The 57,671-nt window shown below is 35.9% G+C and carries 54 protein-coding genes and 2 pseudogenes (1 of these 56 running past the window's edge); 53 read left to right on the top strand and 3 right to left on the bottom strand.

Annotated features, from left to right (window positions below; translation table 11 throughout):
- From D1953_RS00385 to D1953_RS00270, 25 genes and pseudogenes are all read left to right on the top strand, one after another.
- Positions 1-303 carry the final stretch of a hypothetical protein gene (locus D1953_RS00385; protein ID WP_119115178.1) on the top strand. Its footprint begins 348 nt before the window's first position, so 303 of the gene's 651 nt are visible here — the last part of the coding sequence; the start codon falls outside the window, past its left edge; it ends in the stop codon at positions 301-303.
- A 295-nt stretch (positions 304-598) separates the two neighbouring features.
- A complete protein-coding gene (locus D1953_RS00380) occupies positions 599-1,693 on the top strand; it encodes an acyltransferase (RefSeq protein ID WP_119115177.1) in 1,095 nt (364 codons plus the stop codon).
- A 296-nt stretch (positions 1,694-1,989) separates the two neighbouring features.
- Positions 1,990-2,148, top strand: a complete 159-nt coding sequence (locus D1953_RS21050; RefSeq protein ID WP_182480457.1) for a hypothetical protein — start codon at positions 1,990-1,992, stop codon at positions 2,146-2,148.
- 80 nt (positions 2,149-2,228) lie between these two features.
- Positions 2,229-2,429, top strand: coding sequence for a hypothetical protein (locus D1953_RS00375; protein ID WP_245979844.1), 201 nt, complete (start codon positions 2,229-2,231; stop codon positions 2,427-2,429).
- A 19-nt stretch (positions 2,430-2,448) separates the two neighbouring features.
- Positions 2,449-2,835 (top strand): hypothetical protein, encoded by a 387-nt coding sequence (locus tag D1953_RS00370; protein WP_119115175.1) that lies wholly within the window; start codon positions 2,449-2,451, stop codon positions 2,833-2,835.
- 297 nt (positions 2,836-3,132) lie between these two features.
- The gene (gene pxpA, locus D1953_RS00365) at positions 3,133-3,897 is read left to right on the top strand and encodes a 5-oxoprolinase subunit PxpA (protein WP_119115174.1); all 765 of its coding nucleotides are present in this window, start codon (positions 3,133-3,135) and stop codon (positions 3,895-3,897) included.
- A 96-nt stretch (positions 3,898-3,993) separates the two neighbouring features.
- On the top strand, positions 3,994-5,154 hold the full coding sequence (locus D1953_RS00360) for an NRAMP family divalent metal transporter (protein WP_119115612.1): 1,161 nt from the start codon (positions 3,994-3,996) through the stop codon (positions 5,152-5,154).
- A gap of 74 nt (positions 5,155-5,228) precedes the next feature.
- Entirely contained in the window at positions 5,229-6,020 is a 792-nt protein-coding gene (locus D1953_RS00355; protein ID WP_119115173.1) for a putative hydro-lyase, read from the top strand.
- Between the two features lie 22 nt (positions 6,021-6,042).
- On the top strand, positions 6,043-6,789 hold the full coding sequence (gene pxpB, locus D1953_RS00350; RefSeq protein ID WP_119115172.1) for a 5-oxoprolinase subunit PxpB: 747 nt from the start codon (positions 6,043-6,045) through the stop codon (positions 6,787-6,789).
- On the top strand, positions 6,786-7,763 hold the full coding sequence (locus tag D1953_RS00345) for a 5-oxoprolinase subunit C family protein (protein WP_119115171.1): 978 nt from the start codon (positions 6,786-6,788) through the stop codon (positions 7,761-7,763). The genes pxpB and D1953_RS00345 overlap by 4 nt, the downstream gene beginning before the upstream one ends.
- 65 nt (positions 7,764-7,828) lie before the next feature.
- Positions 7,829-7,957: pseudogene (locus tag D1953_RS21590) on the top strand (IS6 family transposase); the annotation flags it as partial.
- 379 nt (positions 7,958-8,336) lie between these two features.
- Positions 8,337-9,653 (top strand): 4-hydroxyphenylacetate 3-hydroxylase C-terminal domain-containing protein, encoded by a 1,317-nt coding sequence (locus tag D1953_RS00335; RefSeq protein ID WP_119115170.1) that lies wholly within the window; start codon positions 8,337-8,339, stop codon positions 9,651-9,653.
- 22 nt (positions 9,654-9,675) lie between these two features.
- Complete coding sequence (locus D1953_RS00330; RefSeq protein WP_119115169.1) at positions 9,676-10,689, top strand: ABC transporter substrate-binding protein; 1,014 nt, start codon at positions 9,676-9,678, stop codon at positions 10,687-10,689.
- Positions 10,690-10,779: 90 nt separating this feature from the next.
- Positions 10,780-11,646, top strand: coding sequence for an ABC transporter ATP-binding protein (locus tag D1953_RS00325; RefSeq protein ID WP_245979795.1), 867 nt, complete (start codon positions 10,780-10,782; stop codon positions 11,644-11,646).
- Positions 11,630-12,418 carry an ABC transporter permease gene (locus D1953_RS00320; RefSeq protein WP_119115168.1) on the top strand — a complete coding sequence of 263 codons (789 nt, stop codon included), beginning with the start codon at positions 11,630-11,632 and terminating at the stop codon, positions 12,416-12,418. Before D1953_RS00325 ends, D1953_RS00320 begins: the two co-directional genes overlap by 17 nt.
- Positions 12,405-13,385, top strand: a complete 981-nt coding sequence (locus D1953_RS00315; protein ID WP_119115167.1) for an ABC transporter substrate-binding protein — start codon at positions 12,405-12,407, stop codon at positions 13,383-13,385. Before D1953_RS00320 ends, D1953_RS00315 begins: the two co-directional genes overlap by 14 nt.
- 5 nt (positions 13,386-13,390) lie before the next feature.
- The gene (locus tag D1953_RS00310; protein WP_119115166.1) at positions 13,391-14,827 is read left to right on the top strand and encodes a 4-hydroxyphenylacetate 3-hydroxylase family protein; all 1,437 of its coding nucleotides are present in this window, start codon (positions 13,391-13,393) and stop codon (positions 14,825-14,827) included.
- A gap of 137 nt (positions 14,828-14,964) precedes the next feature.
- Positions 14,965-16,320, top strand: a complete 1,356-nt coding sequence (locus D1953_RS00305; RefSeq protein ID WP_119115165.1) for an LLM class flavin-dependent oxidoreductase — start codon at positions 14,965-14,967, stop codon at positions 16,318-16,320.
- Positions 16,321-16,368: 48 nt separating this feature from the next.
- Positions 16,369-16,536, top strand: coding sequence for a DUF2292 domain-containing protein (locus tag D1953_RS00300; RefSeq protein WP_119115164.1), 168 nt, complete (start codon positions 16,369-16,371; stop codon positions 16,534-16,536).
- Between the two features lie 380 nt (positions 16,537-16,916).
- Positions 16,917-18,542, top strand: coding sequence for an FAD-dependent oxidoreductase (locus D1953_RS00295; RefSeq protein WP_119115163.1), 1,626 nt, complete (start codon positions 16,917-16,919; stop codon positions 18,540-18,542).
- Positions 18,543-18,555: 13 nt separating this feature from the next.
- A complete protein-coding gene (locus tag D1953_RS00290; RefSeq protein ID WP_119115162.1) occupies positions 18,556-18,879 on the top strand; it encodes a 4Fe-4S dicluster domain-containing protein in 324 nt (107 codons plus the stop codon).
- Positions 18,880-19,113: 234 nt separating this feature from the next.
- The gene (locus D1953_RS00285) at positions 19,114-19,287 is read left to right on the top strand and encodes a YezD family protein (protein WP_119115161.1); all 174 of its coding nucleotides are present in this window, start codon (positions 19,114-19,116) and stop codon (positions 19,285-19,287) included.
- Between the two features lie 691 nt (positions 19,288-19,978).
- Complete coding sequence (locus tag D1953_RS00280; RefSeq protein WP_119115160.1) at positions 19,979-20,167, top strand: Fur-regulated basic protein FbpA; 189 nt, start codon at positions 19,979-19,981, stop codon at positions 20,165-20,167.
- 156 nt (positions 20,168-20,323) lie between these two features.
- Complete coding sequence (locus D1953_RS00275; RefSeq protein WP_119115159.1) at positions 20,324-20,650, top strand: hypothetical protein; 327 nt, start codon at positions 20,324-20,326, stop codon at positions 20,648-20,650.
- A gap of 461 nt (positions 20,651-21,111) precedes the next feature.
- Positions 21,112-21,864, top strand: coding sequence for an IclR family transcriptional regulator (locus tag D1953_RS00270; RefSeq protein ID WP_119115158.1), 753 nt, complete (start codon positions 21,112-21,114; stop codon positions 21,862-21,864).
- Positions 21,865-22,058: 194 nt separating this feature from the next.
- Here the strand turns inward: D1953_RS00270 and D1953_RS00265 are convergent, their stop codons facing one another.
- Positions 22,059-22,721 carry a DNA alkylation repair protein gene (locus D1953_RS00265; RefSeq protein WP_119115157.1) on the bottom strand — a complete coding sequence of 221 codons (663 nt, stop codon included), beginning with the start codon at positions 22,719-22,721 and terminating at the stop codon, positions 22,059-22,061.
- Positions 22,722-23,103: 382 nt separating this feature from the next.
- On the opposite strand from D1953_RS00265, the gene D1953_RS00260 reads away from it, so the two are divergent.
- Both D1953_RS00260 and D1953_RS00255 read left to right on the top strand, forming a co-directional pair.
- Positions 23,104-23,697, top strand: a complete 594-nt coding sequence (locus tag D1953_RS00260; protein ID WP_119115156.1) for a hypothetical protein — start codon at positions 23,104-23,106, stop codon at positions 23,695-23,697.
- 195 nt (positions 23,698-23,892) lie between these two features.
- Positions 23,893-24,168 (top strand): YqhV family protein, encoded by a 276-nt coding sequence (locus D1953_RS00255; protein WP_119115155.1) that lies wholly within the window; start codon positions 23,893-23,895, stop codon positions 24,166-24,168.
- Positions 24,169-24,324: 156 nt separating this feature from the next.
- On the opposite strand, the gene D1953_RS00250 is transcribed toward D1953_RS00255, so the two are convergent.
- Positions 24,325-25,998, bottom strand: a complete 1,674-nt coding sequence (locus tag D1953_RS00250) for a ribonuclease J (protein ID WP_119115154.1) — start codon at positions 25,996-25,998, stop codon at positions 24,325-24,327.
- 80 nt (positions 25,999-26,078) lie between these two features.
- On the opposite strand from D1953_RS00250, the gene D1953_RS00245 reads away from it, so the two are divergent.
- The 19 genes and pseudogenes from D1953_RS00245 to D1953_RS00155 all read left to right on the top strand — a co-directional run bounded on the left by D1953_RS00245 (position 26,079) and on the right by D1953_RS00155 (position 51,792).
- Entirely contained in the window at positions 26,079-26,303 is a 225-nt protein-coding gene (locus D1953_RS00245; protein ID WP_119115153.1) for a hypothetical protein, read from the top strand.
- A 197-nt stretch (positions 26,304-26,500) separates the two neighbouring features.
- Positions 26,501-26,989, top strand: a complete 489-nt coding sequence (locus D1953_RS00240; protein ID WP_119115152.1) for a DUF2243 domain-containing protein — start codon at positions 26,501-26,503, stop codon at positions 26,987-26,989.
- 31 nt (positions 26,990-27,020) lie between these two features.
- Positions 27,021-27,803, top strand: coding sequence for a cytochrome c oxidase assembly protein (locus tag D1953_RS00235; RefSeq protein WP_245979842.1), 783 nt, complete (start codon positions 27,021-27,023; stop codon positions 27,801-27,803).
- A gap of 151 nt (positions 27,804-27,954) precedes the next feature.
- Positions 27,955-28,719, top strand: coding sequence for a carbon-nitrogen hydrolase family protein (locus D1953_RS00230; RefSeq protein WP_119115150.1), 765 nt, complete (start codon positions 27,955-27,957; stop codon positions 28,717-28,719).
- A 192-nt stretch (positions 28,720-28,911) separates the two neighbouring features.
- On the top strand, positions 28,912-29,139 hold the full coding sequence (locus D1953_RS00225; RefSeq protein WP_119115149.1) for a YozE family protein: 228 nt from the start codon (positions 28,912-28,914) through the stop codon (positions 29,137-29,139).
- A gap of 258 nt (positions 29,140-29,397) precedes the next feature.
- Positions 29,398-29,598 carry a hypothetical protein gene (locus D1953_RS00220; protein ID WP_119115148.1) on the top strand — a complete coding sequence of 67 codons (201 nt, stop codon included), beginning with the start codon at positions 29,398-29,400 and terminating at the stop codon, positions 29,596-29,598.
- The gene (locus D1953_RS00215) at positions 29,547-31,022 is read left to right on the top strand and encodes a recombinase family protein (protein ID WP_119115147.1); all 1,476 of its coding nucleotides are present in this window, start codon (positions 29,547-29,549) and stop codon (positions 31,020-31,022) included. The genes D1953_RS00220 and D1953_RS00215 overlap by 52 nt, the downstream gene beginning before the upstream one ends.
- Before the next feature lie 781 nt (positions 31,023-31,803).
- Positions 31,804-32,214, top strand: a complete 411-nt coding sequence (locus tag D1953_RS00210) for a YbjN domain-containing protein (RefSeq protein WP_119115146.1) — start codon at positions 31,804-31,806, stop codon at positions 32,212-32,214.
- 104 nt (positions 32,215-32,318) lie between these two features.
- On the top strand, positions 32,319-33,389 hold the full coding sequence (locus D1953_RS00205) for a hypothetical protein (protein WP_119115145.1): 1,071 nt from the start codon (positions 32,319-32,321) through the stop codon (positions 33,387-33,389).
- 1,089 nt (positions 33,390-34,478) lie between these two features.
- Entirely contained in the window at positions 34,479-35,237 is a 759-nt protein-coding gene (locus D1953_RS00200) for an FRG domain-containing protein (RefSeq protein WP_119115144.1), read from the top strand.
- Positions 35,238-35,250: 13 nt separating this feature from the next.
- A complete protein-coding gene (locus D1953_RS00195) occupies positions 35,251-36,339 on the top strand; it encodes a DUF262 domain-containing protein (RefSeq protein ID WP_182480456.1) in 1,089 nt (362 codons plus the stop codon).
- A 179-nt stretch (positions 36,340-36,518) separates the two neighbouring features.
- A pseudogene (locus D1953_RS21585) lies at positions 36,519-36,650 on the top strand (site-specific integrase); the annotation flags it as partial.
- Between the two features lie 788 nt (positions 36,651-37,438).
- On the top strand, positions 37,439-37,957 hold the full coding sequence (locus D1953_RS00185; RefSeq protein WP_119115142.1) for a hypothetical protein: 519 nt from the start codon (positions 37,439-37,441) through the stop codon (positions 37,955-37,957).
- A gap of 920 nt (positions 37,958-38,877) precedes the next feature.
- The gene (brxF, locus tag D1953_RS00180; RefSeq protein ID WP_119115141.1) at positions 38,878-39,330 is read left to right on the top strand and encodes a BREX-3 system P-loop-containing protein BrxF; all 453 of its coding nucleotides are present in this window, start codon (positions 38,878-38,880) and stop codon (positions 39,328-39,330) included.
- 17 nt (positions 39,331-39,347) lie between these two features.
- A complete protein-coding gene (locus D1953_RS00175) occupies positions 39,348-43,049 on the top strand; it encodes a DUF6079 family protein (RefSeq protein ID WP_119115140.1) in 3,702 nt (1,233 codons plus the stop codon).
- A gap of 16 nt (positions 43,050-43,065) precedes the next feature.
- The gene (locus tag D1953_RS00170; RefSeq protein ID WP_119115139.1) at positions 43,066-45,852 is read left to right on the top strand and encodes a DNA methyltransferase; all 2,787 of its coding nucleotides are present in this window, start codon (positions 43,066-43,068) and stop codon (positions 45,850-45,852) included.
- A 21-nt stretch (positions 45,853-45,873) separates the two neighbouring features.
- Entirely contained in the window at positions 45,874-47,811 is a 1,938-nt protein-coding gene (gene pglZ / locus D1953_RS00165) for a BREX-3 system phosphatase PglZ (RefSeq protein ID WP_119115138.1), read from the top strand.
- Positions 47,812-47,828: 17 nt separating this feature from the next.
- Positions 47,829-48,536, top strand: coding sequence for a hypothetical protein (locus D1953_RS00160; protein WP_119115137.1), 708 nt, complete (start codon positions 47,829-47,831; stop codon positions 48,534-48,536).
- Positions 48,537-48,582: 46 nt separating this feature from the next.
- Positions 48,583-51,792 carry a helicase-related protein gene (locus D1953_RS00155; protein WP_119115136.1) on the top strand — a complete coding sequence of 1,070 codons (3,210 nt, stop codon included), beginning with the start codon at positions 48,583-48,585 and terminating at the stop codon, positions 51,790-51,792.
- A 127-nt stretch (positions 51,793-51,919) separates the two neighbouring features.
- Here D1953_RS00155 and D1953_RS00150 read toward each other — a convergent pair whose 3' ends face one another.
- The gene (locus D1953_RS00150) at positions 51,920-53,083 is read right to left on the bottom strand and encodes a hypothetical protein (protein WP_119115135.1); all 1,164 of its coding nucleotides are present in this window, start codon (positions 53,081-53,083) and stop codon (positions 51,920-51,922) included.
- A 108-nt stretch (positions 53,084-53,191) separates the two neighbouring features.
- Here D1953_RS00150 and D1953_RS00145 point away from each other — a divergent pair, with 108 nt between their 5' ends.
- From D1953_RS00145 to D1953_RS21045, 7 genes are all read left to right on the top strand, one after another.
- The gene (locus D1953_RS00145) at positions 53,192-53,431 is read left to right on the top strand and encodes a helix-turn-helix domain-containing protein (RefSeq protein ID WP_182480455.1); all 240 of its coding nucleotides are present in this window, start codon (positions 53,192-53,194) and stop codon (positions 53,429-53,431) included.
- A 96-nt stretch (positions 53,432-53,527) separates the two neighbouring features.
- Positions 53,528-54,178: a CHC2 zinc finger domain-containing protein gene (locus tag D1953_RS00140; protein WP_119115133.1), complete on the top strand. Its 651-nt coding sequence runs from the start codon at positions 53,528-53,530 to the stop codon at positions 54,176-54,178.
- Positions 54,130-55,524, top strand: a complete 1,395-nt coding sequence (locus D1953_RS00135; RefSeq protein WP_119115132.1) for a virulence-associated E family protein — start codon at positions 54,130-54,132, stop codon at positions 55,522-55,524. Before D1953_RS00140 ends, D1953_RS00135 begins: the two co-directional genes overlap by 49 nt.
- Before the next feature lie 500 nt (positions 55,525-56,024).
- Positions 56,025-56,264 carry a hypothetical protein gene (locus D1953_RS00130; protein WP_142920423.1) on the top strand — a complete coding sequence of 80 codons (240 nt, stop codon included), beginning with the start codon at positions 56,025-56,027 and terminating at the stop codon, positions 56,262-56,264.
- Between the two features lie 142 nt (positions 56,265-56,406).
- Complete coding sequence (locus D1953_RS00125; protein WP_119115130.1) at positions 56,407-56,925, top strand: hypothetical protein; 519 nt, start codon at positions 56,407-56,409, stop codon at positions 56,923-56,925.
- A 45-nt stretch (positions 56,926-56,970) separates the two neighbouring features.
- The gene (locus D1953_RS00120; RefSeq protein WP_119115129.1) at positions 56,971-57,159 is read left to right on the top strand and encodes a hypothetical protein; all 189 of its coding nucleotides are present in this window, start codon (positions 56,971-56,973) and stop codon (positions 57,157-57,159) included.
- 263 nt (positions 57,160-57,422) lie between these two features.
- Entirely contained in the window at positions 57,423-57,563 is a 141-nt protein-coding gene (locus tag D1953_RS21045) for a hypothetical protein (protein ID WP_182480454.1), read from the top strand.
- The last annotated feature ends 108 nt before the right edge of the window (positions 57,564-57,671 follow it).

Here is a 57,671-nt window from a genome sequence, read left to right as displayed (position 1 = left end):
GAGTTCTACGATTCAGATGAGGATGAAGTAGCAGAATTGTTTGAGGAAATAGATGTAGAATGGGAAACTCCTGAGGTCACTGCTTATTTTCAAGAAAATGAAGTAGAAGTGACCTATCAGTTTGGGATTGTCCAAGAAACGGGAGATGGTGTACTAAAACGAATCAACCGTATTTGGACGGACGATGAAGAAATGTTAAAAGACGAAACCAACTTTATTTTCAGTAAGGAAGAAGCAAGCACCATTATAGCGATGATTGCTAGCCATATGGATTCTTTGAGCACCATGGATTATCATAATTAAACGAAAACAGGCCCCACTGAAAAATTTGTATGTTTGAAGTGACTCATAAATTTAGACGCTTTATTTCATTGGGCAAAGTAAAGGGCATGATTCCGGTACAATACCGGAATCATGCCCTTTAATTTTGCCTTAATCCGTTTCGTTTGTGATTGTAATATACGCCGTATTTGGCTGCCTTGTGTACGAAGGAGGTGACTAGCCATTATGGAATTATACTTTTTGTGTTTATTTTTCTAAATTGGAGTAGTATAATTTTGGGGTTATATAGAGATAAAGTCATAAGGAGAAGTTGTTTATGGGGAGAGAGCTAAATAAAAAAACTCGATATTTTTACGAGTTGAATTTTATACGTGGTATAGCTTGTTTATTGGTTGTGATGGTTCATGTCACAGCAAGGAATTATCATTTAAATGATCAGAACTTCAATTGGCTGACACTATTTTTAAATCAAGTTGCAAGATATGGTACACCGTTTTTTGCAATCTTGAGCGGTTTTCTGTTATACAATCAAGCAATTAAAAAAGGCTTTAATTTTAAAAAGTTTGTTGCATCTAGATTTACTAAAATTGTTATACCGTTTTTGATATGGAGTTTTCTTTATTTACTTGTTAAACAGTATAAATTTCCTTGGCTCGAGGGGGGAGCCAGTGTAAAAGATTTTTTAGTTCTCTTTTCACTGGGTGATAGTTATTATCATCTTTATTTTATTGTTGTGGTGATTCAGTTTTATCTACTATTCCCTATTTTACAATTGGCTAAAACTAAAAATAGTATGTTAGCTTTAACAATTATAGCTTTTTTCATAAATTACTTTTTTATGAGGCAACCAGTTGATACAGGAAATGAAACTTTTAATCTATTTATTCAGGATAGATCATCAATATTTAAGTGGATCTTTTATTTTATCTTCGGAGGACTTTTAGTATACTTTTGGGAACCACTTGTAAAATGGATTGAAGAAAATGTGAAATTTACTATTTTGCTTGGTGCTATTAGTCTATGTTTCGTTATATATGAGTACAATACATTCGGTTTTTTTTCATCTACACGCATTGCTAATTTATTTCATATGCCATTACTCCTTGTTGTACTAGTTGGTATTTATTATGCTATGGGGCGTTGGGAGAAAATAAGAAGCTATATACTCGAACTTGGTAATTTATCGATGGGGATTTATTTAGTTCACCCAATGGTTTTATATGTAATGCAAAATTACACAGCTGAACTATTAACTAAAACAAGATGGATCCCTTTAGCTTTTCTTATTACTGTACTTTCTTCAATTTTGTTAGTCAAAATTATTAATAAAATTCCGTTTGGTCAATTTGTTGTTACAGTTGCAGCTCCAAAGAAAGTAAAATATCAAGAGGTACAAAGGAAAGCTAGTTAAACTACAATATAAATTAAGGGAAAATGCAAAAAAAATTATTTGAGCATTTTCCCTTTTATTTTTAGTAAGGAAGAAGCAAGTACCATTGTAGCGATGATTGCTAGCTATATGGACTCATTAAGCACGATGGACTACCATAAATAAATGAGGAAAAAGCTGCCCTGGTGAACTTTAAAGTTTTTGGGCAGCTTTTTGGGTTATTTAGGAAGTTTAGATAAGGCCACTCCTTTCTGATGGTACATATTTTTCATTTGTATGTAGACACTATTTTTATCCCTATATTTGGAGGTTCTGATATGAAGAAAGACCATTTAGGTTCATATTATGATGAATCGAATTTAAGCATGAAAAGAAAAGCTAATGACAAAAGATTGGATATAAGTTCAACAGGATATGGGCTGGAATCTGTTTCAAGTGAAGAAACAAGAGATAAATTACAGGAATCAAAAAAGTAGAAATACTTATAGCGAAAGATACGTGCCTGTGAGCCTTTAAAAAATTCACGGAGAAAAAGGAGGTTTTGTAGTTGCAGGATATGACTATTTATGTGAAGGAAGCAGTAAATGAACAGCCTATTCAAACATTAGAAACAATTCTTGTACAAATGAATGGGATTGAAAGAGCTTTAGTAGACATCGAGGATGGGGAAGTAAAGATTACTTACAATGAAAATCAGATTAATCAGGAGAAAATCAAACAAAAAATCCAGCAGCATGGATTACATCTTTCAGAATAAAAAAGCTAGGTAGGTTCATATGGATCAAAACAAGGAAAATGTAGTAGAAGTTATAGATCCCCATTTGAAACTGCGTATAAAAAAAGAAGTAGAAGGGCTACAGTTCATTAAAAACTTTCGCTCCGCTACTGCGGAAGAATGGTATGTTTTCCTGCCGGGATTTAAAGACCCGCAAACAGGTGGTGCAGCAGGAAAGGTGATTATCCATTATAATTTATACGGCAATCGAGATATATTTATCAATACAACGATTATTTTTGATGCTAGGGAATTATATGTTTCACAGCTGCATCCGCTTGTTTATGCGATTTCCGATGAAATTGTAAATCGTCTCGTGGGTTATGCTGATACGCTGCTTTCAGTTCATGCGGGAGAGAACTCCTATCAGGCAGAGTATAAAGCCTAATAATAATTGAGGTTAAAAAGATAAGAGGGGATTTTGAGGAGTATGTGGGTCTAATCCGCTAGCTCCTTTCTCTTTTTTACGTCAAAACATTTTATAGAAAAAAAGAAAGTATATGTAAGATTGTGTGGCGAAAAATGTTGTTGAAATAAAAAACCCATGATAAAATAAAAATGTTCCGAAAATTGATACATAAATCCCGAATTTCGGGAAATGGATTTGATGAAAGGGAATTATTAGATTTTATAGTAATCAACATGCTTTATTGTTTGAATTTTTAGTAAAAGGGAGGAGCAGGCTATGAATATAGTTGATTTGAATTGTGATTTAGGAGAGAGTTTTGGCGCATATCAAATTGGAAATGATGAAGCCATTTTAGATTATGTAACATCAGTGAATGTGGCTTGTGGATTTCATGCGGGTGATCCGACTGTTATGAGAAAAACGGTACAGCTTGCTTTAGAAAAGCAGGTTAAAATTGGAGCCCACCCTGGTTTACAAGATTTAATAGGATTTGGTCGCCGAAATATAAATATTTCACCACAAGAAGCTTATGATATTGTCGTGTACCAAATCGGCGCTTTAAATGGTTTTTTACAATCAGAAGGTGGTCGAATGCAGCATGTGAAACCTCACGGTGCATTATACAATATGGCGGCAAAAAACAAAGACTTGTCTAGGGCTATTGCTGAAGCGGTCTACAAAGTAAATCCTGAACTCGTTTTATTTGGCTTATCAGGAAGTGAATTAGTACGAGCTGGACAAGCTATTGGATTACAAACGGCTAATGAAGTGTTCGCAGATCGAACATATCAACAAGATGGTTCATTAACTTCTCGAAATGAAAAAAATGCATTGATAGAAAATGATGATGATGCTGTTGCACAAGTGATTCGAATGGTTAAGGAAGGGAAAGTCTTGTCACAGCAGGGGACCGATGTAACTTTAAAGGCCGATACGATTTGTATTCATGGTGATGGAGCACATGCCTTAAGTTTTGCACGCCATGTGAAAAAGTCTCTAGAATTATCAGAAATTACAATTAAGTCTATTTTGAAATATTAACAAACATCAGAGAGGAAGATTCTATTGGAGCAACGTAAACAAGCACCCTCACAACAAAATCCTTCTGCTAAACCAAAAATTAACTGGACTTTATTAATGGGCGCAGCATTTCTGATGGCAACATCAGCCATCGGTCCAGGCTTTTTAACTCAAACAACCGTTTTCACTCAAAGTCTTGCAGCCAGTTTTGGATTTGTGATTCTTATTTCGGTTATTCTTGATATTTTTGCTCAAACAAATGTATGGAGAATTATTGCTGTCTCTGAAAGAAGGGGACAAGACATTGCTAATATGGTTTTTCCTGGACTAGGTTATGTTCTTGCGGCGCTTATTGTAATAGGAGGACTCGCATTTAATATCGGGAATATTGCGGGAGCTGGACTCGGTTTAAATGCAATGTTAGGAATCTCTCCAATAACTGGAGCCCTTATTAGTGCAGTCATTGCTATATTAATTTTCGTTGTAAAAGAAGCTGGAAAAGCGATGGATCGTTTTACCCAAATTGCTGGTTTTGTCATGATTGGTTTGATGATATATGTTGCTTTTACAACATCTCCTCCAGTCGGAGAAGCAGTTGTGAAAACGTTCGCACCAGACAAAATTGATATTATTGCGATTGTTACATTAGTTGGTGGAACAGTAGGTGGCTATATTACATTTGCTGGTGGACATCGTTTGCTTGATGCTGGAGTGAAAGGGGTAGGGGCACTACCTGAAGTTACAAAAAGTTCAGTGGTTGGTATTTTAATTACTTCCGTCATGCGAATTGCCTTATTTTTAGCCGTCCTTGGTGTTGTAGCTAAAGGTTTGCCAATTGATCCGGATAATCCACCTGCATCGGTGTTTCAGCTTGCTGCTGGTAATATTGGTTATAAAATATTCGGTGTCGTTATGTGGGCTGCAGCCATTACATCAGTAGTAGGCGCTGCGTATACGTCTGTTTCTTTTGTCAGAACATTTAGTGAAAAAATAAATCAAAAAGCGAACTGGATTATTATTGGCTTTATCGTTGTTTCAACCCTTTGTTTCGTAGTAATTGGAAAGCCTGTCAAAGTACTAATTTTAGTAGGTGCTCTTAATGGATTAATTCTTCCAATTGCTCTTGGGACACTTTTAATTGCTGCCTATAAGAAGAGCATTGTAGGGGATTATAAGCATCCATTATGGTTAACAATCTCAGGTATATTTGTAGTAGTAGTTATGGCATTAATGGGTGGTTATACAATCGTTACTCAATTACCGCTATTATTTAAATAAGACGATTAGATAGATTGAATAAATACGACTGGCAGTTCTTTCAGACTGTCAGTTACTTATAGGAGAGGGATAATATGATAAATCTTGCACAAGCAACGCCGGCTGAACTTCGTGCCCTAATTCGTGATAACCAATTGATTAGACCAACTGCAGGAATGGCAGGTGGGTACGCTCAAGCAAACTTAGCTATTTTGAAAAAAGAGCATGCTTTTGATTTTTTACTATTTTGTCAGCGTAATGCTAAAGCTTGTCCTCTTCTTGATGTAACGGAAATTGGTTCCCCGATTCCTAAATTTGCTGCTCCATCTGGTGATATACGTAAAGATATTCCAAAGTATCGAATTTATAAGTATGGTGAATTAGTGGAGGAAGTAACGGATATTACAGATTATTGGGAAGATGATATGGTGGGATTTTTAATTGGCTGCAGTTTTACCTTTGAACATGCACTATTAAATAATGATATTTCCGTCCGACATATTGAAGAGAATTGTAATGTTCCTATGTATAAAACGAACATTTCATGTGTAGAAGCAGGAATATTTCATGGGAAAATGGTTGCGAGCATGAGACCGATTCCTCAAAAAGATGTTGTAAGAGCAGCGCAAGTTACTTCTCGTTTTCCGGCTGTTCACGGTGCACCGATTCATATTGGAGATCCTAGTGTAATTGGTGTGGCTGACATACATCAGCCTGATTTTGGAGATGCAGTAACAGTTCGTGAAGGAGAAGTACCAGTATTTTGGGCTTGTGGCGTAACTCCTCAATCAATCGCAATGGAAACAAAACCTGCGATTATGATTACTCATGCACCAGGACATATGTTTATTACAGATATTCGTGATGAAAAACTAGGGGTTTTATAACCAATAGAAAGAGAGGAGTTCTATGTCGGAGAAGCTTTTGAATACAACTAGCTTTGCACTATCTCCATTAGGCGATTCCGCGGTAGTCGTTACATTTGGGAATGAAATACAATATGATATTCACAAAAAAATAAAAATATTTATGGAGTTACTAGAACATGAACCGTTTGTTGGATTTGTAGAATGCGTGCCTGCTTATACTAATTTAACTGTTTTTTATGACCCTCTTGTTGTTTTTAATGAACAAAAACATAAAGAAGCTGGAATCTCTCCTTATGAGGTAGTTTGTTCAAATATTAAAAAGAAGTTACAGCAGATAGAGACGAATAAAAAGATGACCCATCGAACGGTGTCCATCCCAGTATGCTATGGAGACGAGTATGGGCCAGATTTGGAACATGTAGCTCGCTATAATGATTTAACAACTGATGAAGTTATTCGTATTCATTCAAGCGGTGAGTATTTAGTTTATATGATTGGGTTTGCACCAGGGTTTCCATTTTTGGGAGGATTATCAGAAAAGATTGCCACGCCTAGACGCTCTTCACCAAGAACAACGATACCAGCAGGAGCCGTTGGAATTGCTGGCATGCAAACGGGAGTTTATCCTATTTCAACGCCTGGTGGATGGCAATTAATTGGACAAACTCCGCAAACATTATTTTTACCGAACGAGAATCCCCCTAGTTTATTACAAGCAGGAGATATTGTGAAATTTTACCCAATTTCTTATGAAGAGTACAAAGAAATGAAGGAGGAGAGACGGTGAGCCTACGCGTTATCAAACCGGGATTATTAACAACGATTCAAGATCTTGGCAGAAGAGGGTTTCAAAAACACGGTGTGATTGTAAGCGGGGCAATGGATACATATTCCTTACGCATTGCAAATTTGTTAGTTGGTAATCAAGAGGGAGAAGCAGCCCTTGAAGTGACACTAATGGGTCCGACTTTTGAAGTAGAAGAAGACTGTGTAATCGCGATTACAGGCGGGGATTTATCACCTACCATTGATGATCGAACGCTTCCAATGTGGAGACCTGTTTATGTAAAAAAAGGAGCTATTCTTCGATTTGGACGATGTAAATCAGGATGCCGTGCTTATTTGTCTGTTGCGGGAGGGTATGCTATTTCGGAAGTGCTGGGTAGTAAAAGTACGTATTTAAGAGGCCAAATGGGGGGCTATGAAGGAAGAGCTCTACAAGTAGATGATGTTGTTCCTTTTAATGGACATTCTACCATACTAAAGCATGAGTGGACGGAAAGTTTTATTGCTGCAAAGTGGTTTGTTCATGCAAAAGAGTTTTTGCCGAGTCGCATCCCAGTTATTCGTTTTCTCGCTGGAAGCCAGTACGAATATTTTACAAATTCAAGTAAACTTCAGTTTGTAGACAGTTTGTTTAAAGTTTCAAGTCAATCAGATCGTATGGGATATAGAATATCAGGTCCTGCATTGGAACTACAGCATAAACGTGATATCTTGTCTGAAGCTGTATCGAATGGTTCTATTCAAGTCCCTCCAGATGGAAATCCTATCGTTCTACTTGCAGATCGCCAAACTACGGGAGGGTATCCTAAAATTGCTCAAGTAATTACGACAGATTTATCATTAATCGGGCAGTTGAAACCTGGAGAATCTATTCAATTTTCACAAGTTACATTAAAAGAAGCCGAGCAGTTGTACATTCAAAAAGAACAGAAGGTAAAACAATTGAAGGTTGCGCTATCATTGGCTTTACAGTAAAAGAAAGTACTCCAGGAGTGCTTTCTTTTTTGCCGCGTGTCCAGCGTAGATACAGTTTATAAGAAACTGCTACTTCAATAGTACGTGGTATTAAAGCCCTGCATACGATGAAAAAAGGGCAAGTTCACCAAGGGGTGAAGTCTGCTCAAAATCGAAAGGAATTCATTGATAAACTATTTAGCATCGCATTATAATCTGTAAAGTTGGTAGGAAATTCATGTCCTATGTTTTTTTTGAAATCATCTTTGCATCAGAACCATTCATTGTATCGGGTGATTTTTAACAAGATTCTAAAAAAGTATTTACGTCAGAATTTTAAAAATATTAAAATTATCGTTGACTTTCAGCAGTAATGTTTGTAGAATAAACAACATATAAATCATATTAATTCAATAGGATAAATTGGTTCAATAAACGACCGGACAACCGGAGATTCTTCTTTTGTGAATGAAGGGGATTCTCCGGTTTTTATTTTGCGGTCTAATTCAAACCAACCAGACAACTGGAGGTCTTTATCGTTAAGGAAATGAATCCTTGGCATAAAGACCTTTTCTATTGAGAAGGAGGGATGTTATGAGTAAAGGCCAAGAAGGTTCTTATTTAGTGAAGATTCAGGATGGACGACAAGTATGGGTAGGAGAAGAAAAAGTAGATTTATTCTCTTATTTAACCTCAACAACTTTTGAAGTGCATGCCATTTCTAAGTTTTTGGATGAAAGATGGAATGTAGATTCTGTCCCTTTCAATGGTCATGAAAACTTTCATTATTCACCCTTATCTGTTCCAAAAACGACTTTGGAATTAGAGAACCAAAAGTTTCATTTATCTTATTGGTTTCCAGAAGGTCCTTTCTTTTCAGAAGGGTGGACTGATATCACTCATGCTATTCTACAAGGATGGTATTTTAACAGAAATCACTTGCAACCTCCTTTTACAGAATTTTCGGAATCTATTAATCTGCTAGTACAAAGACTTAAACAAGAAAAAAGATTGGTCACCATGCCTTATCGATTGTTGGGATCGCCCGAAAGGATTCAACGTTCTACTCTTAAGGTGACAAGGCAAACAGAGGACAGCATTTTTATTGATGGAATACAAAAATTTCCGAGTGATTCATTGGTCGTTCATGAATTATTGACATTTGCTTCTCATCAAGATCAAGAGCTTCTTTTTACAGTACCATTGAATCGTGACGGAGTGTCCTTGCATGTTCAATCAGGAGACTTGGATTCTGGAGTAGTCGTACATTTCAAGAACGTTTGTATTCCTTGGAATACCGTGTTGGTTCAAGAAAAATTGGAGTATATGACCTCTCTTTTTGATTCTGATCATGTCACAACTTATCCAGATTATCAACGGGTATCTAGTTTTTATCATCAATTAGAATGGCTAACGAGTCTTGCCTTTTATGTGGTGAAAGAAACAGGGGAAAGTGGAAAACTACATATTCAAGAAGTTCTGGGAGAACTGTTGCAACAATTAGACATATTGAAAGCCTATTTACATCTTTCAGAGATCAAGGCTGAACAACATAGCGGTGGTGTTGTGCCGCATCAGCAGGCACTTCAAACCGCTAAATATCAAGGGATTTCTTTTTATAAAAGAGCGATCGAAATCCTACAACGGGTCAGCGGTGAACTTTATTTACAGAACTATTACGGGGATGAGACCCATAATGATTCAAAGAAGCTTTATTCCTTGATTTCCGATTATATCGCTTCACCTGCTGCATTAAGCAGACAACAATATCAATCGTTTCATGCTGGTGATTCCGAATATGCTTGGGCGAACTATTACCAAGCCTATTCAACCGATTTTCTTAAAAATCGGTTAAAGGATTTCTGGGATTTTCATAAGACAGAGAAGTTATTTTCAGCTTTACCTAAATAGACGTAAAAAGGAGATGAGTAATATGAAACTTACTGTTTTCAAGAAAGCAGCTACAGCCATTCTTTTATCAGGAGTACTATTATTAACCGCTTGCTCTACCGGTGATAAAACAAGTAAAGAGACTGGTAGTAATGGAGAAGAAATCGTTTATTTTAAATATCCAGATAACCCATCCTTTGATTTAATCTATCTTGCTGATCAATTGGGTTATTTTGAAGGAACGAATACTCGTCCACAATATGTAGGAAAAGTTGCTGCTCCTCAAATTATTCCACTCGTTGGAACGGGTGATATTGACTTTGGTTCCAGAATGGTTCCATTAGTCATTTCAGCGATTGCAAGTGGTGCGGATATTAAAGTAGTATCTGCAGGTGGATTAACATTAGAAGATGCCCCACATATGAAATACTTTGTCCGTAAGGATTCTGGAATTAAAGAAGCAAAAGATTTAGAGGGGGAAACAATTGGTTTTAATAGTTTTGGAGCATGCGCTGAGTTCGTGACGAAGAAATGGTTACGGGAGCAAGGTGTTGATGTGGATACGATTGAATGGGTGGTTGTTCCTGATGATAAAGGGGAGCAAACGGTAGAACAAGGTGACGTAGATTTAGCTATCATTCATCCGCCACACTCCGGCAGAGCTTCGAATAATCCGGAACTAACAGCTTTATGGTCTGATTATGATTTAGACAAAGGATTAGGTGGAATGGCTCCATATAGTGTAAACGGTGAATTTGCGAGAAATCATCCTGAAGCCGTTGAAGACGTTGTAACAGCGATAACGAAAGCTGCAAACTGGGTAAATGAAAATCCAGATGAAGCCCGTAAAATCATTGCTGAAAGACTTGGGATGGATATTGAAAATGTAGAACGATATGCGTATGTTAAAGATCTTGTGATAGAAGAAGAACCCATCCAATACTATATCGACATCCTTGAGGATGAAGGGAAACTTAAGGAAGGTTCTGTCGATGTAAAAGATGTTTATACTAATGAATTTAATCCCTTTGCTAATGGAAAAACAGCTAGTAAATAAGAGATAAAAAACATATCTGGAATCAAATAGGTGGAGAATCTGCTTGATTCCAGATGTATTATTTTGGTGGAAAAAAGGAGTGGAGCTAAAGTGACTGTTAAAATACAAGCGATGAATGTGAAAAAGGCATTTCCAGTTCAAAATGAGTATGGAAAAAAAGATCAAATAATCGTTCTAGATGATTTTCAACTTCAAGTTCAAGAAGGCGAATTTCTTTCAATCCTGGGACCAAGCGGTTGTGGAAAATCAACCTTTTTAAGCATTTTAGCCGGCCTTACCTCAAAAACAAGTGGTGAATTAATCGTGGATGGTCAGCCTGTAAATGGAGTGAATAAAAAACATAGCGTAGTTTTCCAAGGATATGCATTATTTCCATGGCTTACGGTTGTGGAAAATGTTGAAACAGGTCTCGAAATAAGAGGAGTTCTAAAGAAGGAAAGGCGAGAAATTGCTTTAGAATATATTAACCTTGTGGGTCTTTACACATTTGCCAATCGATACCCTCATGAATTATCAGGTGGGATGAAGCAACGGGTAGCGATTGCGAGGTCATTGGCATACAATCCAGATGTGTTGTTGATGGATGAACCATTCGGCGCCTTAGATGCACAGACAAGGGAAATCCTGCAAACAGAATTGTTAAGAATTTGGGAATCAAGTAAGAAAACGATCATTTTCATTACCCATAGCTTAGATGAAGCGATTTATTTATCGGATCGCGTGGCGATTATGACAGCACGACCTGGCAGAGTAAAAAAAATCATCGATATTCCATTAGAACGACCAAGACAGTTTGAAATTCGTAATTCTGAAGAATTTGTCCAACTCCGTCAAGAAGCATGGGAAGTATTAAAAGATGAAGTGTTGCAGGCGCAAGGTGTGAATCCACCGCAAGAAGGGGTTCCTGCAAAAAGGGTGGAACAGAAAGGAAAGATAGCCAATGAGAAAGTGGTCTAATATTTTATATCAAACTTGGTATCGAAGTGCAGCAATCGTAATCTTTTTACTGATATGGGAGTTACTTCCGCGGTTAGGTCTTGTCAGCAAAGCGTATCTCAGTCCCCCTACAGAAGTGATTGTGGCTATTCAAGAACTCATTTCTACGGGTGATCTATGGGTACATGTGGCGAGCAGTTTGCAGCGCTCTTTATCGGGATTAATCATCGCAATTACTTCCGGAATTGTTCTTGGTTTAATTCTGGGCTGGTTTAAAAAATTTGAAGCGTTTATTGATCCATTACTACAGCTTTTCCGGCAAATCTCTGCTTTTGCGCTTTTCCCTGTATTTATCTTGTTTCTTGGAATCGGAGAAGTATCCAAATCAGCGATAATCTTTTGGGCAGCGTTTTGGCCGATTCTTTTAAATACCGTAAGTGGGGTAAAGCATGTAGATAAGCTGTTAATTGATTCTGCCCGTTCAATGGGAGCTTCCCAGCCTTATATTTTTAGAAAAGTCATAATCCCTGCCGCTGCACCTGGAATCTTTACCGGTATTCGACTTGGTGGAGCTTACTGTATTACAGCTTTAGTAGCAGCAGAAATGATTGGATCTGCATCAGGACTCGGATTCTATATATTAAACTCACAGGAAATATTTCAAATTCCGCATATGTATGCCGGCATTATTCTGCTCGCTTTTTTAGGATTAGGTTTGAATTACATTCTAGCTCTAGTAGAGTCCAGGTTTACTAAATGGAAAAAAGGGTTAGTAAGAGATGAAGCAGCATAAAAGCAAAATCATTTGGAGTTCTGTTGTGTTGATTCTTTTTGTAGCGGTCTTAATTGGCTTTATTAATCTTGGCGGAAGTGAACAAGCTCTAGATAAAAAAATCCGGATTGGCTACACTCATAATGATATTTTAATAGGATTGAAAAATATTGAGGGCGTTGAGGGCAGGGTTGCTCCAAAAGGGTACTCCGTGGAATGGATAGAGTTTCAAGATGAAGTGGAAATTTATCAATCGTTGGAAGAAGGGACGATTGATTTTGGAAAGGTTGGAGATGCCAATCCGTCCTTTCTTCATAAGGGAAAAAATGCCCCTGTGTTTGTAGCAACGGAACCTCCAAGTCCAAATGGCCGGGCGATTGCCAGTCTAAAAGGGGCTGAAATGACTGGAGTGAAAGATTTAGTAGGAAAAAAAGTCGCCTATACGCCTTTTACAAATGATCAGTATTTTCTACTGCAATTATTGGAAAAAAGTTCTTTAGGTGTTAGTAGGATTGATAAATTAGAAGCCATTGAAGCTTCACCTTCTGAAGAAGTGGAGCTTTTACAAAATGGTGAGGTTGATGCGGTCGTTGTTTCAGAACCCTATGTTAGTTTGTTCGATCATTTAGAATATCCCCTTGTTTACGATGGAGAGCTGACCGCCAATCAAGATGTTTATTTGACAACACAGGAAAACATAAAGGAAAGAAAAGATATTATCAATGAATTGTTATTGGCCATTTATGATTATGAAGATTTATTAAACAAGGATATTCATAGCTTTGCAGAATTTCTCTATCAAAAAACAAAAATTCCACATATTGTCTGGTTAAATGTGTTTGTGAACGAAGCTTATGGTATATCACCTTATTATGAAGGAATGGTGAAACAACAACAGGAACGGGTAGATTTTCTTTTTGAACAAAAAGTCATATCACAAAATTTTGAGGTGAATGAGTTTGCAATTGACACCACTGAGCAGGAGTGAAGGTAATGAATTCAGGTGAAAAATATAAAAAAAGGTTACAAGATGGAAGAAATGTTTGGCTAAATGGCAAAAAAGTTCAAAATTTGGTGGAACATCCTTCGTTTAAAGGAACGATTTCAACAATTTCCAGTTTACTAGATTTACAGAAGCACCCAGATGTTCAGGAGGAGTTAACGTTTGAAACACCTAATGGAAATAGAACAAATATGGCTTTTTTATTCCCTCAACAAAAAGAAGATATTTTTCGCCGTAGCCGTGCATTTCGGTTGTGGAGTGGAGCGACATTTGGTGTGATGAGCCGGGTTGCGAGCTTTTATCGCTCACAACTTTTAGGCTGGTATTTAACCCGTGACCATCATAAAGAGATCCCTGGATATTCTGAGAAAATGAAGAATTATTTTGAATGGGTAATGGATAACGATTTACTGATCACAGCCGCTGGACATGATCCCCAAATTGACCGCTCGAAAAACGCAACTGAACATGGTGACGATATTTATACAGCAGCACGGATTGTGGGGGAAACGGAAGAGGGAATGATTATTCGCGGCGCCAAGATGATTTCAACTGGAGCACCTTATATGGATGAAATCATGATTTCTTCTCATAAAAAAAGGACGGAACAAGAAAAAGGGTATGGGGCCATGTTTGCTATTTCAGCCAATACACCAAACGTTCATCTGATCTGCCGAGAGTCGTTTGCTTCCAATCTTAAGGAAGATTATCCGCTAAGCTATCGATTTGATGAGATGGACGCGGTGATTGTGTTCGATGATGCACTTATCCCATGGGAACGAGTATTTATCAAAGATGATGCCGAGGCCATGTGGAAAATAAGAAACGATCCATTTACGACTGCAATTAGTCTCCATGAGACGATTGTTCGCCTTATAAGCAAACTAGAATTTGTGGCAGCCATTGGCAATGATTTGGCCGAATCCATAGGGGTTCATCAGTATCAACATGTGCAGGCTAAACTAGCCGAATTGTTCATGCAGGTGGAGACCATCCAAGCCTTACTTCTAAGTGCAGAACACCAATCTAAAGAATATGGAGGTGTTTGGGCTCCAGATGTCAATCCAATGGTCACAGCCAAAAATTTAGGGATGAAATATTATCCGAGAGCCATCGGAATTTTACAGCAAATTTCAGCAGCAGGAATGCTGCAGACTCCTTCGAGGCTAGAAGAATTAAAGGGTGAAATAGGACCGTTTTTACAAAAATATTATCGTGGAGCTGACAGAGATGCCCAAGAGAGAATTCAATTGTTGAAGCTATCTTGGGATCTTGTGGGAAGTCCTTTAGGTTCCAGACATGAACTATATGAGCGATTTTATGCAGGTGATTCTGTTCGGGCATTTGCAGCCCAGTATTTAGAATATGATAAAAGGCATTTATATGACAAAGTTCAAAGTCGATTAACATCCACATTGTTGGTTTAAATTAATCCGGTATATGGACGATGACACGATTGCTGCTACTCAACAAGTATTCTCCCGTATGGATTCAGAAGGCCAAAGATTAATGACTCAACTGAATAGCGGAGACCAATCAAAAATAGAAGAAAGTAGGAGATAAAATGACTAATTTAAATCGAGAAATGAAATTAGGTGCGTTTTTTATGATCCCAGGACATCATGTGGCTGCTTGGAGGCATCCCAAAGCAGAGGCACAGAGTGTGATGAACTTTGATTTTATTAAAAGACTCGCTCAAACGGCCGAGCGAGGGAAGTTTGATATGATCTTTCTTGCAGATGGCTATTCGATCAAAGGAAAGGACCCAAAGGCACTTGGTCAAACAGTTAATACATTTTTTGAACCTTTTACTCTATTATCTGCCCTTTCTTCCGTTACAAAACATATAGGCCTGGCAGGGACCGTATCGACTACTTTTAATGAACCCTTTAATGTAGCACGTAGGTTTGCGTCATTGGATCATTTAAGTGGCGGCCGTGCAGCGTGGAATGTCGTGACATCGAATACAGAATCAGAGGCCCGAAATTTTAATTTGGAAAAACACTTACTGCATTCAAAGCGATATGAACGCGCTGAAGAATTTGTCGATATCGTAACAAAGCTTTGGGATAGCTGGGAAGATGATGCGTTAATCATTGATAAAGAGTCTGCACAGTTTGCGGACGCATCTAAAATACATGCAATTGATCATAAAGGAAAATGGTTCTCAGTGGAAGGGCCGTTAAATATCTCCCGGTCGGTTCAAGGGCACCCTGTCGTAATCCAGGCAGGATCTTCGGAGGCAGGGAAGGAGCTAGCTGCCCGTACTGCTGAAGTGATTTTTACCGCTTGGCAAACTCTCGAAGAGGCGCAAGCCTTTTATGCAGACGTAAAAGGCAGAATGGCAAAATACGGGCGTTCACCTGAGGAATTAAAAATTATGCCTGGTGTTTTTCCGGTAATTGGGAGGACAGAGGAGGAGGCAGAACAGAACAAAAGGCTTCTTGAAGAAATTATTCCTGAAGAAGCGGGTGTACAATTGCTATCCGCTATGATTAGTGTTGATCTGTCAGGTTATCCTGTCGATGGGCCATTACCTAATCTGCCTGATTTGGAACAAGTGAATGGAGGGAAAAGCCGTTTTCAATTATTAAAAGACTTGGCTGAGCGTGAAAACTTAACCATTCGTGGATTGTATCAACGCATAGCAGGTGCACGAGGACATCGGGAAATCAACGGAACACCTGAACAAATAGCTGACCAAATGCAGGAATGGTTTGAAAATGGAGCAGCAGACGGCTTTAATATTATGCCTCCTTATTTACCTGGTGGTCTCGAAGATTTTGTTGATCTAGTGATTCCGATTCTACAAGAACGCGGCTTGTTTCGAACGGAGTATACAGGAAACACATTACGAGAAAATTTAGGCTTGAAACGACCGGCGAACACATTAATTCATCATGCAAAAGAAACGATTTAATGATTCTATTAAAATAAAAAAGGAAATAAATAGGAAGGGTAATAACCGATGAGTATTGGCAGTGAAGAAATTCATTTTATTTCGAAGCTTTTAAAAGAGGTTCAATATGGTTCAATCTCTTTAAATGATGGAAAGATTGTACAAGTTGAAAGTATGAAAAAGAAACGCTTTGATACAAAGAACCGTAGTAATAGGAATATTAACAAGGGGGACTAGTTCTGAAACTTCAGAGTTAGATGCATCTTTACATTTGGTGTATGGAAAAACGGAGTTAATTTTTTTGAAAAAATATATTGATAATTATAAATATTATAACTATAATAAATTTAAATCTAAGTAAACTTATTTGAATTATATAAAATGATCGTGATCTATATGTACAACCAAAAGCTATCCAACTATTTTTAAGTGAATGCTCGTATCTTAAAAATTAAGTATTCATATTCGATCACTTAGTCAACCAGACTACTGGAGACTTCCTGGAAAACGGGAAGTCTCTATTTTTTTCTTAGGAATTATACCCTATTAGTTTAGGAGAAAAAAGGCTTCGAATTGATTCATGAATCATACTTAGAACATGGTGGGAGATGATGTACATGTCTTTAGAATTTGATCATTCTTATAAATTAGCCAATCAGAATTATGACGTAAGTCTAAAAGCGGATGTACTAGTAATTGGAGGCGGACCTGCAGGGACATGGGCAGCCTTAACAGCTACAGAAAATGGAGCGTCTGTTATTTTAGTTGATAAAGGCTATTGTGGTAGCAGTGGTGCAACGGCCCCCTCAGGGAATGGTGTTTGGTATATACCGGAAGACCAACGAGGAGAGGCGATGAAAAGTAGAGAAGCATTAGGCGGGTATTTGTCCGAAAGAAAATGGATGGAGCGAGTGCTTCAACGTACTTTTGAAAATGTCAATCGATTAGACGAATGGGGCTATCCTTTTCCGATCGATGAACATGGGGTTAAGCATAAACGAAGCCTTCAAGGGCCTGAATATATGAGATTAATGCGAAGAAAACTAAACAAAGCCAAGATTAAAATTCTTGACCATAGTCCTGCACTTGAGCTTCTGTATGATGGCTATGGGATTGCAGGAGCTGCAGGTGTTCAAACACAGGAAAATAATCAAACATGGGCTGTCCAAGCGAATTCGATTGTTATTGCCTCTGGTGGATGTGCTTTTCTCAGCAAGGCATTAGGCTGCAATGTGCTAACAGGTGATGGTTACTTATTTGCTTCAGAAGCTGGCGCTGATTTATCCGGAATGGAATTTTCCAATGCCTACGCGATCACGCCAAAATATTCGTCCATTACGAAAACGGCTTTCTATGAATGGGCTTCATTTACTTATGAAGACGGAAGCATTATTGAAGGAGCAGGTTCTAAAAGAGGCCGCTCGGTCATTGCAAAAAAATTGTCAGAAGGTCAAAAGGTGTTCGCACAATTAGATAAAGCCCAAAATGATCATGATTTACAAAAATATATGAGAATTGCTCAACCAAATTTCTTCCTTCAATTTGACCGTATGGGGATTAACCCATTTGAGGACCGTTTTGAAGTCACCTTACGTTTTGAGGGAACGGTACGTGGAACGGGCGGTATTCGAATCACAGATGAAACTTGTGCAACCTCCGTCCCTGGCCTTTTCGCAGCAGGGGATGCGGCGACGCGGGAATTGATTTGCGGTGGTTTTACTGGGGGTGGAAGCTATAATGCGGCTTGGGCCATTTCGTCGGGGTACTGGTCTGGGGAAGCAGCAGCAAAATATGCCTTGACCTACAACCGAAACAACCATGATCGCACACTTACAAGAAAACAAGTAGTGGGAATTAATGAACACCACACACCAGGTGAAACTCTTGGTGGAAACGAATTAACTAAACTGGTTCAAGCAGAAGTCACACCTTATAACGTTAATTTGTTTAGAGCAGAAGAAAAACTTACTTCTTCTTTATTAACACTAAACAATCTTTGGAAGGAAGCAAAATCACACTTGGGAGAAAAAGATAGCGATCTTGTGAGAGTGAGAGAATCAGCGGCGATGTTAGCGACATCTCGATGGATGTACTCCGCTGCTCTACAGAGAACAGAAACTCGTGGTATGCATAAACGACTTGATTTTCCAAAAACAGATGATCATCAACAAAGACGTCTTATTACGAGTGGACTTGATGAGATACAAGTAAATTGGGATAGTCACAGTTTGGTAAACATCTAAGGAGGAATGGATCTTGATTGAAGTGTTAGTAGAAGAACGATGTGTGGAATGTAATTTATGTGTGAAGGTCTGCCCTCTGAACGTATTTGAAAAAAGGGAAAATCAACCGCCTGTGATTGCTAGACAAAGTGATTGCCAAACTTGCTATATGTGTGAACTTTATTGCCCGGCCAAGGCACTATATGTAGCGGCTGACGCAGAGGATACAGTGGATGTTTCTGCGGATGAAATAATAGAAACGGGGCTAATCGGTAGTTATCGTAAAGACATTGGCTGGGGAAAGGGCTATAAATCGACTGCCAGTCAAGACACCGCTTATAAATTTTATTTAAAATAATTGGAGAGTGTAAATAAAATAAGATGAAGAAAACATTGAAACAAAAGGGACTATTTATAATCATGATCATAATGGTTCCGGTGCAAAAATTTCAGCTGACTTGAAACTAATCTTTAAGTCTTGGACATACTCATCCAAACAAAAGAAAAAACAGTTCACTAGCCTCATAATTATATTATGAGTATATAAAAGATAATTAATAGCAAGATCATAATTTATATAGGGGGAAAGAAAATGAATAAAGTTGATGATTTAAAACTAGATTACATCATATCTGAATTAAAAAACTTAGATTACGGTTCTCTAGTGATTACTGTACATGAAGGTGAGATTACACAAATTGATACAACAGAAAAGAAACGATTTTCGTCAACGAAAAGTAATAAATTAAATCGAATTAAATACTAAACAATTTAAACAGATAGTTATGCCGAAAAATTAAGTTGAACTTATATAGCAAGGAGGATAGATTCATTTCTCCTCTTTAATATCCGTCACATACCTTTTATAGTACATATACAAACGAGGGCATATATTCAAATTATGTACTAAAATTTAAAATCGCACTTGACCTATCTGTTTAGTTTTATTAAAATGAAGAGAAAGGGAATTTCTTTGTCGACTAGACTACTAGAGACTTTAACTCTTGGCTGTTTTCATGCTCAAGAGTTAAAGTCTTTTGTATTTGGAGGGAGAGAAATATGCAATAAGTTTTAATATTTGTGGAGATAAGTCAATTATCAAAAGAAAAGCCCATGAATAATTAATTCTCATTTTAGGTTTTAAATCAGTGAGGGATTCCTATCATTTTGTTCAGCAACACATAAGGCAGAGAGCGGTTTATTTAAATAGTTAGTCAAAAATTTTTTCTCGAAAAATCATACTATGTATATAGGTTTAATTTATTTTCGTGTATCGAATACGAGTCAATTAGATTGCCATAGGCCCATTATTCAATTTGAAACCGCAGCAATAGATTCTTTGTAGAAAACCGTGTGAATTCCAATAAGCTGAAGGGATACAATTTTTCAAAGGTCCTGTTTTACCGTTTTTAAAGAAGTTTTTTATTTAAATGAATCTATAAAAGGGAGTGATTTGTGTGGGAAATGTTCTTAGAAAAGCCGTGGAAGATAGACGAAAAAAATTAATAGATAAACTGATTGCTTTTAAAATATATAAGAAAGGTGATAAACATCTTTTTGAGTTATCACTAACAGAACTAGAAAATGAATATAGAAGTTTGCGATCACATTGTCATCCGCATAATGGTTTTGGTTCTATAAAATGAACTGGTAAAAAATCATGATATGTAGGTAGTAATCTCGCTCAGTTATTCTAATCTTTATATGCTCTAGTTTCTTCAGAATAGATGGGAACAATAGAAAATTCCATTAAATGAGTAAATGGCAATTAATAAAGGAGAGAGACTGAAAGGGGAAGCTTTATGAACATTAGCGAGACCCAATTATCGGTAAATGATTATTTAGATTTATACTTATATGCGGAAAGTATAAATGACCAATTGTGGAAACAAGAAATTGTAGAAAAATTACAAAATTCCCGTAATGAAATCAGAAAAGAAATCCAATCCTTTAAGGATAAACATCTTTTGGAAAAGTATAAACATATTAATGAAGAAATTCGCATCATTTATCAGCAGTTGCGAATTCATTCTTCTAATGAGTATTTATTAGAGGAATTTAGGAGATTGAAACAACGGCGTGTTTTATTAGGTCTCCAGATCCAGTCGGCCAAACATCATTCTCCATAAATATAAGTCCACGCAAAAAAATCTTTGTGAGTTTATTCAGATGAGGAAAATCCAAAAAAGATAAAGAGAAACAAGGCTTGAAACATCTATTAACAACTGTGTTTGTATTATAATTAATTTGATTATGTTAATCGAAATGACTTTCAAAAAACTTTGTTGAAAGTTTTTTAAGAGTAGAGAAATATTAAGGATAATAAAAAGGTTGGGTCTTCCATCCTTTTTTTATTGTTCGCCCAAGCATGGTATAGTCTATAGTGTGTGAGAGTTCGGAGGTTAATCTCTGACCCAATTCCATTTATCTTTATAAGAGATGAAACCGTGCTTAAGTGAAATCCAATGTTCCTCTTTTGTTTATAATGTTTTATAGTAATGGTAGAAAAAGAATAAAATTTCTTTTATATATTACATCATTGCAGTGGATGTTTAAATTTTTTACCACTTATCAAGAAGGGAGATCTTTTATGCAAGCACATAACAAAACCGTTGTAAAATCCATGCAAATCCTTACTCTTTTCTTGAATTATCCCAAACTCACTTTTAATGAAATGATGGAACTTTCTCATATTCCGAAAACTTCTTTACATCGTATGGTTGGTTCGCTTGAAGAAATGGGGTTTTTAACAAGAGATGAAGAAGGTTATTATTCACTAGGACTATTGTTCTTGCAGTTTGGTCAACTAGTATCGGAGCGTTTGGATATTCGAACAATTGCACTTCCGATTATGAAAGAACTTCGAGATGATGTTGAAGAAGCGGTGAATCTTATTGTAAGAGATGCAAATGAAGCGATGTATATTGAAAAAATAGATACGTTGCAGCCTGTACGTTTATATACGTCGATTGGAAGGCGTTCGCCGTTGTATGCAGGGGATTCTCGAATTATACTTGCTTATTTGCCTGAAGAAGAGCGTGAAGCTTACATAGAAAATACAGAATTAAAACCAATTGCGATGGGAACAATAACAGATAAAAGTGTGCTCCGTCAATCATTAGAGGATGCGAGACAAAACGGTTACACCATTACTTCATCTGAATTAGAGAATCATACAAAAGCTATAAGTGCACCAATCTTGAATAGTCAAAATCAAATTGTAGCTGGTATTAGCATAGCGGGAATCGATGCACGTTATCAAGAAAATCGCTTGCCCGAATTAATTCAAAAAGTGACGAATGCAGCTAGACGAATTTCCTTAAAGTTAGGTTCTCAAATGTAAAAGAGTAGAACGAGTTGGATTAATTAAAAGAAAGACTATAAAAATATTATGTCTACTAAGAAGAGAGTAGTCTAACTCAATACTCTAGCCATTTTCTAAACAGAATATACTTCAAAATCGTTGAAGCATAAAGTTCAATAGTTTTGAAGTATATTATTTTTTTGAGAAATTATACTACATTGTTAGGGTTTTACTTAGTATAAATACTTGCTTCCTTCTCGGACGCTTAATTTTGGAAGCTCGTTGGATTCAATAAAGGCTCTAACAGAATCAGGATTTGTTTTTGAATATTCCCGAAGTGCCCAGCCGATTGCTTTTTGAATGAAAAATTCTTTACTTTCTTTATTTTGGACAATATAGTCGTAAAGAAGTTGTGCATCTGTCTTTTCTTTATATTTTAATTGGAAAAGGATTGCTGCTCTGTTGAGCCAAAGATGGTCTCCATAAGCCCAGCCTTTAATCGTTTGAGGGATAACTTCTGGAAAATTAGCCGCAATTTTCCCAATCGGTTTCGGTGCTAATACATCAACCGAATCCCACCACGATTTTGTAGTAATCAGCTTTTCGAATAATGGAAGATGATGTTTGTCTAACTTTTTGATAGACCGTTCGATATAGTCTAGAGCGGCGTATTGGTATTCCCTTTCTTCTAACTCCCATAAAACTTCAATAAAATCCGTCTGAAAATTTTCCTTTAATATGCCGCTTTTTTGAAAAAATTCTCTCATGAGTTCCCTTCTTCTAGGTGTTTTAATACCGAGAAAAGGGAAGTGATTTTTCATATATTTTTGCATGGGAATAGCATTTTCTTTATTTCGATTTGCTTCAAATAAATGAACTAATAAATCAATCTTCATTTGCATGCTCCTTTTAGGATAACGAGAATGTTTGATGACCCAATTCTTTGTTTCTATTTTAAAGGGGAATCATGAATAATCCAAATTGTAGTGGGTTTAACTCATTTGATGATGAAGTCGACTCTTTATGGAGCTATTGATTTTTTTTGATATTTAGGATATTCAAATTAAGAAATAGTACCTCCTTGTTTACATCTCACGTTAGATTTTAAAATGATGAACATAAAGAGTGGTTAACAGATTATATTCCAAAATTAATTATCATTAGAAGTTAGAGTTATATTGGAATGCTTATCGTTCCTTGCTTCTTTATTTTTGACTGTATTCTAAAAAATTTGATAAGATAGGGGGAGTTTAAATTACATAGTAAAGGAAGAGACGCTTGAAAAAATCAGTTAAAATTCTTCTTGGATTTTCAGTAATTGTAATGGCTTTTTTATTATTTATCGTTTTTAAAGGAGTTAGTAATTCTAGTGAAACAATAGAGTCTGCAGAAGTGCCAAAAGAAATGAGTTATTTAAAAGATACGGAAAAATTATATACCGTTAAAGAGTATAGTGTTAAGAAAGAGCGATATATCGAATATGAAGAACATTATATTGGGAAATCTCAAGAGTTTGATACATGGTATGGTGCAGATACTTATTTAGAAACAGAAAATGAAGCAGGATTATTTTATGGCAGCGATAAAGTGCTAGCATATCCGGTAGAAAAGGGAAAAGAGTGGACGATTGATTCTTATACTTTTACAATTGAATCTGTAGATAAAACGGTTACAATTCCAGCTGGTACCTTTGACAATGTAGCAGAAGTGAAAACAATTCAAAAAGGTGCGGAAGAGTATAGCATCACATACTATGCAAAAGGTGTCGGTCAGATTTTAAGGGAATCAGTTGATGCCAATGGTAAAAAGACTATGAGATTTGAACTTCAAGAAATTAAGGAGAAAAAGTCTAAAGAGGATGCTGCTCAATAAGACGTATTACAAAAAATATAACTACAATAAAAGCGTAAATTCGTATACGAATTTACGCTTTTATTGTGTCCTTAACAGAGAGCAAGATGGGAGACTTACTAACCCTGTTATTTTAGTGGGAAATAGTACTTGTCCTGAATTCCAAACTACAGCATAGAATGATGTAGAAAGGAATCTTTATCCAAGGAGGGTACTATGTTTACAGTAATTGAAAAAGCGGTACTGATTATGGGAGCATTACGATTTCTTTCCGCAAGTATTGAAATGGTTGCAGCAATGCTTATATTTAAATTTAATGATATTGAAAAAGCGTTAATCATTAATAGCTCATTAGCTATGGTAGGACCTATCATTTTAGTTGTAACAACAACCGTTGGATTAATAGGTGTTGCTGAAAAACTATCCTTGTTTAAAATATCGTGTATTTTTTTAGGGGTCGTATTAATTCTTGTTGGAATAAAAAGTAGATGATGGTGAAGGCGTTAGTTTCAGTTTGTTTTCTGAAAAACATCGTCTTGCTTGCTTTCTACATAATGAAGCGGCATCGTTTCCTTAATTTTTTACCTATCCATTTTATGTATCCAATACATAAAATGGATAGGTAGCTGTAATGACAGCCCGTTCTTGTTAAACTTCGATAATAATCGGAAGAATCATCGGCTTTTTCTTTGTTTGACTATATACATACTGTCCAACGGATTTTTTAATACTTTGTTTCATTACATTCCATTGATATCTGTTCGCTTCTTGTAAGTCGTTAACAGTTGTTTTAACAAGTCGATTCACTTCTCTTAGAAGCTCCTCAGAATCTCGTGCATAGACAAAGCCGCGGGAAATCGTGTCAGGGCCAGAAATGATTTTTCTTTCCATTTTACTAAGAGTAACTACAATGACTAGCATACCGTCCTCAGAAAGCTGTTTACGATCTCGTAACACGATATTCCCAACGTCACCAACACCTACACCGTCTACATAAACATTCCCAGAAGGTATCTTTCGAGTTTGACGAGCAACTTGGTTATTAATGTCAATGACATCACCATTATTAATGATAAATGTATTTCCTTGTTCTACGCCAACTGATTCAGCTAATAAACGGTGATGATGCAGCATCCTAAACTCACCATGAATTGGAATGAAATATTTAGGCTTCATTAGCGTAAGCATCAGCTTTAATTCTTCTTGATAGGCATGTCCAGAAACGTGCATACCTGTTACACTTCCAGATCCGTAAATCACGTTAGCCCCTAATTGATATAAGTTGTCTACAATACGCGAAACACTTCGTTCATTTCCTGGTATCGGACCTGCCGCTATAATAACTGTATCCTGAGGTAGAATGTCTACATCTCGATAATTTGAGCTGGATAGACGGGAAAGGGCGGCCATCGGCTCCCCTTGGCTTCCTGTGCATAGGATAGCTACCTTCTCAGGAGCCATTTCGTTTACTTGCTGCGCTTCAATTAGCATCCCATCAGGAACTTGTAAATAACCACGTTCCATCGCGACGGAGACGACATTCACCATCGTTCGACCAAGCAATGCAAGCTTTCGATTTGTTTTTTGTGCAGCATCTACTACTTGTTGAAGGCGATTAACATTAGAAGCAAAAGTAGAAATAATGACTTTCCGCTCAGCTTTCCGGAAGGCTTCTTCAATATGGCCGCCTACAAGTTGCTCCGATGGAGAAGAGCCAGGGCGTTCAGCATTCGTACTTTCGGATAATAGAACTAATACACCTTGTTTGCCGATGTCAGCCATTTTATGAATATCTGTATACTGATTATTCACAGGAGTTAAATCGAATTTGAAGTCCCCAGTATGGACGACGACTCCTTCCGGTGTATGAAAGACAATGCCTAGACAATCAGGGATACTATGGCTAGTTCTAAAAAAGCTTACACCAGTCTGTCCAAAATCAAAATGTGAATCTTCATCAATTTGAATCAATTTGCTATCTCGCAGCAGTCCATGTTCTTTTAATTTTAATTCAATTAAACCAAGTGTAAAGCGTGTAGCATAGATAGGTACATTTAATTCTTTTAGGAAATAAGGGATTCCTCCTATATGATCTTCATGCCCATGTGTAACAATTAATGCTCGAATTTTATCCTCATTCTCTTGTAAATAAGTAATATCAGGGATGATTAAATCGATGCCTAATAAATCTTCATTTGGAAATTTAGAACCGCAATCAATGATAAAAAGATCGTTTGCATATTGAATCACATACATATTCTTACCAATTTCATTTACGCCCCCTAAGGCGAAAATAGATAATGCATTCTCTTGCATAGTCATATTTATATCCTCCTACTTTCAATCGATATTCTTACTATTTCCTTTTATAATTCTTTTATAAATGACAGTGGATATAATTTATGAAAGCTACGCAAGCTATGGCTAACTTCCATATTGGAGCACTAAATAGGAAAGCACGAAAAACAAGGAGAGTGGCTGATTTAATGAAAGAAATACATCAAACAAGATATTGTGAAACGTGTGAAAAGGAAACAGAACATGTTGTAAGAGAAGATGCAACGGAAATAAGTTATATGTGCAATGAATGTCACCATGAACAAGAGATTATTAAAAATTTTTTTTAGCAATCACTTAGAGAAAAACGCCTCTTTTGCAACTACATATTTTATACATGAGTACCCCTATCTAAATATTTAAAGTAGGGGATTTTCCCATTTGTTAATCTGAGATAAAAGTAAGTGTACAATGTTATGTCCTATATACGACTGGGCTAAACTAGAACATATGTTGATGATCTCTACAAAAAAGGATGGTGCTATCTATGGCTGATTATGTTACAAAAAATCGCTTTATATATTCAGCACGTAATTTATGGTCAGGCTTTCTGTTTGGTCTTGGTTTAGTGGCTTTTTTTGATGAAGTGGTTTTTCATCAACTCTTGCATTGGCATCACTTTTATGACAAATCTACAACTGCTATCGGACTTGTCTCAGATGGTTTATTTCATGCTTTTAGCTGGTTTGCAACAGTCGGTGGGTTGTTTATGCTTGCTGACCTTCGGAGACGCCGTGCATTATGGTTCACTAGGTGGTGGGGAGGCTTATTTTTTGGTGTAGGTATCTTTCAACTATATGATGGAACGATTCAACATAAGGTCATGCGGCTTCATCAAATTCGTTATGACGTAGATATCTTTCCTTATGATTTAACTTGGAATAGCATTGCTCTTGTTCTAACTATAATTGGCCTTATTTTAATTACTCATACACAACGTATCCAAAAACCAGAAGAGATGGTTTCACATGAATAGTCATAATCACTCCTATGTCTCTACTAATCCTATGTCTTATGCAAATGGCGAGGGAGTTCAGTTTGTTTTGGCATTCCTATTTGTACTAGCATTTGTTATGTATATTGTTGCTGCGATTCAATCAATTCGTCGTTATAAGACATGGCCATTATATCGGATTATCTTATGGAGTTTGGGGATCGTCTTAGCTTTTTCGGCAGTTTTCGGCCCTTTAGCGGCACGTGCCCATAATGATTTTACTGCACATATGATTGTTCATTTGCTTTTAGGAATGCTTGCACCACTTTTTCTTGTGTTAGGGGCGCCTATGACTTTACTATTACGAACATTGAATGTATCCTTAGCAAGACGTCTTTCGCGTATACTAAAAAGCCGACCTGTATGGATATTAATGAATCCTATTGTGACCTCTTTTCTTAATATTGGAGGCCTATGGATACTTTATACGACGGATTTATATATGATGATGCACAATAATCTCTTTTTTCATATAGTGATTCATTTGCATATATTTTTAGCTGGCTACATATTTACTGCGTCTATGATTTATGTTAGTCCGACCCCGCATTCATTTAGCTTTGTCTACCGTGCGTTTGTGCTTGTGCTCGCTTTAGCTGGTCATAATATTTTATCTAAGTATATGTACGCTCAACCACCTAATGGTGTACCCCTAGCTCAGGCGGAAATGGGCAGCATGTTAATGTATTACGGAGGGGGTTTGGTTGACTTCTTTCTTATTTGGATATTTATCTCGCAATGGTTTAAAGCAACACGACCTCAAGCAGTTATCTTTAATGAAAACGCCGCTGAATAGCAGGCGTTATTTTTATGTTATTCTTTTATATTCGTATAACGCAGAACGAAGAGCAGTCAGTCAAATTTATTTTTTGATGTATGAAATAGTTCGCTAGTTTAAAATAGAAGTAGTAGTTTCAGTAAACGGTTTATCGAATGGAGTGACTATATTGAAGAGAATAAAGATTGCCTTATTGCATTTATTGCCAATTGTAGGGGATATAAGATATAACCAAGAATTGATTGAACGTTCTGTAAAGCTTGCGTCGAATAAAGAGGTAGACTGGATTATTACGCCTGAGCTTAGTGTAAGCGGATTACAATTTCGGCGCAGGATTGGAATAGATTGGATTGAGTGTCAACCCAATTCATGGATGAACCGTTTTTGTCAATTAGTAAAATCTATTGATACAACAGTCTTTCTAGGTAGTCCTGAAAAGGGGGAAGATGGAAAGTATTATAATTCAGTATTTGTGATTGATTCAAACGGTCAAATAATAGGGAAGCAAAGAAAGATTAATGTTTTATCGGATGGTTGGTCTACAGCCGGTAAAGTAATTGAGCCCATTATAATAGATGATATACACGTAGGGATTATGATTTGTGCAGATGCCTATACAACCAATGTTGCTGAGCCATTATATCAGAAAGGTGCAGAAATCATTATAGCACCGGCTTCATGGGGACCGGGATTACATGGTCCGAATGGAGAGTGGGAGCAAAGATCCATTGAGACAGGATTGCCCATTATCGTTTGTAACCGTACTGGAGAAGATGAAACCGTTAGTTTTTGGCAAGCGGAAAGTTCGCTTATTAAAAACGGTGAACGAATTTTCACTCATCAATCTAAACAATCAGCTATTATTACGTTTGAATGGGATATAGAACGACAACAATTACATTCCGCTCAGATAGAGGTCGAGTATATAGAGTGAAAATTTTTTTATATAATAGATAGGCTGAAAGATGTGTGTAACCTCGGTTTCAAGTGATGGAAAGACTGACCATTATAATGTATAAATTTCATATAACGGTAATTTTGAAGTCAGGTTAAAAAGTGTAGACGTGTCCTGAGAGTTTCGATATAGTAAAGCAACAATCATCTATTTGAAGAGTGAGGAATGAATATGAAGTCGTTTTATACATTTCTAATGACTTATCGACAACCGAAAGAGGTTGATGCAATTACTAAATTTGCTAATCATGCTTTTTTGGATCATAGTTTTCCAAAGCAATCGGTTGACTACGATGAGCTAAGCCGCTATTTAGAAATGAATGTGGATTATTTAGAAAGTATGTCTGTTTTTGATGAGGCATGGGATATATACATGCAATCCGAAGAAGGGCTATGGTGAAATGTCCTATAGAGGAAGAGCTATTTTAAAAATTATAGCAGATGAGTAATTTTGCATCGCTTTATGTTAAATATGTGGAATTCTCTATCGTACTTACGAAGAAAGCGCAGTCTAAAGGTTGAAAGCACAATCTTTAGATTGCGCTTTCTTTATGTGTAATTTGGGAGAATGCCTACCTTTTTCTATTAACGTCTATCCTTATTGAAGCATATACTTTAGTAACTACTCGGTAGGGGACCATTTGAGGAGATGTCGCTGATGGGAAAGAAAAAGGAGCCGAAGTTTAAGGTTGGTGATACAATCATCATCAAAATGTATGGGACAGTCGGTAAAATTACAGATGTTATCTTTCTATTTTTATTGGTCATATGTTATCATTTTAATATGACACATTGGGGGGATACGAAATGGCATTGGCTGCGATTTATTTACGTTTATCAAGAAACGAAGAACAATTAGATATTGAGGAAATTTTAACAAATCATCGAAATGCTCTTATCAAACTTGCGAAGCAACATAAGTTAACATATGACGTTTATCAAGAAATTTCCAGTGGTGTCAACACACAAAGGCCTCAATTGAATCAATTGCTAAATAAATTAGATGAATACGATTATCTTTTGGTAATGGATATTGACCGGATTTCCCGTGACAATGCCTATGCGGAACAAATTAAAACGATGCTAATAGCACATGACATTAAAATTTTGACACCACAAGGGGCAATTGATCTAACTCAAGAAAGTAATGAAATGTTATATTCATTCCAGGCGATGTTGGCAAATTTTGAGTATAAGCAAATCAAAAAGCGTTTGGGAAGAGGTCGATTGGCAGCGGCAGAACAGGGAAGATGGACAATGAGTAATAAGACACCATTGGGATATGAAAAGGACGAAAATCAAAGATTAGTCATTGTGGAGGATGAAGCAAAAATAATTAGGTACATATTTCAAAAGACTTTAGAAAGAGTTAGTTCAAACGAAATTGCCAAACAATTAGATATGCTCGGCTGGAGGAGTAGAAATGGAAAGGTCTTAACGACTTCCCATATCTCATCAATAAGAAGAAATGTTGTTTATTATGGAGTAGTCCAAGCTCGTAGAAGGGTAAATGGGAGAGTGGTTGATGAAGTATTTGTTGAAAATGCTCATGAACCAATCATTTCAAAGCAACAATGGTTAGAAGTTCAAAAAATACTTGAAGAAAACACAACAGGAAATTTCTTTAATAAAAGGAAAGTAACCCGAAAACTTCAAAACCTAATTTATTGTAATTGCTGCGGAAGAAAAAGATACATCCAAATCGATGGGAACGGAACTGATTTTATCAAATCTTGTTATTACAAAATAAGTAATAATACATGCAGAGATAGGGGACATAAGTATCTTCCCGTGGAAGATTACGTAATTAATAAGGTAAAAGAAAAGAAGGCGGATTTTGAAAAGACCGTTCAGAAATTAAAATCTCTTGATACTACGGATGAAGAAAATAAAATACTATCTCAAATGGACTCATTAGAAAAGCAATTAGAAAGATTTGAAAAGAGACGGAGAAATTTAACAATAATGAGAGCTGACGGAGAAATAAGTAAGAGTGATTTTCTTATAATGAGTGAAGAGAACGAGGAACAAATCAAACAGGTTAAGCAACAGCTTGAATTAGCTAATATTCAATTAAAAAACTTGAATAATACAGATAAAGAACAACAAGTGTTAGAAGGCATTATTAAAAAAATAGATACGATGGAGGCACTTGACTCCGAAAACTGTAATATTTTCCTAAAAACGTTCATAAAAAAAATCTGGTTCTCAACCAATGCGATTGCAAATCATAATACTAAAAAAGATGTTCCGGAAGTCACAATTGAAATTGAATGGCTCTAAAAGGCCGTAATTGCCTATATTAGTCTATGGTTAATATTTCCCTAGACTTTTTCTTTTGGAGAAAGCTTCTGAGCTTACTAGGCGGGAAACCAGTTGAATTTATGGAGTTCATGCCTCCGGCTGAACTCGAGTGCCTTTATTAGCAGTAGCAAGTTCTTTCAGAGAATGATAAGTTTATTTTCATCGAGCCGATTAAGTGCCGGGTGAAGTAAAGGAATTAACTAAACAAATGAATATAAATGGTAAGGGCATAAGTAACAGAGGGATAAAGCCAAAAGGTGATAGTTGGTATCAGAGCAGCAGAACCAACAGAAAAAAACAAAACAAGATCTAGTCCGGCACGGTAGCGGTCCAGGTCATGCTCGGTTTAACTGTACGTATGTGAACAACGTCTTCTCATCATTTCACCTCAGCCTATCAGCATTGACAGGAGGAGGCTAATTTTATACGTTAATAATCGTCCTCAAATAAATAAAAGTGTAATTGTGCTGACTCTTCCTGCTCGCTTCATTTAATAAACACATGGATTAAGCCTTTTTTCTGACCAGGGAAGAGGACTTTATCTTGTTCTAATTACAATCCCTCCTTTGTTGTTGATACTCTAGGAAATTGTTAAAAATGAAGGGCGATAATGTTTCTGTTTGTACCTAACTCTTTTGGGTGTCATTGTTCATTGTCCATCTATTTCCAATTAACATTATGGAAATAGATGATATAATTTTTATGGAATAGTTACATTTATTTCACATAATACATTTTTATTACACCAGGAGGACACATAATGAGCAATGTTGAGAGGTTTAAACTGTTTTTAGAAGAAAAAAATTTATATATGGAAGAATTTAATCCTGAAAGCGGCGTTACTTTTTTTCGTGTAGAGCAAAGTTTGGAAAACGGTGGAGATATAACTTTATTAATAGCATTTAATGACATGTTTGTTGAGGCTTTTGCTACAAATTATATCAAAGTAGATAACCCTCTTAGGAAAGAGAGAATTTTAGAATTAATTAATGATTTAAATACAGAATTTAGATTTGTTAAATTTTACCTCGCAGAAAATAGTATAAATGTACAATCTACAAATTTTAATGGAGAAGTATTTTCACCTGTAGACGCTTTTGAGTGTTTAATCGCTGTTTTAAGAGCTGCGGACGAAGCATACCCAAAATTCATGAGGGCGCTTTGGGGATAACTTTATAAATAGAAAAAGATGTCTAAAAGCTATTTAGTTTAAGACATCTTTTTATTTAGCAAAGTTTAATATGGATTAATGATAGAAAAGGAGAACTAGATAAAATGATTATTCTTATAGTGATTATTATAGTATTATATTTTATTTTCAATAGCGGTGGTGATTCGTCATCAGAAGAAATAACTAAGAATTTAGACCATAATTCAAATAGCAGACGACCAAAAAATATTGCTGTAGAAGATTTTATTGTTTCTGATATTATCAAGCGTAAGGGAATTGATTATGAGATTACTAAGATTACTAATGGGAGTGATCCGAATTTACTCATAATCGATTTGAAAAAATTACAAGATTGTACAACATTAAAGTTGGCTTTTACAAAAACAAAAAAATATACACTTATTAATGGGGTCTATATACGAAGGGACAATACAGTGAACAGTTATCACAGCAAAAAAGAGCAAATACATAGTGGTGCTGAAAACTTTCAAAATAGTGGAATCGTTAATCGAGTAGACTTGGACGTTAAAAATGATATAAAAATAGATAGAAGAAGTCCTAATCATAATCAAGAAGAAATAAATTATATAAAATTGGATAAAGTTAAAAAGCCAATTCAACAAAAGTCCAAAAGTAAAACAAACCAAGCGTTTAGTCCAAAAACAATAAGTAATAATGAAGTAATTAAGGGGAGATTAACAGTTTCATCCGTTAATATTGCCGAAAATGCTATTTTAAATACCTTTAATAATAACTTACTGAATACTCCGTACCAAATAAAATTAGAAACTTCTAGGAGAAAAAACCCTTCTTTCGGAAACTACTGGGATTATAAGGTGGTGGAAATTAACACTGGTTTTGTAGGAATTATTAACCAGGAAGAAATGCTTGATGCAATGAATAAATTTAATAAAGATTATTTTGAAATGGGCCTTAATATATTCGGTAAGAAAAAGGAATTTCATCCAAGTGATAAAACTAATTTTCAAAAGTTTATTAATAGTAACATAGACTATTATGTTGATTTAGTGGTTAGTGCAGGTAAATATAATCCGGAATTTGAAGATGTAATAAACGTTGCTTTAGGGGAAGTTATTACATTAATGACAGAAACAATTGCAATATTTATTGACGAGCGCTTAACCAATTCATTAATTAATAAGGCTAAACGATAAGTAAACAAGTAAATAAAATCCTAGTTTAAAACCCACCGGTACTCCATGTGTTGCCACATGCACATTACACATGTGGAGTGCTGTTCACTACTTGTACGGAAAGATTAATAAGAAATGTAACAGTGAGGTAAAGAGCTTTTTCATTTAGAAAGGCTCTTTAGTGTTATGAAGGTATATATATAAGTGTAGCAGTAACTTTGGCTATCTGTACTAAGCATTTGGGATACAAGGAGTGATCTCTACGCTGCCAGCGTGGTCGGTGTATTTTCTTGTAATGACCTAAAGTATCCGAGAATGGCTTTATATCAAGGTTTTTAGGGTGTTTGTAAGTTTTGAAATGAACTCTAATGTCCGGTAGTTTTCTATAGTGTGTGACCAAAATGTTACCAATGGGTGACCAGTAACTTAGGTTTAAATATACACCTAGTGTATATAACAGAAACAGAGTGGAGTTTTGAGATGTGATGGTATGCTAAAAAATAAGTAACAACAAAATTTACCTCGGTTTTCCTTTTGAAATCATGTTTTTCTGAAATCGGTTTGACACCGATTACCGGTATCTTTAGAAAAAATGGAGTTTCTTTTAAAAGAGATAAACCACTCATAAAAGTTGATATATCAATGTTTGTGGGTGTTTTTGTTTTTATGGGAAAAAGGGATGGAAAAAGTGGGTTTTAAATACTTTTTATATAAGTATTTTCTTATTAATTTCCAGTAAATTATCTTTCTACTTTTTGGGTCCGGAACGAAAAAACGTTTAATGATATTGAAAGTAAAACAATGGTAGACGAATAAGTAATCCAAAATTTATTATTTAGCAAACGGGTCAGATTGTTAAATAGGAGTTCAAGTCATTTATTGGTATCTGAGTTAAGGTTGTTTGGGATTAATTAGAGTGAACCGTAGCACAAGTGATGGCAAAGCAAATAATTGAGGTTACTCTGGATAAACATGTGTTTATATTAATTAAATAGCAATATGCATGGATTTTTCTAAGTTGTTAAAAAACTTACTTTTAGCTATTATTAACTAAGGGGAAATAGGGTAAATATTACCTAAGAAAATATACAATGAGGAGAGGAAAAATAAATGCAATCGTCGGGAGAACCTATTAAGTCTGTTGTTGAATATTTGGAGCGTATCAAAAGTGTATATGGAGGTAAAGACTTACTTTGGTTTCGAGGCCAAGCCAAAGATTATGAAGAATTAATACCGAAGTTATTAAGATCAGAAAAAGGCCTTGAACTAGAGGAAAGTTTATATTACCGATTTCAGGCGAAAGCTATTCCAATGTTGGACAAGGTACCAAATACATATTTTGAATGGCTATTTGTTATGCAACATTATGGAATTCCCACAAGATTATTGGATTGGTCAACTGATGCTTTAATCGCTCTAGCTTTTGCGGTTACGAGTAGAAAGGAATATCATAAAGATGATAACGCAGTGGTATATTGTCTTGAACCTTATAAATTAAATACTGAATTTAATGAAATGTACGATAAGCCATCTAAATTAATTCCTAATATTATTATGAATGAGATAGACCAAAACTTTAGCTATAAGTCACAGAATCATTACAGGTGGCCCATTGCTTGTATCGGGCCATTAAACAACACAAGGATAGTTGCACAGAAAGGTGTTTTCACATTATCCCCAATTAGAAGAGAGAATTTTTCCCTAAAAGGATTGGCACATTCCTCTCAATTTTTAACAAGTATTGACGTACATAAAGGCCATATTGAGCAAATTACAAATGAGTTGGCTATGTTAGGTATTAGAGAAAGTAGTCTATATCCTTCTTTGGAGAATTTATCATTTGAAATAACTCAAGAATTTAATTTATAAGGAGGAGATTACATTGTTTGAAATTATCCCGACACGAACAGAACCTAATCAGACGATTTTTGACTGGTATAAACGAAAAGAAAAAATAAACTTCAATCCACCGTATCAAAGAGTCAGTGGATTATGGGATTTAAGCGGAAAACAGTTATTTATTGATTCATTGATCAACGGTTTCGATATTCCGAAATTCTATGTTCATAGAATGCTGTCTACTGAAAAAGGGTATTTATACTCAATAGTAGATGGAAAACAAAGAATGCAAAGTATCTTTGATTTTATTGGGAATCAATTTCCTCTATCAAAGGATTTTGTGTTGTATGAGAATGGGTCGGATAAGCTTGCGGGCAAGTATTATGAGGAAATAGCTTCTTCTTATCCAAAGATAATAAATCGATTTGACCAATATGTACTTGATGTAGTTCAAATAATTACAGAAGATGAAGAATTGATTAGAGAATTGTTTTTGAGGCTTAATGAAGGGGTTAACTTAAATAATTCTGAGAAAAGGTTATCGAAAAACAGTTATTTAAATGAAAAAATAAAAGAAATTGTAAATACAAATAAATTTTTTGAAATGATTCAATTTAAAAATCGGAGATATGAACACGAAGAATTGCTTACAAAAATCGTGTTGCTAGAACACGAAGAAGAATTCGTGTCTTTGAGTAAAACAAATCTAGATAAGTTAATTGAAAGATATGTTTATTCTGATGAAAAGATTGATCGAACTTTATATTCAGTAAACTCGTTGTTAGAAGATATGACTGAAATCTTTGAGGGAAGAGAACCTATTCTATCCCAAAAGTCCATTATCCCAATTTATTATTTATTTGTTAAAAGAAATTACCGTGGGAATAGTAAACAAATTGCTGAATTTCTCATAACTTTTGAAGATATAAGGTATGAAAATAGAAAATTAGATATATCTCATTCAAACCCAATCCTTATTGAATTTGATCGACTAAATCAGCAGGGGGCAAACTCAAAAAATTCAATAAAGAAGCGCTATACAATCATTGAGGATTTTTATAATGTATTTCTAACTGGAAAAATTAAAATTAATGCAGTAACTGAGTTGAATGATATAGATTTAGATGAATAAAATTTTAAATTGCCTAGACATGAATATTAAATGGCTAGGCTTTTTCTGTGAAAAGAACCTAATTAGGAGCACTTCACAGGTGGTTTAAGGATCGGATAGAATATTATTTGGTATCCCAGCAATTATAATAACAGGGCAGCCAATGCGGTAAGTGCTTGAACCGCATGGACATTTCTTAAGGAATCAATGTGAAGGTCATTTAGGAGCGGTTAGGGCACAGCAACATAAAAGTGACGCTTGATACGTATTCGCACGTTTCTCTTATTATACAAGAAGAAGTGGCCTGTAAGCTGGACGAAACTATCAAGTAATAGGTAGGAGGTGTGACCGGACCGTTATCAAATCGTTACCAAAGAGCTATTTAGCTAAAATTTGAATGTGAGAAAGTGATAACGGGAAAACCTTGAGAGATCAAGGTTTTCCCGTTTCTTTTATAATACGGAGCATAGGCACTCACACCCCTGATTCTACGCTGCCAGCGTGGAAAGCGAAGTTTCCTATAGTTTGTTAACATGCTCATAAATGACTTTATATCACGGTTTTCAGGAGATTTCCAATGATTAAATGAACTGTAGTTTCAGGTAGTTTTCAGTAGTTTGTGACCAATATATTGTTTTAAAAATGTAAATTATAATTGCTTTGAGATGTAGTGGTATGCCAAAAGTTAATATAAGTGAGTTTTTTTCCGGTTTACAAACAGGAGATTAAAATTGAATAATTGGATTTGGACCATTCGATAAAAAGTAATTAAGTGGCCTAAATAATACTGCAATTGAAATAGTATTTGTTGATCCAAAAAGCTAATTTTTTAGCCTAGAGGAGAAGGTTCCTCTAGTTTTTTTACATTGATTAGGATGTGGAGTAAAGTTTACACGTATCCATATGAATCGTACTTTAGATTGTAAAACATGTCACTTAAACTAAACCAGCTAATAGTTTGTTAATATTTTACAATTTAAAGATTGAAATCGTAGATGATATACTAAAAAGCGCATACCAAATAACTTTCGGTTTTCTTTCGGATGGGGGGCTTTGACAGGTTAGAATAATTTTATAGAGTTACATTAAAATTTATTCAAGATATAATGGAGGAAATTTTATGAATATCTTAAAAAAGAAAATTTTTATAATCTTAGCAGTGTTATTGTTTTCTATAGTAATAAGTAATCCCAATGTATTAGCTAATAGTAAAAAGCAACTTGCACAGTTAGTGATGGAGCATGAAGATAAGATAAACAATTTAATAAAGGATGTTGATATTCTTAAGAAAGAGACGCAAACCACTAATGAAGTTTTAACTGAAGAGACTAAACAGGCACTTTTAAAAGAATATAGAGGCTCAATGCAATATTTAATAACTCCAGAGGATGAAGATAAAATTAAAATAGTAGAAACGAAAATTGTGGAAAAAGATGGAGAATATGTTTTTCAGGTTTATACAGAAGGTACAGCAGGATATACTCATAGTCCAGAAAATGTTTGGAGTTTTGAACCAGGAAAAGTCATAGCATTTAACACTGCCCAAAATTTTAACACGATTAATACGATGTATAATGTGGATTTATCTCTTGAGTTTTATCATAATGGTGAACAAGTTAAAATGTTCGCTCGTCCATAAATTTCAAAAAAGTATATAAAGTATTTTTAGAAAATAAGCGACAACCATTTGAGTGTCGCTTATTTGTTTAGACCTTACTCTTTAACTTTTGCGCAAATAGTCGATCGTGGTACACATGTCACTTTAACAATATCATTAACGCTTAATCCATTTGATTCCCATTCCGTATAGTATACAGCTTTAAAGTCTTCTTAGCGTCATTCTCAGCCTTTTCTAATTTATTAGTTTTTCTAGGTGTACAGTCAGTTATTCTTTTATATTCCAAAGGGAAAAAATTATCCGTATTTGCCCTGAATGTACTCGACAATGAGGAAAAAGAGATAATTCTTCATGATAATAAGAGAACGGGAATATTGAGAGGTATATTAAATTCTGAGCTTATTAAAGGAAAACATTACATTTTTTATCATAATATACTTTACTAAAGCCATTAGAATAAGTGGAGAAAAATACATCTTTCTAGTGACGTTAAGTAGAAATATCGAAAATGAGGTAAATTGGACTGAACATGTTAAAAGGATTGGAAGTACTTATATTGAATGACAATGGATTAAAAGTGGAATATGAAAATAAAGTATGATAACATTTCTTTGATTACAGGATATTCAAATAAGGAATTGTTTATTAGGTAGTAAAAACATAAAGAAATTATTAAGCATTCGGGTAACCGATTGCTTTTTTAGTTTAGAAAGAGGGGAGAATGTAAAAAACTAGAACTATTTTGTTATTATTTGAGATGTTATTATTTACTTAGCCCTCGCTTTTAGCTTTTAAAATTATTGGTTAATTTTACCCATTGTAAGAAGCAATTGTTATAATAGGTAATAGGGATTGTAAAGGGTAGGTAGTAGAGTCAATTGAAAGACTTCTCTATCACATAAATAAATTATATATAGAAAAGATTATCTGAAGGTGTCATAATGCGTACAGATTTAGTGAGAAAAATAGAGCAGGAATTGAAAAGTATTTCGTCCAAATATTATAAGATACTTCTTGTTTGCGAGCATCAAAAAGGGAATTCTGTTCAATACATAGGTCAGAGCGGGAATTTTCCTGTTTTAAACATTAGTTTACTGCTAAGTGAGAAACTAAAGGAGTACCCGAGAAAGCGGATGACAAATCGAGTCCATGCTTTGTTGAGTGATATTTTGAAGGAAACAAGCAGTGATGTAATCTGTTTAGAGCACATCGAAATATTGTTTGACCCAAATCTTAATCAAGATGCGATTCAACTTTTGCAATCTTTCAGTAGAAACTATACTCTAATTGTTTCTTGGAGAGGCACATACAATGGTAAAAAGTTTACATATGCAGTACCTGGACATCCTGAATACTATGAGTGTTCGGATTTTGATGGGACCATAATTACATGAAAAAGGGGAATATTTAGATGAAGTACCGGGAATTAGTTCAATTTGAACCAATTGAATCTGTTATACAGTTGACAGATGCAAATGATAAAGAACGAGCATATCAGCTTATTGATACATATGTTATTTCTGAAAGAATGTCTGAACAGCTAGACGAAGCAGTTATTGAACAACTACAATTTCATCGGCCAGTAGACAACAAAGGATTGTTTATTGTCGGTAACTATGGAACTGGTAAATCGCATTTAATGAGTGTCATTTCAACAATTGCAGAGCTAGAAGGTGCAAGCAATCATATTCAAGATGAACGAGTCGCTAAAAAGGCCAAGGAGATTGAAGGACAATTCAAAGTCATTCGTACAGAAATTGGTAGTGTTCGTACATCTTTACGTGATATCTTGTGTGAGGCAATAGAAGAAGGTCTATATGATATGGGGGTGGATTTTAAGTTTCCGCCTGTAGATCAAGTACGTAATAATAAAGATTCGTTGACAGAAATGATAGGACTGTTCCATGAGGTATATCCTGAGCACGGACTTCTACTTGTAGTAGACGAGCTTTTGGATTACTTGAGAAGTCGGAAAGAGCAGGAATTGACTTTGGATCTTGGGTTCTTACGAGAAGTTGGGGAAGTTTGTAGTAAAACACGTTTGCGTTTCATTGCGGGTATCCAAGAAATGTTGTTTGACAATCCGAAATTTAGTTTCGTGGCTGATTCACTTCGTCGTGTAAAAGAGCGTTTTGAACAAGTTCGTATTGTTCGAGAGGATATCGCATACGTTGTATCGCAGCGTTTGCTCAAGAAGGATGAAAAACAGAAAGCTTTAATACGAGAACATTTAAGTCAATTTACTTCTTTGTATCATCGCTTGAATGAGGATTTAGATACATATGTTAATTTATTTCCTATTCATCCAGCGTACTTATCTACTTTTGAAAAGGTAAACGTGGCTGAGAAGCGGGTGGCCTTAAAGACGATAAGTAGTGAAATTAAACGAATACTTGAAGAAGATGTACCAGAGGGAGCACCCGGTCTAATTTCTTACGATAGCTATTGGAAATTTATTGAGGAGGACCCTTCTTATAAAAGTAATCCAGATATCCGTGAGGTCCTAGATAAATCACGTCTTTTAAAGGATCGTATTCAAAATGCCTTTACTAAAAAAATGTATCAACCAATGGCTATCCGAATTGTTAACGCTTTGGCTGTGTACCGTCTTGCAACAAGTGATATTTTCGATAAGGTTGGCTTGACTCCTGATGAGCTTCGTGATGATTTGTTTTTGTATTCGACAATGAGCTTAGACATGTTATTAGAAGACGATAACCCGTCGGATTTTCTAAAAACAACTGTCGAGGCTGCGTTGCGTGAGATTTTAAAAACAGTTAGTTTCCAGTATATATCTACGAATGAAAGCAATGGACAGTACTTTTTAGATTTGAAAAAAGATATTGCCGTGGATGACTTAATTGAACAAAAAGCTGAGACAATCGAAGACGATAAGTTAGATAGCTATTATTATGAAATTCTTAAACAAGCAACACAAGTGGCGGACAATACGTATGTGACGGGATATAAAATTTGGAAACATAATCTTCCATGGGAAGCCCATAAAGTAACCCGTCAAGGCTACTTGTTCTTTGGTGCACCGAATGAACGCTCGACAGCACAGCCTGAAAGAGATTTTTACATTTATATGCTAAAGCCGTTTAGTGATGTGAAGTTTAAAGATGAGCAAAAATCAGATGAGGTCTTTTTCCAACTTGCAGTGAAAGAGGAGCAATTTGTCCATTTACTGAAAATGTATGCCGGAGCAAGAGAGATGGAGATTTCAGCAACATCTGCTACGAAACGATTATATGAGTCGAAATCAGCTTCTTTCTTTAAAAAGCTTGTTACATGGCTAAATGAAAATTTTGTACATGTTTTTGATATTACCTACCGAGGGAAAACAGCTAACGTTCTGGAATTTGGTATGATGCTTCCGCAAAATGGGACGGTTACGGATATTATAAATATAGTCGCAGAAGGGTTGCTAACGGATTGGTTTGAAGAAAAGTATCCTGACTATCCAACATTTAGAAAGCTTCAAGCTACTTATTTAAATAAAGAAAACTTGCCAACCTATGTATCAGATGCACTGCAGCAAATTTCTGGGAAAGAAACGAGACAGGGGACGGCCATATTGGACGGTTTAGTTTTACTGGATCAAAACGGTAAATTAAATGTTCGTCATTCTGGCTATGCTAGATGGGTATTAGAGAAGTTAAATGAGAAAGAACACGGGCAAGTTTTAAACATAACCGAACTGATAGAAGCGGTCACCATTAAGGGTACGGAGGATGTTCGCTATACGATTCAATATAAAATGGAGCCTGAGCTATTTGTTGTTGTACTTGCTGCATTAGTATACAGTGGCGAGCTAGTGGTGACGGTAAATGGAAAACCATATGATGCGATGAACTATACAGAGTTCTCCCGTTTACCATTAGGGCAACTGACATATTTTAGCCATGTGAAAAAACCAAGCGGACTCCCTGTTGCGGCAATCAATGCACTGTTTAACTTGTTTGACGTGACGATTCCAAATCTGGAAGAAGGAAATTTAACACATGGTATTCGTTTAGTTGTCGGATATGCTCGTGATAAAGTTCAGAAAGTAGTGCGCATGGTTCCGACTATTCGTACTGGTTTTCCAATTTGGGACGGTACTCTGTTTACGGCAACAGAAGTTCAAGAATATGTACAGCAGTTAGGGCAGTTAAAGGAGTTTTTAGAAGGTATTCAGCGATATGATACACCAGCCAAGTTGCATAATCTAAAATATTCAGCGGACGATATTCAAGCACAAGTTAATTATCTACATGCATTAAATCAATTAGAAGGGCTAGAAGCGAAGGTTAAAGAATACACAAATGTGGCGAATTATCTTGCTCAAGCGAAACTGCATTTAGACCGAAATCATGCTTGGAATGAAAAAGTTGAAGCGGCGTTATATGATTTATCCGTTGCACTAAAAGAAGGACAAGACTATAGTAATGAAGTTCAGGCTATTGAAGGATTAAAAGAAGAATATATTCATTTATATATGGAACTCCATGATAAGTCTAGACTTAATGCTACAGAAGACATGAAGAAAAGCAGTCTGTTAAACGATCAGCGTGTAAAAGCTTTAAGGGAACTATCGCAAAAAATTGATATTCTCCCTAGCCAAATATTAGCGGATTGGCAAAACAAAATGGATTCTTTACGAGTCTGCTATCAATTGACACGTGAGGATTTACAACATACAGCGACATGTCCGCATTGTAAGTTTAGGCCGAAGGAAGAAACAGCTATCAATCAGTTTAGGCTTGAGACATTGGAAGATGAATTAGGGGAATTGCTAAATAACTGGACCAATACGCTGTTAAATAACTTTAATGATCCATCAGTTAAGGAAAACATCGCATTACTAAGACCAGAGCAGCAGGAGCTTGTACAGCAATTCATTGCGCATCAGTCTTTCACAATGCCAATTGATTTACGTTTGATTCAAGCAATCAATGATCTATTGAAGGGAATTAATAAGGTAGAAATCACATTAGACCAAATCACTAACATGATGGCTAACGGAAGTCCTTTGACAGTAGAAGATCTTCGTAAGCGCTTTGAAGCAATGATTCAAGAGACAGTAGGGAGTCAACCGACCAATCGTATACGTGTAATGTTGAAAAAATAATGAGGTGAAGAGTGTAATGTCAAAAGATACAGAACAGCTCTCATTTGTGAATGAAAATACTCAAGCAGACAATCAACCAGTTGTCTGTTTGGGGATGACATTTAAGAATGATGATGAGCGAAGAGAATATTTTCGAAATGAATTGAGAAAGAAGTTACCAGAGCTTAAGGAGATTGAGGGGTTTCCTATAGGGAATGATGAGGATATTATTGCTTTGTCGGATCCACCTTATTATACGGTTTGTCCGAATCCTTGGAATAATGAATTTTTAAAATTATGGAAAAATGATAATTTTGGAAATGAGCAAGATGTGGCTAGGAAACCATACACAGCAGACATCTCGGAAGGGAAGAGAGATCCAATATATATTGCGCATTCCTATCATACGAAAGTCCCGCATAAAGCCATTATGAGATATATATTGCACTACACTAAGCCAGGAGATGTAGTTTTAGACGGGTTTGCAGGGACTGGAATGACAGCAATTGCGGCAAATTTATGTGGGAATCAAAAAGAGGTAAATAGCTTAGGATATCAAGTAAACCAAGATTTACAAGTGATTGATGAGGAAGGAAAAGTAATTTCTAAATTGGGTAATAGGAAAGCTATAATAAATGATTTGTCTCCTCAAGCCTCGTTTATTTCCTATAACTTTAATAGTCCAACCGATACTCATTTATTCGAGCAAGAAGCTTTGTCTATAATAAAAAGTGTCGAAGAGAGATACAAATGGGCGTACCAAACGTATCATATAGATTCTGAAACTAATTCTAAAAAATTATGTAAGGTAAACTACTATGTATGGAGCGATGTTTTTGAATGTCCCAATTGCGCTAACGAAGTTGTTTTTTGGGAAGCTGCAAGTGATTCTGAAACAGGGAAGGTAAAAAAGGCTTTTTCTTGTCCATCATGTAATGTAGAACTTACTAAAAATAAAATGGAACGAATTAAAGAAACGATTTATGACCAACTTCTTGAAAAGGTAGTTGAGCAATCCAAACAAGTATTAGTGCTTGTAAACTACTCTTTTGGCAAAAAGAAATTCTTTAAGAAGCCAGATGATTATGATATTGAGGTATTACAAAAAATCACAGAAATGCAATTTCATAATTGGGTACCTACAATAGGGCTTCCAGATGGTTACAATACTAAACAGCCAATTAATAGTCATGGGTTTACAAATGTGCATCATTTTTACTCTTTGAGAAATCTGCATATTCTATCTGAGTTATATAATCGTTTTAAGAAAAGCTCATTGGAGAATCCTTTACTACTACTTTTTAGTAGTCAATTAATAAACATTTCTAAATTGAATCGATTTAGACCAGAAGTATCATTTCCTTATAATCCTTTAAATGGGACACTTTATATTGGATCACAGGTAAGTGAATCTAATGTCTTTGATGCATATTATAATAAATTAAAGCGATTCGTTGATGCTTATAAAATTCAGTCTCGTTCAACTGTGATTTCTTGTAGTTCAACTACTGATTTAGAACTTGAAGAAAATTCTGTCGATTATATTTTTACAGATCCACCTTTTGGAGCTAACATAATGTACTCAGAATTAAGCTTTATTTGGGAGTCTTGGTTAAAAGTTAGAACAAATAATAATACTGAAGCTATTATTAATAGCACTCAAAGAAAAGGGCTTCCCGAATATCAGGATTTGGTAGAAAAGTGTTTTAGTAATTACTATAAAGCTTTAAAACCAGGAAGATGGATTACTGTAGAATTTAGTAATTCTCAAGCAAGTGTATGGAATGCTATACAAGAGGCTATCCAGAGAGCGGGTTTTGTGATTGCGAATGTTTCTGTGTTGGATAAACAACAAGGAAGTTTTAAAGCAGTTACCTCGACAACTGCAGTAAAACAAGATTTAGTTATCTCGGCCTATAAACCTAGAGAGGAAAATGTTCAGAAAATGAAACATGAAGCAAACACGGAAGCATCAGCGTGGACGTTTGTTATGCAACATCTTGAACAGCTTCCTGTATTTATAGGGCAGAAAGGTGAGGCTACTATTATAGCAGAGCGTACACCTCGAATATTGTTTGACCGTATGGTAGCATATCATGTTCAAAATGGATTACCAGTTCCTATTTCTTCTCCAGAATTTCAAGTAGGTGTAGCACAGCGTTTTCCAATGCGGGATGGTATGGCATTTTTAGAGAATCAGGTTGCAGAATATGATAAGAAACGCATATTAGTAAAAGAATTTGCCCAAATGAGCTTATTTGTTTCCGATGAAACAAGTGCAATCGAATGGATTCGTCAGCAATTAATGAAAAAAACACAAACACGTCAGGATTTACATCCAGCATTTATGAAAGAAATCCAACATATTGCCAAGCATGAAATGTTGCCGGAGTTGGATGACTTACTTTATCAAAATTTCCTTCGCTATGACGGTGATGCTTCTGTTCCTGATCAAATTGCCAGCTATTTGCGCAAGAATTATAAAGATTTGCGTGGTTTAGATAATGATGATTCGACATTGAAAGATAAAGCATTAAACCGCTGGTATGTTCCAGATCCAAACAAGCAAGCGGATTTGGAGAAGTTGCGTGAGAAATCACTGTTACGTGAATTTGAAGGATACATTGAAGAGCTTGAAAAGAGCAAGAAGAAGTTGAAACAATTCCGTACAGAAGCTGTTCGTGCAGGATTTAAGAAGGCATGGAGTGATAAGGATTACCAAAAAATTGTGACAGTCGGTGAGCGTCTTCCTGAAAGTGTGATTCAAGAGGATGATAAGTTGCTGATGTATTACGATAATGCTCAAATTAGATTAGGATTATAAGTAAGGACAAGGGGAACAAAGATGACAAATTGGCGAGATAAAATATGTAGACAATTTAATAATAACAACCCTTTGTATCTTGTTCTGGATCGTGATCAATTGCTGTTAGATGAGCTAATTTTAACAAGCTTACATGAAGAGAAGATACAAGTGGTCAATTTTAGTGATAGCATTCTATTTCGTTATGAGTTTGAGAGGGAGTATCGAGCTAGAATTGAACAGAGAGATGGCTGTCTACTTGTAAGAGCGGAGGAGCAAGATTATAATGTGTTTCCCTATGACTTACTGCAGTCTGGTCAGCGGGTTCGTCTTGATTTAGCGAATATCTTCCCAAAGTTCTCTGCACAAATTATAAGACAGCTTGATATAGAAGTATTTGATGCCTTGTATGCCGCCCACGAGCGGTATCAAGGCTCTTCTTCTAATAAAGATACTCTAGATTTTCTAACAAAGCATCTCTATAAGCTACCTTATGATTTAGTATATACACGTGCTGAGCTTTGGAAGTTGCTACTTACCATTCATTACGAATTAGATTTCATTCCAGATGTCGTGAAAGAATATATCGTGAGCGTACTTATACAGAAGAGCGACCTGGCAGAGTTGCCAATCAAAGAGCTTGTCTTTTCGTCTTCATTTTTCTATAGCTACCTTGGAGTAGAATGGGATACGTTTGTGCATCAGGTTCATGATTTAGCAGTAACACAAAGTGGAGTTGCGATTGAGGATGTAGGATATTATGAAGCTCATCCCTTTACAAATCCATCTATTAAAGGTATATTAGATAATTTGTTTGGAGAAGGATTGGTTCAGCCGGTAGAGAGTCTTCAAGTGAACGTTTTACCTGAGTGGATGCATGTCGGCATAAAGACAGATACGTTAAGAATGGATACAGATCAGCTGGCGCATTTATATCAACGTTTAAAAGAGTCAACAATCAATGATTATCGCTATAAAGAATGGGGTAAGTTTGCAGAAACATACGGACAGTTTAAGCATCGAGCTATAGTAACAGGGACCTTTACTCAGGAAGCGGCAGAAATTTCTAATCAAATTGATGAGCCATTTGAAGAGTGGATGTTGCAGTATTATGGATCTCTTAGTACCTTACCGCATTTGCCATGGCCAAAGATGGTTCACCATATTCCTCATTATTTAGCGACACAACAGGAGAATAAGATGGCCTTACTCGTGATGGATGGAATGGGCTTTGTTCAGTGGGCCCAGATACGAGAGGAACTCATTCGACAGGGGTTATCTTTTGAGGAACATGGAGTATTTGCTTGGGTTCCGACGTTAACATCGGTGTCACGTCAATCTATTTTTTCAGGAATGAAGCCATTTTATTTTGCTAACTCCATCTCTACTACTAACAAAGAATCTGTATTATGGAATAAGTTTTGGGAGAATCAAGGTGTACCACGTAAAAATGTTGTTTATCAAAGAAGTCTTGGTCAAGAAATATATGAAAAGGAAAATATTTTGCCATTAAAACAGCCAAATGTAAGGGTATATGGTGCTGTAATTGATATTGTAGATCGTATGTTACATGGTGCCGTACAAGGAGCTAGAAGTGTGTCTTCCGAGTTAAGGATATGGTTAGACACCAATTATTTATCTCGCTTAATTCGGGACTTGCAGGAGGCTGGCTTCACGATTTATATAACGGCCGATCATGGTAACCGGGAGAGTGTCGGAATTGGGCGCATTTCCGAAGGGGTTCTTGCTGAAACGAAAGGTGAACGTGTTAGGATTTATGATTTAAAACAATTAAGAGATTTTGCAGCTGAAAAACATAATCAAACATTGAAATGGAATGACATTGGCTTACCTAATCAATATCATGTACTATTAGCTAGGAATGGTGCTGCGTTTGTAAATCGTGGAGAGACTATTATGAGCCACGGTGGCATTAGTATCGAGGAAGTTATTGTTCCATTTATAAAAGTAATGTCTTAAGTAAGAGGTAGGTTAATGTGACTAAACCAATAGGATTTGATCAGAAGGTGCTGCTCCATCACCTTGACTTTACAGCAAATGAAGCTAGAAGACTAGAACGTAAGGAAATGTATGATGTATTGGAAAACTTTCTTCGCACTGATATTCAAGGTGCAAAATCTCGGAAAAATGCCATCACGATGTTGATGAAAATATGGTATTTAGTTGGTGAAAATCATTCTTCTATTCGTGAAAAAGCTTTAGAGATGTTCCCATTATTAAAACAAGAGGAACGGATTTTACTTCATTGGTGCATGACGATATTAGCATACCCATTTTTTTATGATTTAGTTAGGGAGATGGGACTTCATCTTCGTATGCAGGATATGGTACCCAGCCAAGTCTTAGGTAGAAAGATGAAAAGCCTTTACGGAGAAAGACGTAGGGTAGAGGTAGCAACGAGTGCTGTGCTAACAAGTATTAAGTCTTGGGGAATTACTGAACTTTACAAAAATCGTTCCTATTCATTATCTGAAAAAATTGAAGTTCATTCTCCAGAATTAAAACAGTTGATTGCAGAAGTTTTACTGGCGTGTAATGATGCACATATTCTGCCATTAGAACTAATGAATAACAATGCTCTATTCTTCCCTTTCGATTATCATATAAAAGCAAGGGACTTAATTGAAGATAAATTTGAATTAGTAAAAAGTATTGATATGACAATGGTAGAGTTAAAAAGATAATGTCCCTTATTCATTTGAATAGGGGATCTTTTATAGGGGGATGTTGATGCTTAGAGCGGGAGATGTTGTAAAAGGACCACAGTTTCCTGAAACAGTTGAGATTAAGAAATGTGAAGCAATAGATGAAGTGTTTTACGTTGTCGAAGCAATTGGCAGAACTTCAAACCAGTTCTTTGAGATATTAGTAGAGAAGGATTCATTTGCATCGATGGAGCGTTTAAATGTGTCAGATTCAACTGAACAGAAGCTTGATCCATTAGATATTCAGCAGTATTTACTATACAATGCGTTACGCAACGAAGCAAAGTATGCAAAGACAAGAGCATTAGGGAGTAAAAATCTTTTACCTTTGCCACACCAAATTGAAGCGGTTTATGGACGAATGTTGCAAGTTCCACAAACTCGGTTCTTGTTAGCTGACGACCCGGGTGCAGGGAAGACAATCATGTCAGGAATGCTGATTAAAGAATTGAAAGCTAGGCATAGTGTGGAACGAATTTTAATATTGGTACCACCCTTAGTTTTGAAACAGTGGCAAGAAGAATTATATGAGAAATTTCATGAATCGTTTCATATTATTAATCGAGCGGTAGTGAAAGAGTATGGTGGAAAAAATCCATTTGTTTCTAATAATCAGTGCTTAGCATCCGTATATTGGGCTGCAAAAGATGATATTAAGCAGCTAATTAATGAAGCGCAGTTTGATTTGATTATTGTCGATGAGGCACATAAAATGGCGGCCTATACACATGGTACAATCAAAAAGAAAACGACACGGACGAAGCTATATCAGCTTGGGGAACTTCTACTACGGAAGGTGCCGCATTGTTTATTACTAACAGCCACTCCACATAAAGGGGATATGGAGAATTTTCGTCATTTAATGAAGCTCATTGATGAAGATATCTTTTCAAATACTAGCGTAAATGAGACATTGAGAGAAAAAAGTAATCCTTTCATTATTAGAAGATTGAAAGAGAATTTGAAGAATTTTGATGGTACACCTATTTTTCCGAAGAGGACAACAAAAACTATTCAATATCATTTAACAGATGAAGAATTAGATTTATATGATGCTGTAACAAATTATGTTAAGGAGCATTTTAATCGTGCGATGAACAATGGAAATAATAGCACGGCATTTGCAATGATGCTATTACAGCGTCGACTCAGTTCTTCAATAGAAGCCATTCACTTATCGCTGCAACGCCGATACAAGCGCTTGAGAAAGCTCTATCAGCAAACGGAGATGGAGCGAAATAAATATATGAAGTTGATAGAGAAAATGAATGTGGCAGAGTACGATGAAGAGACAAATGAGCAACAAGAGTTAATGGAGCAGAGACTGGAACAAGCTGTTGATCTCATTGATACGGAAGAATTAGAAAAAGAATTGAAAGAATTGAAGCGTTTACTTGCTAAAACAACACATTTGCAGACGTATGCCATTGAGAGAAAATATCAGGAGCTTGAAGAGACATTATTCGGTGTAGACGGGCTACTTCATCAAGGAGAAAAGATTCTTATCTTTACAGAAGCCGCTGACACTATGAATTATTTAGAACGTAAACTTTTGGAGCGTGTGCCGAAAGTAGCAAAGATTGTCGGTAGTTTTTCAATGGATGAACGCAGACGGCAAGTAGAAATGTTTCGAAATGAGTGCCAAATTATGATTGCGACGGATGCCGGCGGCGAGTCAATTAATTTACAGTTCTGCAATCAAATGATTAATTATGATATTCCGTGGAATCCTAATAAGCTAGAACAAAGGATGGGACGTATACATCGAATTGGGCAAAAGAATGAAGTCTTTATCTTTAACCTAGTAGCTCAGAATACGAGGGAAGGTCATGTTATGACGCGACTTCTAGAAAAGATGGAGAAAATGAAGGAAGATTTGGGATCGGACCTTGTATACAATTTTATTGGAGAATTATTAGAAGATCATGATAGTTTAGCATCGATTATGCAAGAAGCAGTTCTGAATAGAGAGAAACTAGATGATGTTATTGCAAAGATGGACAAAGCGATATCTGATGAACACTTAAAGATCCTTAAGGTTATGCAAGAAGAGCGTTTAGACGAAGAAACCATTGATGTTCCTTCTCTAAAGCGTGAACAAGGTGAAATAACTGTACAGAAAATCCCATTTCGTACGCATTTATCTTTTGCGGATTATATCTTAAAAAAGAGAAATGTGCGAGTTCTTGAGTCAAATGAAGGGAAAGTAAAGCGGATTGAACGGATTCCGAAGTTCTTGCGTGAATCATTTCCTCAATTGCATTTGACGAATTCAGAGGTTTATAGATATACAGGCTATAAAGAGTATGAAACGTCCGATGTTTCAATGCTACACGAAGATCATTCCATTTTTAAATTGGCTATGGAATTAACAGCGAAAGAAAGTGAAAAGTTTGCTTTGGGACGTTATATGATTTCTTATGATATTCCGGAGCCGCTTAGTGTAGAAGTTTATAGTCTTACAATTAATGATGGAACAGGAAAAGAACTACAAAGCCAAATTATTTATATGGCAAAAAGACAAGATGGCTCTATTATACAATTAGACCCGTATTGGTTATCGATAAGCCAGTTTGAGGGGGCTTTGACAGAGCTTAATTCGATACAGGATTCGATATCTATGTCAAAAGCTTTGGCAGCTGGTATTGAGATAAGGGATAAAATCCGTTCTAAAAGAGAAATTCAACTTAATAAATTAGCAAACTTTTTAAACAAAGCATTTCATAGTCAGTATAATGATACGTTAGCTAAATTGAATAAATATCAGATGGAGAATGCGGACAACAAAAATTCTGCACTTATAAATCAAATGAATGCTCAACTTATTGATATTGATGCGAAAAAAGAAGAGCGGACAGCCTTAATCAATCGCCAGAGAAATATAACGATGAAACCACCAAAACGACTTGTACAAATGGAACTGATACCAACTGGTAGGGCCAATCGAGTCTTAGCTGTAGACTATTATAGAATTGTAGAAGTTTATGAGAAGCAAAATGGCCGCCAAAATGTGAAGATGTTTGATAATATGGCCCTTGTGGATTTCTACAGCGAGCGATTTAATGGTGAGGAACGTTTTATTATCATCTCCAATAATGACCACTATATGCCCACAGAAGAGCATTTAGAGGACCTTGGTGATATGTTGGAGAAGGTTTATATCTATATCGTAAAGCATGGACAAGTGGTAGCAGAACGAGCTATGAGAGAAGAGCTGTTTATATATAAGCAATAATAATAATTAAGAGGATAAGGCTAATTAATCAAAGTAAATACGGATTCAAAATACGGGTTAAGCACTTTAAAACAACACATCAATAAATGCTCGTGACGTTTTAATTAAAAAAGGGGGATTACCCCTTTTATTTTTTCCTTTCTCTTCTTTTATCAAGTCTTTTCCGTTTTCTGTAACAATCCAGGTTATCTTCTTGGTTGCAAAATGTCTTACCTTTTTTTCCATAGATAATATTTCCGCATAAAGAGCATGTTTTCATAAATTTATTTTCAATATTCACAATTTTATTTAATTCCCACCAAAGGTAACCTTCCCAGCCAAAAATCCTCGTAACAGGTACTTTTTCTTTAAATATTTCTTTATATTTAGGGTGATCAAGAAGTTCTCTAAGGTTATCCACTTCAATATTAAAGCTTCCTTCTATATCAAAAAGTAATGATTCCGGACCTTTAGTCATTAGAGTGGGTGCTATAATTAGAGCTTCTAGATTGGTCCATCCTTCTTTCGTAAAATTGTTGGCTTGTAATTTAATTTTACTCCTGTTTTTTTCAATATCTCGCGCACAATTCTTCATTAAATTTCTGTGATTTAATAAATCCATCCCACCGCCATCTGGAAACATCCTAAAAAATGGTTCATTCCATAAAATTGCGCTGTGAAAAGATTTTTTTCCATCTTTGTTAATTACCAAATTTAGAGTTTCTTCTGTTGGCTGATTATCCCATTGGTATGGTCCATTTAATTTGAGACTCTCAGCTTCAGGACTAATAATTTCCACCGAGCTATTTTCATCCGACGTTAACTTTAATACGACTTCATGTGTTTCTTCATCAAATTCTGAGATAGGAAATGATGGACCTGGAGTTAAACCTATTTCCACTTCTTTATAAATAACTTCGTTTTCTTTAAAAAAAGGTAAGGGCAAATTAATTGTTTTTTTAGCACTAACAAAACCAAAATTACTTGAATTTAACCACAAGTTTAATAGATTAGTAGGTATAATACCTTTCCATTTTTCTGGAATTGGATTCCCGATTGGAGGATAAAAGGCTCCATCTTTTGAAACATTTACAACTGTAATACAATTCAAGGTTTCACTCGGTATTGCGCATTCATGATATTTAAAAATAGATACCGATTTAGACCACCTTTTAACTTCGTTCAAGCCTGGAAGTAACCAAATTCTATCCTCCCCAAGCCAGTTCCTCTGTGCACGTTGTATGTCCCTTGAAAATGAGGGAGTATCCCAACTTTTATTAAAAAAAGGAAGCCACAACTGAATTGGTTTCAAAATAAAACACCACCTATTGTCGCACGATTTGTCGCACGATTTTTTTCTATGTAAATTATATTACCATGAATTTGTAGTAATTAGGTAAAAATGGAAGGAGGTGGAGATATGACCCTAATAGAGTATCTTCGTAAGGAAAAAGGGCTGTCCCAGATTCAATTAAGTAGGGAACTTAATATTAATTCATCTGCAATTGCTCAATTAGAAAATGAGTATAGAAAAAGCTGGCCCAAGCTGAGGAAACAGTTGTCGCTGTTTTTTGGAGTAGAAGAAAGTTGTTTATTTGATACGGATGGGTGGCCTAAGAAAATAAATATAGATTTACCAAAGATTCCACTGAAGAAGTAAACATTGATAAATAAAAAATCTTTTGTATAAAGAGTTTTTAATAGGGTTAAAAGCTTTAGGACATATTCACAATCTTTTTTAGGAGTAGGCGTGAAAATGAATCTGACTTTAAACTATACCATTAGAGAAGTAAAATCAAAGATTGATATTTTAACAATCGTTGAGGAGTCACCGATACAGTTGCGGAAAAGAGGACGGAATTTTATAGGGCTATGCCCATTCCATAGTGAAAAAACAGCCTCTTTTAGCGTAAATCCCCAGAAAAATATATTTAAATGTTTTGGCTGTGGGGTCAGTGGTGATCAGATAAACCTTTATGCACGATTAAATGGTATAAAAAATGGGCAAGCAATTTTTCGTCTGGCTAAACGGATTGGGTTAGCACAAACAAAGCTAACTAAAGAACAGAAGCTAGAAGTTATCAGTCAACAAGAAGATAGGGAACTTGAAAAGCGCTTTTTGAAGAAATGTAACGAAATGTTTTATTTCTTCTGTGACCTAAGGGATTACATGAGGGAAAGGGCAGGAACATATAAAACGATAGATTGCTTGGAGAAGGATTCCCTTTTAATTTGTTACTACCACGACAGAGCACTTCTTGAGGATCTTTTAAATGGATTATTAGCAGGTTTACGCGATGAAATAGATATAGAAAAGCAAATTAGTTATTTCTATGCTGCTAAGGGAGTTGTGGAACGATGGAAAAATCTCTTGAAGAATTATCCACCCTCCGAAAGTACGGCGTAGATAAGGCACTAGGTTTGAAAAATAACATGGTTTTTGGAGAAATGAAAACCGGTTCCCATAATGAACGCATAGTTATCGATTGGAAAGAGCAATTGCAAAAATCGGATAATGGGAAAATTTTGAGCAATGCCTTTAATACACTATTAATCTTAAAAAATGATGAAAACCTAAAGAGCAAATTTGCCTTCAATCTATTTACACAAAAGATTGATATTGTAGGGAATGTACCTTGGAAACGGCTAGGGCAATATCGGGAGATTACCAACCATGATGATTCATGCTTAAGAAATTATTTTTCCGTTCATTATGGTATCAAGTCGCAAGATATTATTTTCGATGCCTTAAATGAAGTGGTTTTGGACAACCAATATCATCCAGTAAGGGATTTCCTGAAAATGCTTAAATGGGATGGGAAAGAGCGGTTGGATTCTTTATTGGTCGATTTTTTTAATGCAGATGATACAGATTTAAACCGCTGGCAGATGCGATTAACATTAGTGGGAGCGGTTGCTCGGATATTCGAGCCAGGATGCAAATTTGACTTTGTTTTGACAATACAAGGAGGGCAAGGGATTGGTAAATCAACATTTTTTAAAGAATTAGCTGTTAGTAGTGACTGGTTTTCAGATTCCCTTGATGAAATTAGAGGCAAAGATGCAAAAGAGCATTTATCTGGAAATTGGATTATTGAATTAGGGGAAATGGCAGCGGTCGGTAAGGCAGACCAAAAGCGGATAAAACAGTTCATTTCATCATCAGAGGATGTATACAGACCTCCGTATGGGAGAAGGACAATTCGTGTTCCTAGACAATGTATTTTCGTTGCTACCACAAACGATGATCTACCTTTAAAGGATGACACAGGAAACAGACGATGGTGGATTGTTAAAGCACATACAAAAGAGCCATGGTTTAAAAAGAATAATCCACTTGAAGTAGAACAGATATGGGCTGAAGCAGTTTATCAGTATGAATACATGAAAGCAAATGATATACCATTAGCTTTACCTAGTAATCTGGAAAAGCAAGCCAGGAGGGTTCAATCTGATTTTACAGATAAAGGTGAGTTTGCAAGTATTATTGAAGAGGCTCTTGATAGGGGATATACCGAAGAACGTACACAGGAAGGAGTTATTAAAGTCCCAATTAACGAAACTTGTCCAATGCACGTGTGGGAAAAGGTCTTAAAGCGATACCGTGACCAATATACAACCGCTCGTGGCAGAGAAATAAAAGCAGTATTGAATAGCCTTGGGGAGTGGGAACAAGTCGGCAAAGGTAGGGTTAAATTTGGTGAATACGGAAAACAATATGTTTTCAGGAGAAAGGACAGAGAGGACAGGTAAAAGACAAATGATTTGTATCATCTGTCCTCATGATTCGCCCTTGAGCCATAAGAGTTGAAGAAGTTATAGGACAGAGAGGACAGATGATTTTCTATTAAAAGTAAACAGATAATATATCATTCCTATTTAGATTAACTGATTTTCATCTGTCATCTGTACGCAAAGGTGAGTCAGCCTTAGAGACACAAGGGATTTAACAAAGACTGATAAGGCGGACAGATATGTGTTATCTGTATTATCTCAGAAATTAATGCCAGTAGGTGGGGTATAGAATTGAAAAGAAGAGTCGAACCAACTACCTCCAAGTTAGCCGTTAGCCAATGTCGTCTCAATCACATGGTTATAGATAACTATTTTAGGAGTGATGTTACATGACTAAAATCATGAAAATTAATTAAAAAGAGCAATTTATTGAGTTAAGGGCAAATGGTGTTTCCTATGATGAGATAGCAAAGGAAATGGGGGTTAACAAGGCTACATTGATTAAGTGGGGTAGCGGGGTGAAGTTGGAAACTATTAATCGTTATGCTTTGGAATTGGAGCCGCTACAAGAAAAGTATTATGTTTCAAAGAAAAAGAGAATCGGGTTATTCGGTGAACAGTTAGTTCGTTTAAAAGAAGGGTTTGCAGCGCGGGATTTATCGGAAATTTCAACAGAAAAACTTTATGATATCACCATGAAAACCGCTGCTAGTTTAAAGCGAGGAGTAACTCCAAATCACTTTAAAAGAAGTGAGTAGCACGGAAGATTCATTGGATGATCTGTTGAACAAGTTTGCTTATATCGAGTGGAAACCAGGATTGCTCATTGAAGGGGAAGTGTTAACGATTGTAGCGAGGTACTTTGCTAAAAGTTAACCGAAAAGGAGGGGAATAGCCACAATGAAACCGCCATATGAACGCCAGGAAGGCGAAAGTAAACAAGCCTTTGAGGGCTTTATCGTTTATAGGAATTTGGGGCTTACAAGAAACCTTAAGGATGTTGGGAAAAAGCTAGGTAAAAATCACTCGTTAATTAAGCGTTGGTCATCTCAACATAACTGGGTAGAACGTGCCCAGGCATTTGATGAAGAGATGGATAAGCAGGCTATTTTGGAGAATGTGCAGCTACGAAAACAAATGATTAAGGACCATGCCGAAGTATCCCGACAATTGCTCCATAAGGTAAAAGACGCAATCGAACACATTAAGCCTGAAACATTATCACCTTATGAGATAGCAAAATTACTTGAAATTGCCGTGAAGGTTGAGCGGTTGAGCCGTGGTGAAAGTACCGATATTTCCGAAATTAGTCATAGTGGGGAAGTTTCTGAAAAGGTTAATGAACAGGATATTTTCAAGCGGGTTGACCAATATGCGGAAATCTATGAAAAAATGGCTAATAAAGGAAACCTTACTTAAAAACAGGTATACCTGAAGTGTACCGATTTGAAAGGGTGAAGGGCATTGAAATATATTATCCAGTTGGAAAAATGCATAGTCATTCTTACATCACAGGAAATTAATACACTTTTACAAAAGGATGCCGAAATCTTTAAAATGGCTTTAAATCGGGGGAAGCATTTTTTGCGAAGCCGAACACAGCGTGAAGGGGAAGTAAACCCATTCGAGCGGGAACAGTGGAAGAAACCGTGACTCTGAAAGCTTATATTGATGTTGCTGCCTTCTCAAAGCGTTACAGTTCCATTCCTTATATAAGAGGTTAATTGCTATCAGGAAATTAATTGAAGGAACTAAAATAACCAACTTAGAAAGAACTTCTCCAAGATACTGCTATAGCTCCGACTTAATCCATTGGGAGGAGAAATAACGAGTGATTAATCGCCAGAAAAAAATACGTTGTAGACAAGATTCCAAACAAAATCCTCTCGCATATTTTAAAACGAGGTGATTTCATCGTGAAAGTAAAATATGGTGAAAGAGGAACTTTTGATCCGGTGAAAGCAGCCAAGGGACTAATCGAATTGTATAATAAAATTAACAATCCAAATGTTCAAGATAAAAAAGAAAACGATAAAATAAAAAATAAAACAAATTAAACTCGTGTGCCACAAAGGTACACGGTTTTTCTTTTTTACTTACAAGGAGGGATATCCCTCAATGGTAAAGGCTAAATTATCGAATAAATTTTGAAATATTACAGATGT

The sequence above is a fragment of the Peribacillus asahii genome, from assembly GCF_003570725.1.
Lineage (GTDB): Bacteria > Bacillota > Bacilli > Bacillales > DSM-1321 > Peribacillus > Peribacillus asahii.
This window is presented reverse-complemented; position numbering and strand designations above follow the sequence as displayed.

What these genes read in the sequence shown, in the direction of transcription:
- D1953_RS00210 (WP_119115146.1), top strand. Translation starts at nt 31,804, where the DNA reads ATGAGCAATGTTGAGAGGTTTAAACTGTTTTTAGAAGAAAAAAATTTA.
- D1953_RS00265 (WP_119115157.1), bottom strand. Translation starts at nt 22,721, where the DNA reads ATGAAGATTGATTTATTAGTTCATTTATTTGAAGCAAATCGAAATAAA.
- D1953_RS00235 (WP_245979842.1), top strand. Translation starts at nt 27,021, where the DNA reads ATGTCTTATGCAAATGGCGAGGGAGTTCAGTTTGTTTTGGCATTCCTA.
- D1953_RS00225 (WP_119115149.1), top strand. Translation starts at nt 28,912, where the DNA reads ATGAAGTCGTTTTATACATTTCTAATGACTTATCGACAACCGAAAGAG.
- D1953_RS00135 (WP_119115132.1), top strand. Translation starts at nt 54,130, where the DNA reads ATGGAAAAATCTCTTGAAGAATTATCCACCCTCCGAAAGTACGGCGTA.
- D1953_RS00255 (WP_119115155.1), top strand. Translation starts at nt 23,893, where the DNA reads ATGTTTACAGTAATTGAAAAAGCGGTACTGATTATGGGAGCATTACGA.
- D1953_RS00215 (WP_119115147.1), top strand. Translation starts at nt 29,547, where the DNA reads ATGGCATTGGCTGCGATTTATTTACGTTTATCAAGAAACGAAGAACAA.
- D1953_RS00360 (WP_119115612.1), top strand. Translation starts at nt 3,994, where the DNA reads ATGGGCGCAGCATTTCTGATGGCAACATCAGCCATCGGTCCAGGCTTT.
- D1953_RS00185 (WP_119115142.1), top strand. Translation starts at nt 37,439, where the DNA reads ATGAATATCTTAAAAAAGAAAATTTTTATAATCTTAGCAGTGTTATTG.
- pxpB (WP_119115172.1), top strand. Translation starts at nt 6,043, where the DNA reads ATGTCGGAGAAGCTTTTGAATACAACTAGCTTTGCACTATCTCCATTA.
- D1953_RS00330 (WP_119115169.1), top strand. Translation starts at nt 9,676, where the DNA reads ATGAAACTTACTGTTTTCAAGAAAGCAGCTACAGCCATTCTTTTATCA.
- pxpA (WP_119115174.1), top strand. Translation starts at nt 3,133, where the DNA reads ATGAATATAGTTGATTTGAATTGTGATTTAGGAGAGAGTTTTGGCGCA.
- D1953_RS00250 (WP_119115154.1), bottom strand. Translation starts at nt 25,998, where the DNA reads ATGACTATGCAAGAGAATGCATTATCTATTTTCGCCTTAGGGGGCGTA.
- D1953_RS00170 (WP_119115139.1), top strand. Translation starts at nt 43,066, where the DNA reads ATGTCAAAAGATACAGAACAGCTCTCATTTGTGAATGAAAATACTCAA.
- D1953_RS00175 (WP_119115140.1), top strand. Translation starts at nt 39,348, where the DNA reads ATGAAGTACCGGGAATTAGTTCAATTTGAACCAATTGAATCTGTTATA.
- D1953_RS00200 (WP_119115144.1), top strand. Translation starts at nt 34,479, where the DNA reads ATGCAATCGTCGGGAGAACCTATTAAGTCTGTTGTTGAATATTTGGAG.
- D1953_RS00270 (WP_119115158.1), top strand. Translation starts at nt 21,112, where the DNA reads ATGCAAGCACATAACAAAACCGTTGTAAAATCCATGCAAATCCTTACT.
- D1953_RS00310 (WP_119115166.1), top strand. Translation starts at nt 13,391, where the DNA reads ATGAATTCAGGTGAAAAATATAAAAAAAGGTTACAAGATGGAAGAAAT.
- D1953_RS00355 (WP_119115173.1), top strand. Translation starts at nt 5,229, where the DNA reads ATGATAAATCTTGCACAAGCAACGCCGGCTGAACTTCGTGCCCTAATT.
- D1953_RS21050 (WP_182480457.1), top strand. Translation starts at nt 1,990, where the DNA reads ATGAAGAAAGACCATTTAGGTTCATATTATGATGAATCGAATTTAAGC.
- brxF (WP_119115141.1), top strand. Translation starts at nt 38,878, where the DNA reads ATGCGTACAGATTTAGTGAGAAAAATAGAGCAGGAATTGAAAAGTATT.
- pglZ (WP_119115138.1), top strand. Translation starts at nt 45,874, where the DNA reads ATGACAAATTGGCGAGATAAAATATGTAGACAATTTAATAATAACAAC.
- D1953_RS00145 (WP_182480455.1), top strand. Translation starts at nt 53,192, where the DNA reads ATGACCCTAATAGAGTATCTTCGTAAGGAAAAAGGGCTGTCCCAGATT.
- D1953_RS00245 (WP_119115153.1), top strand. Translation starts at nt 26,079, where the DNA reads ATGAAAGCTACGCAAGCTATGGCTAACTTCCATATTGGAGCACTAAAT.
- D1953_RS00300 (WP_119115164.1), top strand. Translation starts at nt 16,369, where the DNA reads ATGAGTATTGGCAGTGAAGAAATTCATTTTATTTCGAAGCTTTTAAAA.
- D1953_RS00380 (WP_119115177.1), top strand. Translation starts at nt 599, where the DNA reads ATGGGGAGAGAGCTAAATAAAAAAACTCGATATTTTTACGAGTTGAAT.
- D1953_RS00275 (WP_119115159.1), top strand. Translation starts at nt 20,324, where the DNA reads ATGAACATTAGCGAGACCCAATTATCGGTAAATGATTATTTAGATTTA.
- D1953_RS00240 (WP_119115152.1), top strand. Translation starts at nt 26,501, where the DNA reads ATGGCTGATTATGTTACAAAAAATCGCTTTATATATTCAGCACGTAAT.
- D1953_RS00315 (WP_119115167.1), top strand. Translation starts at nt 12,405, where the DNA reads ATGAAGCAGCATAAAAGCAAAATCATTTGGAGTTCTGTTGTGTTGATT.
- D1953_RS00140 (WP_119115133.1), top strand. Translation starts at nt 53,528, where the DNA reads ATGAATCTGACTTTAAACTATACCATTAGAGAAGTAAAATCAAAGATT.
- D1953_RS00125 (WP_119115130.1), top strand. Translation starts at nt 56,407, where the DNA reads ATGAAACCGCCATATGAACGCCAGGAAGGCGAAAGTAAACAAGCCTTT.
- D1953_RS00375 (WP_245979844.1), top strand. Translation starts at nt 2,229, where the DNA reads ATGACTATTTATGTGAAGGAAGCAGTAAATGAACAGCCTATTCAAACA.
- D1953_RS00205 (WP_119115145.1), top strand. Translation starts at nt 32,319, where the DNA reads ATGATTATTCTTATAGTGATTATTATAGTATTATATTTTATTTTCAAT.
- D1953_RS00155 (WP_119115136.1), top strand. Translation starts at nt 48,583, where the DNA reads ATGCTTAGAGCGGGAGATGTTGTAAAAGGACCACAGTTTCCTGAAACA.
- D1953_RS00220 (WP_119115148.1), top strand. Translation starts at nt 29,398, where the DNA reads ATGGGAAAGAAAAAGGAGCCGAAGTTTAAGGTTGGTGATACAATCATC.
- D1953_RS00285 (WP_119115161.1), top strand. Translation starts at nt 19,114, where the DNA reads ATGAATAAAGTTGATGATTTAAAACTAGATTACATCATATCTGAATTA.
- D1953_RS00320 (WP_119115168.1), top strand. Translation starts at nt 11,630, where the DNA reads ATGAGAAAGTGGTCTAATATTTTATATCAAACTTGGTATCGAAGTGCA.
- D1953_RS00335 (WP_119115170.1), top strand. Translation starts at nt 8,337, where the DNA reads ATGAGTAAAGGCCAAGAAGGTTCTTATTTAGTGAAGATTCAGGATGGA.
- D1953_RS00295 (WP_119115163.1), top strand. Translation starts at nt 16,917, where the DNA reads ATGTCTTTAGAATTTGATCATTCTTATAAATTAGCCAATCAGAATTAT.
- D1953_RS00370 (WP_119115175.1), top strand. Translation starts at nt 2,449, where the DNA reads ATGGATCAAAACAAGGAAAATGTAGTAGAAGTTATAGATCCCCATTTG.
- D1953_RS00305 (WP_119115165.1), top strand. Translation starts at nt 14,965, where the DNA reads ATGACTAATTTAAATCGAGAAATGAAATTAGGTGCGTTTTTTATGATC.